Origin of the sequence: Mucilaginibacter flavidus (genome assembly GCF_024055575.1) — a bacterium.
Lineage (GTDB): Bacteria > Bacteroidota > Bacteroidia > Sphingobacteriales > Sphingobacteriaceae > Mucilaginibacter > Mucilaginibacter flavidus.
This window is the reverse complement of the sequence record NZ_JAMXOE010000027.1, coordinates 1-57,671: the sequence shown is the minus strand read 5'-3', so window position 1 is coordinate 57,671 and position 57,671 is coordinate 1. Positions and strand designations below refer to the sequence as shown.

Here is a 57,671-nt window from a genome sequence, read left to right as displayed (position 1 = left end):
AATCGGTACCGGCTATTATTTTCAGCTGCATGGTCTTTATGAAGTCCTCATCCATCGGCAGCGCGTTAACAGAGATTGCTTTTCCATCGGCAGTAGTGATTCCATCGCCCCATCCTACGTTTATCGGCTCACTATTGGCCGTTGCTACGCCTTTAACTCCGGGAATGTTGGCAATCTCGTTTTTGAGGCCCTTTACTTTGGGCAGTATCTGCCAGTTTATTGGCAACACAACTACATTACTCTTGTTGTAGCCGATGTCCTTATTGCGAATAAAGGACAGCTGTTGCAGGATGACCACTGTGGTTATAATCAGGAAAATGGAAATTACAAACTGGAACACTATCAGTGATTTACGCACCCCCTGGCCGGATGTAAATGAGAAGCCCGATTTTAAAATCTTAGCCAGTTTAACACTTGATAACAATAAAGCCGGGTAAGCACCCGCCGCAAAACCTATCCCAACGCCAAGTAAAATAATACAGCCAAGTATAACAGGATCAAGCAGGGCGCTAAATTGCAAGGTTTTACCAGCCAACTGGTTAAATGATGGCAGCAACAAAAAGGCAAAGCCTATTGCCAGTATCACCCCTATAGCCGTAACAAAAACCGACTCGCCAATAAACTGCCGGAACAATTGACCTTTTGCTGCACCCATAACTTTACGGATACCAATTTCTGCTCCTCTACCGGCCGATTGTGCAATTGACAAGTTAACATAGTTTACACAGGCTATGATCAATATCAGTACCGCCACCACAATCATTATGTAGATGTAGGTAACACTGCCGTTCGGCTCGGGTGCATCGGGAAGATTTGAATGGAGATGGACACTGGTTAGCGGCTCAAAATGATAGGTAAGGTATTGGCTGCCTTCCATTTTTAACTCAGTGCGGCTTACCCTGTTCATGTAAACGTTTACTTGCTTTTGCAAAGGCTCAAGCTGGGTGCCGTCTTTCAAAAGCAGGTAGGTGATGTAATTGGCTTCCCACCATTTTTCCTGTTTCGAGGCATCAAGATTATTAAATGATGTAATAAAATCGAATTTTATTTGCGAGTTAGATGGCGCATCTGCCGCAACAGCCGAAACCATAAAATTTTTAGTCCCGATTTTTAATATTTTACCTATAGGATTTTCTGCATCAAAGTATTTTTTTGCAGCACTTTGGGTAACTATAATTTTTTCGGGTACACTTAAACCTGAAGCATCACCATTCAACAATTTGTATGAGAATATTTTAAAGAATGAAGGATCGGCATAAAGGATAGCCTGCTCGTCGAACACACGGTTGTTGTACGACATAATGCCCGAGCGTTTTTCAATCCTCACAAAATCAGTAACCGCCGGGAACATCCTTTTAAACTGCGGGCCGACCTTGGTTCCGGTTACCGCAATCTTTTGCGGTACACCACCCTGGAAATAATCCATCGTTACCCGCACAATCTTGTCGGCATTATCATTAAAACGGTCGTAGCTTAACTCATCTTTAATATAAATGCCAATTAAAAGGCAGCTTACAATGCCGATGGTTAAGCCTGTTATATTTACGAATGCATACAGGCGGTTCTTTTTTAAGTTTCGCCAGGCAATTTTGAAATAGTTTTTTATCATGTTATTTGGTCATTAGTCATTTCGGTGCGCTGCCACACAAAGTTAGTCGTTTGTCCTTAAGCTCTTCACCGGGTTAGTAAGCGCGGCTTTTATAGCCTGGAAGCTTACTGTAGCCAGCGAAATAAATACGGTTACAAATGCTGCAATTACGAATACCCAAATACTGATTGGTACTCGGTAAGCGTAGCTTTGCAGCCATGTGTGCATGGCCCACCAGGCCATTGGTATTGCCAAAACAAAGGCAATCATCACCAGTATTAAAAAGTCTTTTGATAGTAAGGTGGTAACGCTTGTAACCGATGCGCCTAACACTTTACGCACACCAATTTCTTTTATCCGGTTGTGGGCCATGTAGGTAGCCAAACCAAATAAACCAAGGCACGAAATAAAGATGGTTAAACCGGCAAATAAGCTGGCTAAAGTGCCTAACCGCTGCTCATCCCCAAATTTCCGGGCGTATTCCTGGTCTACAAAATTGTATTCAAACGGGTAATCAGGATTGTATTTTTTGAACACTCCCTCGGCGCGTTTTAGGTTATTAGCCGTAGTGTTGGCCGGGTTAAGCTTAAAATGTATAAAGTTAAACCACGATTTTGGGCCTTGTATAAGCATATGCTTAACGGGCTCATAAGGTGATTGCAATATAAAATCTTTGACCACGCCAACAATTTTATAGTGGCGGGCGTCTTTCCCCTCGCCGTTGTTGACAATTTCGCCAACGGGATTTTTAAGTCCCATAATTTTAACAGCCGCTTCGTTTAAAAGCATCGCCATCGAATCGGTTGGGTAGGTTTTAACGTCGATATCGCGGCCTGCAACAATTTTAAGCCCCATGGTTTTTACAAAGTCGCCATCAGTGTTAAATATGTTAAAGTCAATTTTATTTTTATCCATATGCCCCTTCCACGTGTACCCCCAGCTATCGCTCCAGCCCTGCGTAATCGGTGCACTTGTTTTTGTAACAGAAGTAGCCGCTCCGCTTGCAATGAGGTCATTCCGTATAGCTAAATAATTTTTTTCAATATTGCCTGTCATGGAAACATAAACCAGGTTGTCCTTTTTATAGCCGATGTCCCTGTCCTGGGCATATTGCAACTGCTGACGGATTATTATGGTACAAATTATCAGCACCACCGCAAACCAAAACTGCACTACCACCAGCACTTTACGTGGGGTAATTACTGCGTTGGCTGCTTTAAATGTGCCTTTCAATACACTTACCGGCTTAAATGAGGAAAGATACAACGCAGGATAGCTACCGGAAATTAAACCGGTAAATAAAATAAAACCTACAAATACAAGCCAGAAACTAACGCTGCCATAAGGAACGAATAACGTTTTCTCGGTTAGCAAATTAAAGCCCGACATGCTGATTTGCACAGCTACCAGGGCAATTACGCCTGCAATAAAAGCTATTAAAACCGATTCCCCTAAAAATTGGCTGATTAATGAACCCCTTAATGCACCAACAACCTTGCGGATGCCCACCTCGCGGGCGCGCCGTTCGCTGCGGGCGGTGCTAAGGTTCATAAAATTGATACAGGCTATCAGCAATATAAATGCGGCAATAAGCGAAAAAGTACGAACGGTAGATATTCGCCCGCCATCGGGATGGCCTTTTTCGTCAAATTTTGAATATAGCCGAAGTTTACTTAGCGGGTACACAAATTGCTGTATGTCCTTTGTATCTGAATGAGATTTGGTGACGTTAACAAGCGCCTTGTTCGCCATGGCTTCGGTAACCCCGGGTTTTAGTAATACCCAGGTTTGGATAGAATTGTTGCCCCAGTATTGATCGTCCTGCCCAATTTTCGTCATATATGTCCAGGGCATCAAATACTCAAAACTAAACCTGGTATTATTGGGTAAATCCTTCATAACGCCGGTTACCGTAAAGTAGGCATTACTATCTATTTTAATACTTTTACCCATGGCGTTATCATTCCCAAAAAGCTTTTTCGATAGCTTCTCGGTTATCACAATGCTGTGTATAGTGTTAAGCGCCGTATGTTTATCGCCGTGCACCAGCGGAAAGCTGAACATAGTTAAAAAACTTGGGTCGGTAAAGTTTCCCTGTAGGTTTAAATGTTTATCGCCCACGGTAAACAGGAATGTGGAGCCCCAGTTTGTACGGCAAACATCTTCAACCTGCGGATATTCCTGTTTTATAATCTTGCCCATTACTTTTGGTGTGGTATTCCAGCACCAAAGTTTACCATCAAATACCGAACGGTTATAAACTGAGTATAGCCTGTCATTCTTTTCGTGAAACTGGTCGAAACTAACTTCGTTTTGTATCCATAACAGTATCAGCGCAGCGCTTGCCATTCCTATGGCCAGGCCAACAATATTAATAGCAGAAAATGCCTTATGCCGTAGCAAATTTCTCCAGGTGATTTTCAGGTAATTTTTAAACATCGTGAAAAAAGTTGAGCGTTTATTTTAATAATTTAATAGACTGTTAAAATCACCAATGCGTTGCATCAGTTTAAAACTTTATTGCATTTTAAGGCCATATAAATCTATTTCATGTTTCTTTTCTTTGTATCGCCGCCTTAGGGGGATTTCTTTTTTGTCATTAGTCATTTCGCTAGGCTGTAATTTGCTTCGCCTCATTAGTTATTACGCTGCGCTGTCATTAGTCATTGGTAAATCGCCGCCATCCATTAATGACGAATGACATTTACTCGCTCCTCAAACTCACCCCGGGATTGGTCAGCGCCGCTTTTATTGATTGGTAGCTGATAGTAACTAATGCTATTAATATCGTTATCCCTGCAGACAAGGCAAATACCCACCAGCTAATATCGGTTCGGAAAGCGAAGCCTTGCAGCCATTTACTCATGGCATACCAGGCAATGGGAAACGCCAATACAGATGCGATAATTATCAGCTTCAAAAAATCTGCTGAAAGCATGGTTACCAGGTTTGGTACGCTGGCGCCCAATACTTTCCTGATGCTGATTTCTTTCATACGTTTTTCGGCTGTGTATATGGCCAGGCCGAGTAAACCAAGGCAGGCCACTATTACAGACAGCGCGGTAAACACGGTGAACACTTTGCCCATTACCCGGTCGGATTTGTACAGTTTGTCAAATTCAGCATCCATAAAACTGTAATCAAACGGAGTGGTTGGCGCAAACTCTTTCCATTTTCTTTCGATATTTTCTATCGCGGCAGCATAATCGCCTGCCTTTATCCTTACCGAAATAAATGAAGTGCCAATGTTATAAGTATTTGATGTAGTGTAAAATAAAGCGAAAGGCGCAATCTCTGCGCGTAACGATTCGGTATTGAAATCTTTTACCACGCCTATTACTTTAAAACGCTGGTTATTATTGCCGGGGTAAGTAAGCATTTTGCCGATAGGGTCCTTCCACCCTATTTGTTTTACCGCAGTTTCGTTCAATATCACAGATGCTGAGTCTGAAAAATCTTTAGCGAATGCCCGGCCACTTTTAACTTTCAGGTTTAGGGTAGGTATAAAAGCTTCATCTACAATAAATGATGCCAGCATGATGTTATTTTCCGCGCTATGTACATCACCTGCGTTTAGCTCGGGAATATAGGTATCGCCAAAAGAATTTTTGGTTGGCAAACTGGTTGATATGGTGGCGCTGCTAATCTGCGGGAGTTTTGCTAACTCGTTGCGCAGGCCCTCTGCGTTTTTGCCGAGTCTGTCAGTGTTTGATAACACCAAAACGTTTTCTTTATTCAGCCCAAGGTCTTTGCTTTGGCTGTACATTAATTGTTTGTAAACAACAATGGTGCATATAATAAGCACGGTAGATACGGTAAACTGGAAAACCACCAAGGCATTCCTTGTAAAAAAGCCGTTCCCATTATTGCGGAATAGTCCGCTACCTTTTAAAATGCTGACTGGTTTTAACGATGTAAGGAAAAATGCCGGATAGCTACCTGCAAGCAAGCCGGTAATTATTATTAATGATAAAATTCCAAGGCCAGATTTAAACCCAAGGAAATTACTAACGGATAGCTCTTTATTTGCGATGTCGTTGAATGCCGGCAGTACCAGTGTTACTATAATTATGGCAACAAGGGCAGCCAGGGAACTGTATAAGATAGCCTCAGTTATAAATTGCTTTATCAGTTGTTTACGCAACGAACCCAAAACCTTGCGTATACCCACCTCCTTTGCCCGCTTGGCAGCTTGCGCTGTCGATAAGTTCATGAAATTAACGCAAGCCAATAGTATAATGAATAAAGCTATTGCCGAAAATATATAAACGTACTTAATATCGCTTGGGTCGAGATACCTGGTGCCAATGTTTGCTGAGTAAAGGTGTAAATCGGTTAATGGTTGCAGGTGTAAATCCCATTTGCCGCCTTTCTTCCTAAACTCCTCAAATGGCTGGCCAATGCGTTTAAAAGCGCTGGCGGCTTGAGTCGCTACCATTTGAGGCAACCTGGCCTCTAATTTTGCTGTGGTTTTCGGGTCGGCCGCAGCATCAGGAGTAAGCTTTATATAAGTGGCCATTTGTAACCATACCCAGCTCCAGGCAAAACGTTTTACCGGAGGGATACTTGCTGTATTTTGTAACAGCTCGAATTGTAATGACGACTGCTTTGGGATATCTTTTAAAACAGCGGTGACCGTAAAAGGCGTCTTGTATTCATCAAACACTAACGTTTTGCCTATCGGCGATGCGTCACCAAAATACTTTTTAGCAGCTTTTTGGGTAAGTACAACCGAGTTGATGCCATTTAGACAGGTAGAAGCATCACCGGCAACTAATGGGAAATTGAAAAACTTAAGGAAATTGGAATCAACTGCCAGCAGGCCTTTTTCGGTAACTGAACTTTTCTGCCCGTTGTTTTCGAAATGGATAATCTCGTCGCCGGGCAAGTACATACGGGTGTAGCTTTCAACTTGCGGGAAGTTATTTTGTAATGCAGCCCCCACAGGCGGACCAGTATGTCCAACCACAAACTGGTTGTTACCCATTTTACCGTCAATGTTTACGCGGTAAATGCGGTCAGCATCCTTAAAAAAGCGGTCGTAGCTCAGTTCATCGGCTACATACATACTAATCAACAGCACGCAGGCCAGCCCGATGGCCAGCCCGCTTATGTTTATTATACTGCTTACTTTGTTGCGTACCAGGTTACGCCAGGCAATTTTGAAATAGTTCTTTATCATGTTTGGTTCATTAGTTCAGTCGTTCATTAGTTCATTGGTAAAGAACGAATCGCATACTTACCACGAACAATTTCACAGTGCATTTTTCAACTAATCTCTAGTCTCCAACCTCTAATCACTCACTTTTCAAACTTTTAACCGGATTAGTAAGAGCAGCCTTTATTGATTGAAAGCTGATGGTTACAAATGCTATTAAAATTGCGCCGATGCCGGCCAGTACCAACACCCACCATTGGACATTTTGCCGGTAAGCAAAACCCTGTAACCAGCCATGCATGGCCAACCAGGCTCCGGGCGTTGCAATTCCTATAGATATTAACACCAGCTTTATAAAATCCTTTGACAGCAGGCCCACTATAGTTGAAACGTTGGCGCCTAATACCTTGCGGATGCCGATTTCTTTGGTGCGTTGTTCAGCGGCATATGCGGCCAGCCCAAATAGCCCTAAGCAGGCTATCACTACGGCAAGCGAAGTAAATGCTACAGATATTGTCCCGATACGTTGTTCTGCGCGGTATATGGCATCAAAGTCCTCGTCCATAAATGAGTAGGCAAACGCCTGCGTGGGCGAGAATGAGTTGTACTTATTTTTTATTTGTTGTATGATGGCTGGGATATTAGCAGACTTAACGCGGACAGTTACAGCGCCGCGGTCTTCATCCATATTGAACATTAACGGCGTTATGTTATCTTTAAGCGATCTGTAGTTAAAGTTTTTCATCACGCCGATAATGTGGTACTTTTTGATGGTTTTACCCATCCGGTCGTTAGGGGCATACATAAATTGATCGATAGGATTTGCGAAAGCAAGTTGCTTGGCCGCGGCTTCGTTAATTATCAATGCAGCCGTGTCTGTCGACATTTCCTTCGAAAAATTTCTGCCGGCAATAATTTTAATGCCCAGTGTCGGCATATAATTTTCGTCGGCCGGCCAAATTTGGGAAAGTATTGATTGTTTTTGGTCCAACGTAGGTGTTTTAAAAAAAGCACTACTATTGCCGTAGCCTCCTGTAGGTAGTGCCCCGGATAACGAAGCATTTTGCACCCCGGCAAGGGTCTTTACTTCGTCGCGAAATGACTTAGCGCCTTTGCCCAGCGACCACACATTTTTTATAACCAGTACGTGGTCGCGGTTATAGCCCAAGTCTTTACTTTGTATGTATTGGAGCTGATTGTAGATGACCAGTGTACTTATTATAAGAAATATAGAGATACAAAACTGACCAACGACCAGTATGTTGCGAAACATCCCCCCTTTAAACCCGGCTGCAATTTTCCCCTTCAATACTTCTATGGGTTGAAAAGCCGACATGTATAAAGCAGGGTATGAGCCTGCTAGACACCCGATTATAATAATTATCAAAAGCAGGGTTGGCAATAACCACGATATAATTTGCCCGGTTACTACCAACTCCTTGCCGGCCATTTTGTTGAATTCCGGTAAAAACAGCCAGGCAGCCAGTAAAGCTATCAGGGTAGCGAACAACGTAACCAATACAGATTCGGTTAGAAACTGAAAGATCAGGTGTTTGCGCGGCGAGCCCAATACTTTGCGTACCCCCACCTCGCGGGCCCGGTTTGATGAGCGGGCAGTTGAAAGGTTCATGAAATTAACGCAAGCTATCAGTAAAATAAGAATAGCAACACCTGAAAAGATGTAGACGTATTTGATATCGCCATTCACATCTAATTCCGCCACGCTGATTGAATGCAGGTGTATCCTTCTTAACGGAATAAAATCAAGCTTATAGTAATTACCGGCTTTTTCAAAATCGGTAAAACTTAAATGGATCATGCTCTGCAATTGCGGACCGGCATGCTTTATCATAAACGCCGTCATTTTAGCATCAAGTTTCTTTATATCTGCACCTTCTTTCAGCAAAACGTAGGTATTAAAGTTATTGCTTAACCAGGCATCTTCCTTACTTTCTGCAAGGCCCGGCATTGCAATAAAAAAGTCGAAATTAAAGTGCGACTGTTTGGGGATATTTTTTAAAACGGCCGTTACTTTATAAAGCGATGTATCATTAAAAGTTAACGTTTGCCCCACAACATCGGTGCGGTCAAAATATTTTTTGGCCATCTTTTCGGTTATAACAACCGTGTGGGGCGCGGTAAGGGCATTTTGAGGGCTGCCGCTTATCATTGGTAATGTAAAAATGCTGAATATGGAATTATCGGCATAAACCATTCTATCCTCAACAATATTTTGCTTACCCTTTTTTACCTGGTTTCCACCATTATTACGGAACCGGGCTACTTGCTCAATTTCCGCAAAATCTGCTTTCATAGCGGCAGCAGCAGGTGCTGGTGATACCGCGTAAGAGTTTTCGTTACCACCGAATTTTATATTGTTGTTAACGCGGAAAATCCTGTCGGCTTTTGTGTTGTAGCTGTCAAAGCTTAGCTCATCAAAAACATAAAATACAATTAACAGGCAGGTTGCCAGCCCCAAAGCCAGGCCGAAAACATTAATAAATGTAAAACCCTTGTTTTTCATCAAACCGCGAAACGCAGTTTTTATATAGTTTTTTATCATTTCTGTTTAGTTTTAGGTTGGGGCAACTTTTATAAAAATAAGACGACTTATTAGTCCATTTAGTTGCACCGGTTTTAAAAAAAATTAGTTAACTATTCGCTTTTTAAACTTTTAACGGGGTTTGTGAGCGCTGCTTTTACCGATTGGAAGCTGATGGTTACAAAAGCTATTGCAATAGCCCCTGCACCAGCCAGCGCCACCACCCACCATTGTATATTTTGTCGGTACGCAAAGCCTTGCAGCCAGTTGTGCATGGCCCACCAGGCAACTGGGGTGGCAATAGCTATAGAAATAGATACCAGCAAAATAAAATCCTTTGAAAGCATACCCACAATAGCTGACACGCTAGCCCCCAAAACCTTGCGGATGCCAATTTCTTTGGTGCGCTGTTCGGCTGCATACGCTGCCAGGCCAAACAAGCCCAAACAAGCTATTATTATCGCCAGGGAGGTAAACGTTATAAATATTTGCCCCATACGCTGTTCCGAACGATACAATGCATCGAAATCATTATCCATAAACGAGTAGTTGAATTGCTGTCCAGGCGCCAGCGCTTTATATTTTGCTTCAACCTGGCTAATTAATAGCGGCATGTTAGTTGATTTAAGCCTGATGCTCAATGCGCCGCGGTCCTGGCCATAAAGAAATACCAAAGGCGTAACGTTATCCCTGAGCGACTTAAAGTTAAAGTCCTTCATCACCCCGATAATGTGAAATTGGGCCATTTTTGTAACCATGTTATCCGCAGGCGTGTAAAGCGTTTGATTTAACGGATCTTTAAAATTCAGCAGTTTTGCAGCTGCTTCGTTGATGATGAGACCTGCAGTATCGGTACGCATATCAACTAAAAAATTGCGACCTAATAACATCTTAATTTTCAGCGTTTTGATATAATCCTCATCGACTGTCCATTCCTGTGACGTTACAGCCCTTTTTTGGTCGAGCACCTGGTCTTTAAAAAAGCTTGTACTGTTCCTTGTGCCGCCGGTAGGAAGTGCACCGCTAAGTGATACGTCCTGTACGCCCGATAGCTGCTTTACTTCTTGTTTAAAGGTTTTAGCACCGTTGCCTAACGCCCAAACGTTATTAATTACCAACACATGGTCGCGGCTGTAGCCAAGGTCTTTACTTTGAATGTATTTTAACTGGTTGTAAATAACCAGCGTGCCGATAATTAGAAATATAGAAATTGCAAACTGAAAAACCACCAGGAAACTGCGAAGCATGCCGCCTTTAAAGCCTGCTGCAATTGTGCCTTTCAGCACCTTTATGGGTTGAAAAGCCGAAAGGTAAAGCGCCGGGTATGAACCGGCCAGGCAACCTATCACTATTACGACAAACAACAGCACCGGTAGTAGCCAACGTAGTATTTGCCCGGTAATCTCCAATTCCTTGCCAGCCATCTGATTAAACAATGGTAGCAACGCCCATGCTGCTAAAACAGCTATTATAGTGGCAACCAGCGTTATCAAAATTGATTCAGTTAAAAACTGGGCGATCAAATATATACGCGGCGAACCAAGCACTTTACGTACGCCCACCTCGCGGGCCCGGTTTGATGAGCGCGCCGTTGAAAGGTTCATGAAATTAACGCAGGCAATCAGTAAAATAAATATGGCTACCAGCGCAAAAATGTAGATGTATTGGATATCGCCATTTGCCCCCAATTCCGAGCCGATGTTCGATTCAAGGTGTATTTTTTTGAGTGGAAAAAGGTATAGCTTGATATAATTGCCCGACTGTTCAAATTTGTCGAATGTTAAATGCAACACGCTGGCTAGCTGCGGACCTGCGCGCCTGCGGAAAAAGTCGGTGAGCTTGCCCGAAAGTTTATTGGCATCGGCGCCTGGTTTAAGCAAAATATAAGTATTATAATCCTCGCTGAACCAGGCATCTTCTTTGCTTTCAGCCAAACCAGGCATCGCTAAAAAGAAATCGTAGTTAAAATGGGATTGCTTTGGAATATCTTTTATTACAGCCGTAACCTTATACAACTCACTGCCATTAAATGTCAGTGTTTTGCCGACTGCATTCGTAGTGTTAAAATATTTAAGCGCGGTTTTCTCATTTATTGCGACGGTATTGGGGGCTGTTAAGGCGTTGCTCTTGCTGCCGCTTACAATCGGCAGCGTAAAAACATCAAAAATGGAATTGTCGGCGTAGATCATTTTATCCTCGTGGATACTCTGATTACCTTTTTTTACATTGTTACCGCCCCTATCCCTGAAACGGACTACCTGCTCAATTTCGGGAAAATCAGCTTTCAATGCTGCAGCAGTTGGCGCAGGCGAACAGGCATAGCTGTTGGTGTTGCCGCCAAATTTAACCTCGTTATTAACGCGGAATATGCGGTCGGCTTTGGTGTTAAAGCGGTCGTAGCTCAATTCATCGAATACATAAAAAACGATAAGCAGACAGGCGGCAAGCCCAAGAGCAAGCCCCAATACATTGATAAAGGTAAAACCCTTGTTTTTTACCAGGCTGCGGAATGCTGTTTTAAGATAGGTTTTAATCATAGCGATTCAGTTTTAAAGCAGGTTAATTGTTTGGTTTAATGTTGGACTACCGCGTAACCAATTAGGTTTCACTATCATCCAACATTACTACAACTACCGCACCCTTTACCCCTATCCGCTTCGTGATTTTTTTGCCATTACGCTTTGATTTCCGCTCAGCGTTCCATTTTTTCACACGGAACACCCCGAACGCTATGGAACACACTCATTATCAATCGTTTCGGTTTTGAAGATTTGCAACTAACTGATAATTAAGCGATATAAAATAAATGTTTCTGTTCCACTCTTTCCAACTGTTACCGCCAACTTCCTGCTCACTCCTGAGGTTTCAGCTCAGCGTTCCATTTTATCACACGGAACACCCCGAACGCCATGGAACACGTTAACTATCAAGTATTTAACTTTTATATGATTTACAAACAACTGATAGTCAAGCGATACAAGATAAATATTTCGGTGTTGCCCTCCCCTCCGTTCTAACTGCTAACTGCTACTGCAAACTGCCTACTCACTTCTCACTTCTCAGGCTCTCTTCGAAAGCCATAGCTCATTCTGAGCGAAGGCTCTTCACAGGGTTTGCCAGCGCGGCTTTTAATGCCTGGTAACTAACAGTTGTAAGCGCTATCAACATGGATAGTAACCCCGCAACCGCAAATACCCACCAGCCAATATTAATGCGGTAAGCAAAATCCTTAAGCCAGCTATGCATGCCTATCCATGCTAGCGGGAAAGCTATTACCGCAGCTATTAATACCAATAAAATAAATTCTTTCGAAAGCATGCCTACGATGCCCGGTACCGACGCGCCAAGTACTTTGCGGATACCTATTTCGCGGGTGCGTTGCAGTGTACTATATGATGCAAGCCCCAGCAGTCCTAAGCACGATATCATGATGGCTAGCACCGCAAAATACATAAACAGCTTGCCAAAGCGGTCTTCTGTCTGGTATTGTTTATTGAAATTATCATCGAGGAAGAAATAAGAAAATGGCCGTTGTGGCACTAAGCTTTTCCATTTACTTTCAATAGCAGCCAGGGTAGCGTGTATGTTTCCGCCTTTAAGCTTAAGCGTAAATACGCTCGTGTTTCCGGGGTTAAGCCTGAAGTTTAAGGGTTTAATATTTTGCTGTAACGATACGAAGTGGAAATCCTGCGCAACACCGATTATTTTACCTTTACGTCCCCATTGCGTATACTGCTTACCTATGGCATCGTTTGCATTAGCGTAACCAAGCTCTTTAACAGCTGCCTGGTTTAAAACAATTGCCTGGGTTGTATCAGTAGCAAACCCCCTATTGAACGCCCTGCCTGCAACTATTTTTATGCCGTATTGGGCTATAAAATCAAAATCAACCTCAATTAAATTCATGTTCATAGGCTGCATTTTGCCGGTTATGCTTTGGATTTCGCTGTAAGCAACGCCATTTCCATTGCCGAACGTGGTTCCGGAGCCTGAAACCGACATAACGCCCTGTACGCCCCTGAACTCATTTTTAATGCTTTCCATATTCTTTATCACTGCCGAGTCGCCTCCTGTGTTAAGCACCAGCATTTGGTCTTGCTGAAAACCGAGCGACTGGTTTCGCATGTAATTAAGCTGGTTATACACGATGATGGTGCCTACTATTAATACAATGGATATGGTAAATTGTACCACAACCAGCCCCTTGCGTAAAAATATGCCTTTAACAGAAGTGGTAAATTTACCTTTGAGTACCGAAAGGATACTAAAATTGGTAAGCACCAATGCCGGATAAAATCCTGCCATACAACCAATTATAACCGATATTGCAAACAGGATAAAAATATAGCCGTGCGAAAAAATATTTTGGCTTATTATTTTGCCTGCCAGCATGTTAAACAACGGGAGCATCACTACACTAAGGACCGCCGAAACAACAAAGGATATCAAACATATAATGATCGATTCGCCTAAAAACTGGGCGGTAAGTTGTTGGTTTATTGCTCCAACTACTTTGCGTATACCTACCTCTTTAGCCCGCTCAGAAGCGCGTGCGGTGGTTAAGTTAACGAAGTTGATGCAGGCAATAAGCAGGATGAAAACCGCCACTATGGAAAATATGTAGACGTTTGATTGGCTGCCATTTACAGGCGCTCCTCGAAAGCTATCCATATATATATCCCTCAAAGGCTCTATAAAAAGATCATAATTATAGCCCCTGCGGCGTTGGTCTTCACTGATGTGTTTGCGAAGAAAACCGGGAAGCTTTGCCTGCAGGCTCGCAGGATTATAACCCTTCGCAAGCAGCAGGTAGGTATTGTTGCTGAAATTGCCCCATTCTTTCATGTTGATAAGCTTCATCGGTTCCATTGATGATGTAGATATAAGCATATCGAAAGAAAAATGCGAATTAAGCGGAACGTCTTTGACTACGCCGGTAACCTTAACCGGGGTTTTACCATCAAGCCGGAGCGATTTTCCGAGCGCATCCCCATCCCCGAAATATTTTTTCGCTGCTGTCTCGGTAAGCACAATACTGAACGGCTCCTTAAGCGCGGTTTCCGGGTCACCGGCAACAAACGGGAAAGTAAAAATCTTGAAAATATCAGGGTCGGTAAACTGGATATTATTTTCCTGGAAGCGATGATTCTGGTATTCAACCAGGAAGCCGAAGCCAAATAGCCTCGCGTTAGCTTTTACTTCCGGGAAATCCTGCTGCAAAGCGGGCCCCATGGGCGCCGATGCACTGTTCCAATGCAGTACTTCGGTTGGCGATTTAATATCGGTATTGAGCCGGTAAACATTGTCGAAGTTTTGATTAAACTTATCGTAACTAAGTTCAAACCGCACATACATAAAAATCAGGAAACAGGCTGTCATCCCAACAGCCAATCCTATAATATTTATCAGCGAGAAGCTTTTATGCCGCCATAGGTTCCGGAATGCAATTTTAATATAGTTCTTTATCATACTTGGTTCATTTGTTCACTGGTTCATTTGTTCATTAGTTTATTTTTGACTGCCAACTGTTATTTCCAACTGCCTACTCACTTCTCAGGCTTTTCACCGGATTTGCGGTAGCGGCGCTTAATGTATTCAGGCTTACAACCACCATGGTTAACAGTAAAATAAGCACCCCTACGATGCCGAACATCCAGATACTGATATCGATATGGTAGGTGTATTTTTGGAGCCAGTTGTGCATCATCCACCAGGTTAAGGGTACAGCTACAACAAATGCAATCAATACCAGCTTTAAAAATTCAGTAGCAATCAGCATCAATAGTTGTTTCACCGTAGCGCCCAACACTTTGCGGATGCCTATCTCGCGGAAACGTTTTTCTATAGTAAACGACGCTAATCCCGCCAAACCTATACAGCAAATAAAAATGGCCAGGCCTGCAAAAATGTTGGTCAGGCTGCTGATCAGTTCTTCGGCGATAAATTTCTTACCAAATTCCCTGTCAACAAATTGGTATTCAAAAACGTCGGCAGGACTATATTCGGCAAAAAGCTTTTTAAACATATCTATTGCCTGCTGAGGCTTTACACCGTCACGCAAACGGGTTGTGATACACGCGGAGCCTTTGTCGCTGTAATATACCATCAGCGGGTCTACAGGGTCGTATGGCGATGTCATAACCACATTGGCTATCACGCCGATAACAATATATTTTCGCCGGCCATAATTCATTTCCATGCCAATCGGGTTTTTTACATGCATGGCATCAACGGCCGCTTTATTAAGCATCATCGAGGCCGAATCGGCAGGTGTACCCAAAAAGTCGTGTCCCTGCAGCAATCTAATACCCATTGTGCTTGTAAAATTCACATCGGTTTGGATGCCGGAGAAAATTATTTTCGAATCTGTCGGCATACCCACGTACGATGGAGACGGCGACCTCCACCAGATATCAGTAATCGGTGATGAGGTGCGGGTCACCTCTTTTATCAGTCCCGACTTTAACATATCATTTTTTATCGCCTTAAAGTTTTTATCGGTGTTTGGCGTCGACGGCAGCATAATCAGGTTATTGGAGTTATACCCCATATCCCTGTCCTTAACATGCTGAATTTGTTTATAGATGATAAGCGTTGCAGCTATTAAAAAAATAGAGATTACAAACTGGCCAACCACCAGTATACGCCTTGGCAACACGGCACTTTTGCCGGCAGCAAACGTTCCTTTTAACACCTTCACCGGGTTGAAAGATGATAGGTACAAAGCCGGGTAGCTGCCTGCCATAACACCGGTAAACAGAATGATAATAAAAGCACCTGTCAAAAACACCGGATCGGCCACATTTAAGCTTAATCGTTTGCCTACCAACGAATTAAATGACGACATTAAAAGATATACTGCAACAATTGACAATGCAAAAGCCATCAGCGACAACAGCAGCGACTCGAAATAAAATTGTGTTATTAACTGTTTTTTACCTGAGCCCAGTGTTTTCCTTATGCCAACTTCTTTGGCCCGTTTTTCTGACCGCGCGGTTGAAAGGTTCATGAAGTTTACGCAGGCAATCAGCAGTATAATAATCGCTATAATGGTAAATAAGCGTACATATTCAATTTGTCCGCCGGTGTTTTTTCCGTCCTTATAATCGCTGTAAAGGTGCCATCTGTTCATCGGCACGGTAAAATAGGTACTAATTTTATCGTGGTTATGGTCATACATTATCTTGTTGATGGCTTTTTCGATAGCTGCAATATTTGGATTTGGTGCAGTTTCAATATAAACCGAATAAGATGAGTTCTGCCATTCTTTCATCGCATTTTGAACCTGCGGGTCGGATGGACTAAATGCCGACAAAGCTTCAAACTGGCGGGTTGAATTGCCTGGCATATCGGCTATTACAGCTGTTACCTTCAGCAACTGCTGGTTAATTTTAATCGCTTTATTGATGGGATCTGCATCCCCAAAAAACGATTTGGCGGTCGACTCCGTCAGCACGAGGCTATTTGGTTCAAGTAACGCTGTTTTCGGATTGCCCTTGATGAATTTACAGGTAAACATATCAAAGTAGCGTCCGCCTACAACAGCCAGGTCCTTTTTCAGTTTGGTTTGTCCGTACTCAAACTGCAGAGGCGAGGTATAGCTGGACATCACAGCATTTTTTATCTGCGGATAGCCCGTCTCCAGCGATTTTGCCAGCGGGAACACCATATTTTGGTCGGTAAATATGTTATTCTTAAAATCGCGGTTGGCGATTACCTGGTAAATATTCTTGTACCTGGTATTGAACTTATCAAACGTAAGCTCATCATTTACCCACAAAAAAATGAAAATGGTACAGGTCATACCAATTGTTAAACCCAACAAATTGGTAATGGTAAAGCCTTTATTCCTGCTAAGGTTTCGCCAGGCTATTTTAATATAATTTTTTATCATGATATGTGGTTCATTAGTTTACTGGTTCATTGGTAAGGATGACTGTTAAAGTGTTTGAAACGTTGCATGTTATGGCTATATATTTGTAGCCCCCTCTAAATCTCCCCCGGTTGGGGAGACTTTAACTTCGCTCTTTTTTTTAAGTCCTCCCTACCGGGGAGGATTTAGGTGGGGCTTGCCTACTCACTTCTCAGGCTATCCACCGGGTTTGCAATTCCAGCTTTAATGGCGTGGTAACTAACCGTTACAATTGCAGTTATTATTGCTGCTAAACCTGCCACGGCAAACATCCACCACGAAATAGTTATCCGGTAGGCAAAACCTTCCAGCCATTTGTGCATAGCCCACCACGCTATTGGCGAAGCAATTGTAATTGATAATACCACCAGCACTAAAAAGTCGCGCGATAACAAAGTATTGATTGATACCAAGCTTGCACCCAAAACCTTGCGGATGCCAATTTCTTTGGTACGCTGTTCGATGGTAAAGGCGGCCAAACCAAACAAGCCAAGTGTTGCCAGGATGATCGTGATATAGGTAAATACACTGAATATGGATGCCAGCCTGTCTTCGGCTTTGTATTGTGCGTTAAAGGCATCGTCCATAAATGTGTACTCGAAGGGTGTATCCTTATCATATTTTTTATAGATGTTTTGCATCTTAGCCAGCAAAGTCGGGAGGTTGGTATGCGGTTTTATCCTGGCAAACAGGCTACAACCATCTCTGCTAAAAAACGGCATATTATCAGGAGCTATATTTAGAACGAGGGCGGATATTGCCGACTGCAACGAACTGTAGTTAAAATTCTTCAATACACCGATTACTTTATATTTGTTATTGCCCGACTGAACATAACTGCCAATCGGATTGGCCGGTAGGTGAAGTTTTTCGATAGCAGCCTCATTTATCACTAACTGTTGCAAACCGGCGAGTTTTTGATCGGCGGCAGGTTCGTATTTCCACTTTAATCCTAAGGTTTTTATGTACTGGTCATCAGCCAATAATGATGAAACCATAATGTTATCGTCCTTGGTTTTACCATTGAACGAATTCATGTCATATCCACCGAACATAGCATAGTGCGAGGTCGCCGCACTCTCGATACCACTTAGGGATTTTATATCCTGTTTAAACGCCGGGTAGTTAGTACCAAACGTATTATGCACCGGTATCATCACCACGTTTTCGCGGCTAACGCCTGTATCCACATGCCGAAAATAATACAGTTGGCGGTCGATAACTATGCCGCAAATAATAAGGCCTACCGATATGGCAAATTGTAAAGTGGTAAATACTTTACGCACCACAACACCGCCTGTGCTTTTACCCATTTTGCCTTTTAATGTAGCGACAGGTTTAAATGCGGATAGCACCACAGATGGATAACTGCCTGCTATTAATATTGTTAGCATCAATAATATAAACAATGAAATCAATACAATGGGGCTGTATAAAAATGTGTCATCAATTTTAAGCTGGAGCACATTTAAAAACCACGACTTAAAGGCATAACATAATAAATAGCCAAGCACAAATGAGATAGTTGCAAACATTGCCGACTCAATATAAAACTGGGTAGCGATAGTTTTCCGGCTTGCGCCTGCTACTTTACGCACGCCTACTTCTTTAGCGCGGAGTGTTGCACGAGCGGTGGAAAGGCTCATGTAATTAACCAATGCCAGCAATAATATCAATATAGCAACCAGCGGGAATATTTTCAGGTATTTTGTGTTTGATGAATCACCGAAATTACTTTTCAGGTGTGAATCAGGCAGTGCCGCAAGATAATAATGCACATTGTCGAATGTTTTGTCATGCTTTGCCATCAGGTCGAGGCTACGCCTTAGTGCTACAGTGTCTGAGGCGTGGTTTAACAAGAGGTATACACTGAAGTTGCCAAAACTAATTTCTTTGGCACCTGTGTACAACTTCGCCTCTTTCATTGTAAGCAGGCTCAGGTTCGACGTAACGAAATTGAATTCGATTGAAGAGTTTGACGGGTTATTTTGGGCCACGCCGGTAACCTGGTACGTAAATGCGCTGTCGGTTTTTAACGTAATGAGTTTGCCAATTGGGTTTTCGTCGCCAAAATACTTTTTGGCCATATCTTCCGACAACACTACAGTAAACGGCCTGTTAAGCACGGTTGATGCGTTGCCTGATACGAGCTTGAATGAGAAGAAGTTAAAGAAATTCGCGTCGGCAAATAACAATTTCGATTCCGAATACTTTGAATCCGGCTTTTCGGGGTTACTGGCTACTACTGGTTTAAAATAGGCCATTGTGCGGTTATAGTCTGCCACGGCTGGCTGCTTTTGCTTCATGATATCGGCAGCCGCGTAGCTCATAAACGCCATATTTACAGAGGTCCCGCCCATTTTAAATCCCATATGCGGGTTAAAAATCCTGTCGGCATTTTTATGAAAACGGTCGTAGCTACTTTCGTGCGCTACGTACATCATAATAATCATACATACCGCCAGGCCAACAGCCAAACCGGTTATGTTTATTAGGCTAAACAGCTTCTGCTTAACCAGGTTGCGCCATGCAATTTTTATGTAGTTGAATATCATATTTTAGTTCATTGGTTCAATTGTTCATTGCGATTTATTGTTCATAACCCAAAATTTCCTAACTCCTGGTCACTAATCTCCAATCACTCGGAACGAAGGCTTTCCACCGGGTTGCTCAGTGCTGCTTTTATCGATTGAAAGCTTACCGTTATCAGCGCAATAAATATTGCGGTAAAACCTGCCAGTGCTAAAACCCACCACTTTATATCCTGCCGGTAAGCAAAACCCTGCAGCCATTTATTCATTAAATACCAGCCAGTGGGTAAGGCAATTAAAATAGCCAGCAATACCAGCTTTATAAAGTCGAAAGACAACATGCTGGCAATAGCCGTTATCCGGGCACCTAATATTTTCCTGATGCCAATTTCTTTGGCCCGTTGCTCAGCAGCATAGGCCGCGAGCCCGAACAAGCCCAGGCAGGCAATTATTATGGCCAGCGAACTAAATATCAGCGAAATAGTACCTGTGCGTTGTTCCGCGCGGTACGATGCGTCAAAATCCTGGTCCATAAACGAATAGTTCATTTGAACACCCGGCGATAATTCCTTCCAACCTGCATTAATTTGTACTAAAAGCGCAGGTATATTTGCGGTACGTACCCGAATACTAAGTGCGCCCGTATTATGCGCCAGCGTTAAAACAACCGGACTAACCACATCACGTAATGAACTGAAATTAAAATCTTTTACAACGCCGATAATATGGAGCTGTTTTGAGTTAGCCACATTCTGCTCGCCTCCATTTGATTTGTATAAAGGTTTGTTTATCGGGTCTTTAAGCCCCAGGAATTTAGCAGCGGCTTCGTTTATAATTACTCCGGATGAATCTGTCAGCATATCCGCCGAGAAGTTGCGGCCGGCAGCCATCTTCATTTCCAGTGTGCTAATGTAATTTTCGTCAACTTCCCAGCTTTGCGGGAATAGCGCTTTCTTTTGGTCAAAGCTGGCATCTTTAAAATAGATGGCTGTACTTTTCCAGTTAGAAGTGGGCAAAAAACCTGTTAAAGTAGCATCAACAACGCCGGGGAGTTTTTTCACCTCCTGCTTAAATACGCCGGCCTGTTTATTCAACTCAAAAACATTTTGCACAATTAAAACCTGGCTGCGATTATACCCTAAATTTTTGCTTTGTATAAAATGAAGCTGGTTGTAAATAACGATTGTGCTGACTATTAAAAAAATGGATATGGAGAATTGAAGTACAACCAAAAAGCTCCGCAGGCCGCTACCTTTAAAGCCGGTTGCCAGCTTTCCCTTTAAAACATCGATAGGTTGAAATGCCGATAAATAAAATGCGGGATACGAGCCTGCAATTGCACCGACAAACATCACGATGAGCAATAATGCAGGAATAAGCCAGCCCAGCGTATGGGCATCCACAGTAATTTGTTTGCCAGATAGCTGGTTAAATGCAGGCAGCAAGGCCATGGTAGCTACAAACGCAATAACAGTAGCGGCAAAGGTTAGTAAAGTCGACTCCGTTAAAAACTGGGCGATCAAATGTATTTTTGCAGAGCCCAAAACTTTGCGCACACCAACCTCGCGTGCCCTGTTGGCAGAGCGGGCCGTTGATAAATTCATGAAATTGACACAGGCGATTAACAGGATGAATAATGCGATAGCCGAAAAAATATAAACATACTGTACACTGCCATTTGCACTAAGTTCGCCGCTGCGGTTCGATTTTAGGTGAATATCGGTTAATGGAGTTAAATTGAGCCGGAAGAAACTGCCGCTCTTTTCAAAAGCGCCCATATCCATATGAAGCTGCGATTTCATTTGGTCGCCGCTGTATTTGTTTAAAAACGCTGGTAACGACGCTTCCAACTTTTTGCTGTCTGTAGCATCTTTCAATAAAACGTAAGTATTATAATCACTTCTCAGCCATTCATTCGATTTACTATCCGGAAAGCTGGACATGGAGATAAAGAAGTCAAAATTAAAATGAGACTGTTGCGGTATATCTTTTATAACGCCCGTGATTTTGAAAAATCCGTTATTATCAAAAGCTAAAGTTTTGCCAACCACACTGATACTGTTAAAGTACTTTTTTGCTGTGCTTTCGGTTAACACAACACTGTTGGGTTCGGCCAATGCCGACTTTGGGTCGCCGGTTATCATGGGCAGGGTAAACACGTCAAATAACGAGGGATCAGCGAAGGCCATTCGATTTTCGAGAATACTGGCTGTCCCTTTTTTTACATGCGCTGAACCTGCATTTTTAATTCGTACGGTATTTTCGATATAAGGAAAATCGCTTTTTAACGTTTTTGCCAAGGGCGGCATAGCTACAGAATAGAGAACGTTATTCTCCCCAAGCTTTAAATCCTCGTTAACACGGTATATCCTGCCGGCTTTTGTATTATAACGATCGTAGCTTAACTCGTCAACTACGTAAAAAATTATGAGCAGGCAACTTGCCAGGCCTAATGATAGCCCTAAAATGTTCAGGGTGGTAAAGCCCCTGTTTTTTGAAAGGCTGCGGTAAGCTGTTTTTAAATAATTCCTGATCATTGTTTGTTCATTAGTTCAATTGTTCACTAGTTCATTGGTAGAACCTTTTTCTTTAAAACTGCCAGCTGTTACTACTACTACTACTGCCTATTCGCTTCTCAAACTCTTCACCGGGTTTGCCACTGCCGCTTTTACAGCCTGGAAACTCACTGTAAGTACAGTTATTAAAACAACAGCTGCACAAGCTATTATAAATACGCCCGGTCCAAGGTCAATACGGTAAGCGAAGCTATTCAGCCATTTGCTCATCAGCCACCATGATAGCGGGAAGGCAATTATGACCGCTATGCCAACCAGCTTCAGGAAATCCTGCGTTAGCATCAAAGTGATGCTGTTAACCGATGCCCCGATAACCTTGCGGATGCCGATTTCTTTCTGCCGTTTTTGTGCGGTGAATGCCACAAGGCCAAATAGGCCAAGGCATGAAATAAGGATGGCCAATACCGAGAAGTATTCTGAAAGTAACGACACCCTGGTTTCTGTTTCGTATTGCTTTTGATAGGCTTCATCCAAAAAACTGTAAGCAAAAGGAAAACCCGGGTTAAACGACTCATACAAGTCGCGGATCTGCGTAATGGTTTCTTTCTGATGATCGCCTTTAATTCTTATCATCATTTTATTATACGGGCTGCCACCGTTAAGCATAATGAATGATGGTTTCACTATTTCGTGTAACGACTCAAAATGAAAATCCTTCACGATGCCAATGACCTGCAAATTGCCTCCGTAAGCTCTAATATTTGCCCCCACCGGGTTCTTAAGATGCATAGTTCGCACGGCTGCCTCGTTGAGCATTATTTTATTCCCTTCGGCGCCATAGTTTTTCGAGAACGACCTGCCTGCTATTACCTGCATGCCAAGAGTTTCGGTAAAATTAAATCCCCCAAAAAAGCCTTCGAAATAAATAGCCTGGTCAGCGGCAATATTGCCATCCCAGCTAAGGCCGCCTGTTGCATAGTTTCTACCAACAACGTTATGCTGGGTATAACTGGCGTTAACCACGCCGGGGATGTTTCTTAATTCAGTTGCAAAACGATCTTCGTTGCCGGCGAGTTTACCTTCCGAATCAATCCTTATAACGTTGTTTTTATTGTACCCAAGTGACGTTGACTGTATGTACTGTATCTGCCGGTAAACCACCAGTACAGCCACAATCAGCGTAACCGAAAGCGTAAATTGAAACACCACTAAACCTTTACGGGCAATAAGCTCGGACACCGAAGATTTAAGCTTGCCTTTTAAAATAGCCAGGGGATTAAACTTAGAAAGGTACAAGGCCGGGTAACTTCCGGAAACCAGGCCGGTAAATAACATGATACCTGTTAATGAAAGAATGAGAGTGCTGTCAAAAGTTAATGTTATTTGTTTGCCAGTAAGTTGGTTAAACTGTGGCAGTAACAGCCGGGCAATATCTACGGCAAGCAATGTGGTAAAAAAGGCCATTAATACCGATTCGGATAGAAACTGTATTATCAACTGGCTTCGCTCGGCGCCGACTACCTTTTTTATACCTACTTCTTTCATCCTGCCCGATGCTTTGGCGGTGGACAGGTTCATGAAATTGATACAGGCTATTATTAATATAAAGAGCGCAATAACGGAAAAGAGTTTTACATATTCCTCTTTACTACCTATGCGCGAACCATGGTTAAATGTATGTTTAAGGTAAATATCAGAGAATTTCGACAAGAAAAGATGGCGGGTAGTATCGCCATCGGCTTTTGTTATCATGTCGGTAATATTGTGACTTAACTTATTGGCATCGGCCCCATTTTTCAAAAGTACATAATTGTGCGGGCCGCCATTGGGCCATGTTTTTACCCAGCCCTGTACATCGGCCAGGTAATCGAAGGATAAAACGAAATCAAATTGTTGTGAGGAATGTATGGGTAGTTTTTCAAACACACCCGATACAAAAAAGTCTTTGTCGTGCTGAAATTTAATTGCCTTCCCTATGGCATTTTCAGTACTGTTGAACAGCTTTTTAGCAAGCTCGTCGGAAATTACAATGTTATTTTTTGCTGCAAGCACGTCTCCCTTTTTTCCCTTTATCATTTTAAAAGAAAAAACATTGAAGTAATCTTTGCCAACATATTGGCCGGTGGCTTTCAGGTTTTTGTCGCCAACGGTTAGGGTGAATTTTTGCCACCAGTCTGCAGGGGCAACCGGGGTTGCATACTCAACCTCGGGGTTTTGTACAATTAGGGTTTCGCTAGCCAGACCCGATGATTCGTCGGATATGCCGTCAACCTCGCCGCCTTTACGGTGCTCCATTACCTGGTACAGGCGATTGTCGTTATCAAAAAACTTATCGTAGCTCATTTCGTCATGAACCCACAGGTAAATCAGCAATGTACATGCAATGCCCGCCGAAAGCCCCACTACGTTTAAAAAGGTAAACTGCCTGTCTTTTTTCAGGTTGCGAAACGCAATTTTTATGTAGTTTTTAAACATCGTACAATAGTTAATAGTTAACGAAAAACGGGTTTAGGCTTTAGATACCGGATAATGAAATTTGCTGCTTTTTTATTACAACTTCTTTCATTATCAATGTTTTAAAAGAAACTACCACCGGAAAGTCCGGGCAACACTCAAGCTACCCCTCCATTTAGGAGGGGATAGCAGAGGCACTTTATTAACTTATATAAACTTTCTTTTGTGACAGTTCATTTGTTCACTGATTCATTAGTTGATTGGTGGTTTAACCGGCAATCAAATATCAACCATGAACTATGAACCAAATTATATCATAATGTTTTCCATTACGCTTTGTCCATCCAATAAGCGGATGATACGATGGCTGTAACGGGCATCATGCTCAGAGTGAGTTACCATTATAATGGTAGTACCCTGTTCGTTAAGGTCGGTTAGTAGTTCCATTACATCATTACCGTTGCTCGAGTCAAGGTTACCGGTGGGCTCATCCGCAAGTATCAGTTTTGGTTTGTTAACAACCGCACGGGCTATTGCCACACGTTGTTGTTGACCACCCGATAACTGTTGCGGATAGTGGTTGCGGCGGTGCATGATCTGCATTTTGTCCAACACCTCTTCTACCCTTTTTACACGTTCGGCAGATGGAACGCCGGTATAAATTAACGGAAGCTCCACGTTTTCAAATACGGTCAGTTCGTCGATAAGGTTAAAGCTCTGGAACACGAAGCCAATGTTGTGTTTGCGTAGATCAGCCCTTTTGCGCTCGGTGAAATGAGCTACCTCGATGCCGTTGAAAACATAGCTGCCTTCATCCGGATCGTCAAGCATCCCCAGGATGTTAAGCAATGTTGATTTACCACAGCCCGATGGGCCCATGATGGCAACAAACTCGCCGGTTTTAATTTCGATTGACAGTTTGTTCAAAGCGATTGTTTCAACCTCTTCGGTGCGATAAAATTTCTCCAGGTCGGTGATTTTTATCATGGTGCTGCCGTCACCTACTTCATTTTTGCTCATATAAGTTTAATTTTATTTTATGTGTAGTTTAAATTAATTAATTGCCTTTAGTTTAGTCATTGGTCAATAGTCATTCATCTTCAAATCAACTAATCTCTAACCTCTGATCTTTAGTCTCTAACCACCTACTTCTTCAGCACCAGTTCCTGTATGTCTCCATACGTTTCGTAGCTCGAGGTGATAACTTTATCGCCTGGCTGTAAACCCGATGTCAGCTCAAAATAATCAGGGCTCTGGCGGTTTATCTGTATATCAACCTTATAGGCTTTTTTACCATCAGCACTTACTTTAAATATCCAGTTACCGCCGGTCTGCTGGAAAAAGCCGCCTTTTGGCAATAATAGCGCTGTTGTTTCTTCACTTAAATTAAGGTATACCTGCAAGGTTTGCCCCTTTTTTATGCCTTTGGCAGTTTCGCCTACAAATGCCATGTCAACATTAAACTGCCCGTTTACGATATTGGAAAATACCTTTTTTACGATCAGCTGGTAAGTTTTTCCGGCAAAATCAAAATGCGCTTTTAGGCCGGTGAAAACTCTCGATAAATAATGCTCTTCAATTCCGCATCTTACCTTAAAACCTGATAAGACGTCGAGTTGTCCCAAATGTTCCCCTTTATTTTTATTTTGTCCTATTTCCGCATCAAAGTTGGTTAATTGGCCACCAACAGGTGCCCGTACTGTCAGGGCGTCTACTTTTTTACGTAACAGGTCAAGGGTGTTTTTCATCTGTGCATATTGCTCCAGGTTTTGTTTATCCTGTTGTTTAACAGATAAGGTATCCTGCTGCAATATCTTCTTAGCAAGTCTCCATTTGGCCAAATTGTAATTGTATTGATGAGTTGCGGTTTCCATTTCCTGCGAGCCGATAGCCTTTTTTGCGTAAAGGTCTTTATCAAGCTTATAAATCCGCTCTGCTTCTTTAAGCTGTACATCAACATCTTCCATGCTGGTTAGTTTACCAATGGTACTTTGCTGAGCCTGGATGTGGGATATCTGCATCTGTGTCTGGTTACCATAAACGGTGCTTTGCTCATTTGCCAGGCTAAGCTCAAGGTCGGTATTTGATAATTTAAGTATCGGGTCACCCTCTTTTACAAGAGCGCCGTCATCAACATATTTTTGTTCTACGCGGCCACCATCTGTTGCGTCAATGTAAATAGTAGTGAGCGGCATTACCACGCCATTAACAGGGATAAACTCCTGGAAAGGGCCTTTTTTAATTTCACTTATGGTTATACGTTCTGTATCAACATCAAGCTTACTTTTGCCCGATGTAAAATAAATGCTTCCGCCAATTAACAATACGATGCCCGCTATACCGGCAATAGTTAGTATCCGTTTGGTATTCCAGGTCTTTTTTTCAATTACTCTGTCCACTGTTTAATAATTTATATTTTGTTATTAGTTACAAAAGAATATGCCACAAATTAAATACCTGTTTATCAGTATTTTAAAGCTCAAATATAATATACGGGCGTACGCTTCTGTTACAGCAAGTGTACGTTTATGATACAATACATTTAAAGGTATTTACAGGTCAAATTAGGTTTATTTGGTCATAGTTGGTGGTTGATGGTTCATAGTTAATGATTTATGTTTAATAATCCGGAGTTTTTAATATTTAGCATAAAAATTGTTGACCAGGAGCTGATTAGATCAAGGTTGAGAATTTACTGTAAGAAAGCAGTATTAAAATTATAAAGATTTGTTGATTAAATAATATTAATGGTATAATTGGTGAATTTGTGATTGGTTGACTATAAACCATGAACTATCGACCATGAACTTCTAGATAATGATACTAAAAAAAGCTAACGTACTAATTGTTGATGACGACCCTGATGTGCTTACGGCCGTGAAGCTATTGCTTAAGACCGAAGCGCAGGAAATTATTACCGAAAAGAACCCGGAAAACCTTAACTGGCTGCTACAGCGCAACCAGGTCGACCTGGTGTTGCTGGATATGAATTTTAACAGCGCCATTAACACAGGTAACGAGGGCATATACTGGCTGCGGAAAATTAAGGAGTGGAAACCGGCTGTTTGTGTAATTATGATTACCGCTTATGGCGATATCGATCTTGCAGTACGTTCGTTAAAAGAAGGCGCCAATGACTTTATTGTTAAGCCGTGGCATAACGAAAAGCTGATCGATACCATTAAAGACCTGCTTGATAAAAGAGAAGGTGTTAAAACTGTTAAAACTTCATCCAAAACTGCAACCGGGGATACATCCATATTGGGCGAGTCGGAAGTAATGCAGGATATCTTTCATAAAGTAAATAAAATTGCCCCCACCGACGCTAATATTTTACTTTTAGGCGAAAATGGAACCGGTAAGGATTTGATGGCCAAGGCGATTCATGAGCGTTCCTTAAGGGCAGACATGCCATTTATTAAGGTAGATGTGGGTGCCCTTACCGACACCCTGTTTGAAAGCGAGCTGTTTGGACACAAAAAAGGCGCCTATACCGATGCCCGGGAAGACCGCAGCGGACGTTTTGAGGATGCACAGGGCGGCACCCTGTTTTTGGACGAAATCGGTAATATATCGTTACAGCAACAAGCCAAATTGTTAACCGTTTTGCAAAACAGGCAGGTAACCAGGTTGGGTACAAATAAGGCTGTCGATATCGACATCAGGCTGATATGCGCCACCAACCTGCCTTTGTCAGAACTGGCTAACGAAAACCGTTTCCGTAAAGATTTGATCTACCGCATAAACACGGTTGAAATTAACATGCCGCCATTACGGAAACGCAATGAGGACATTGTGATACTGGCCCGGCATTTTGCAAAGCTTTATGCCACTAAGTACTTAAAACCATCTGTTGATTTTGATGCCGCGTCTTTAATGAAATTAAAATCGTACAATTACCCGGGCAACGTACGCGAATTGCAGTATACAATCGAGCGCGCCGTTATTATGGCCGATGACCAGTTGCTCCGGCCAGACGACTTGATATTTTCGATATTGGAAACACCGGGCGAAGTTATTGTCGACGACGATAATGTACCATTGAGCACGCTGGAGAAAAACGCCATTTTACGTGTGATAGAAAAGCACAACGGCAATATTACCAGGGCTGCAAAAGAATTAGGACTTACCCGCACCGCCCTTTACCGCAGATTGAGCAAGTATGATATTTAACCGTTACGAATGGCGTTTGGTGATGCGTGTAATATTAATGTTTATTACACTTAGCGTTTCGTCGTATCTTTTAGTTGACAGCCAGAAAATGTTTCTGGTAATAACCGTGCCCCTTTGCGCTTATCAGGTGCTCGACCTTATACGTTTCCAGAAAAAGGCACAGGACGAGGTGAGCCAGTTTGTAGAGTCGATACATTACCGCGATTTTTCGCGCCACTTTGACGTGCGTAAAGCGCCAAACGAATTAAAACCGTTACGTAAAGGATTTAACGAAATAAATACAACGTTTAAGTTGATAAGCCGCGAGCGCGAAACCCAGTATCATTACCTGCAAAAAATATTGGAGCTGGTTGATACCGGCATCATATCGTACGAGCAGGAAAGCGGCGAAACCGGCTGGATCAACGAGGCTTTTAAGAAGTTGATTGGCGTGCCTTATCTTAAAACCATCCACTCGCTCGAAAAGCGGGAGGAAGAGTTATACAACGAGATAATTAAACTTAAGCCTGGCGACAGCAAAATATTGACGGTAACCCGCAACCAACAATTGGTTAAAATATTGGTTACTGCGAGTGTAATGCGTAGCGAGGATAAGATGTATAAGTTGATTGCCTTCCAAAACGTGAGCGAGGCCCTGGACGAAACCGAATCAAAGGCCTGGCAAAAGCTGCTGAATGTAATGACGCACGAGATTATGAACTCCGTGGCACCGATATCATCACTTGCCGACACGCTAAAAAACCGCCTGCAAAGCCCCGAAATTAAGAACAGCCCAGTGAGCACCCAAATGGAGGATTTGGAACTGGGTATCGATACCATTAAGCGCCGCAGCGAAGGTTTGCTTAAATTTACCGAGAGCTACCGTAGCCTGAATAAAATTACCAAGCTTGATTTAACCAAGATACTGGTACGTAACTTGTTCGAATCCCTTAACCGGCTGATGCGCCCTACGCTGGAAAAGAAACACATCGAACTGGAGATCATCCTGCGCGACCCCACCCTGGCTATCGAAGCCGATTTGAACCTCATTGAGCAGGTAATGATAAACCTGCTGGTGAACGCCATAGAGGCGGTAAAGGATCGCGAGAGTCCTACCCTAACGCTATCTGCAGAGGTATTGAGCAACAATAAAACACTCGTAAAAGTTTCGGACAATGGACTGGGCATGCCCCCCGAATTGCTGGATAAAATATTTATCCCGTTCTTCAGTACCCGCAAAAGTGGAAGCGGCATCGGGCTTAGTCTCTGCAAACAGATCATGCTATTGCATAAGGGAAACATACAGGTGCAATCGACACAAGGTATGGGAGCTACATTTATATTGCAGTTTAGCCCGCAGGGAGGCTAAAACTAAGATTTGCAGGATTTTTAGGATTATAGGATGCGCGACAAAAACATGTGGCAGATGGCTGCCCGTCAACATTTCATCATATTTTTCAGTAATAAAACAGGTCTGCAGCATAAAAAGTACTATTGTATTTATAAGTCTTAAAAATGCAACTACCTGCTAAAAAACACATCTTCGCCATACCCGGCAGCCTGCGCTCGGGTTCATCAAACCATGCTGTTCTTAATTTTTTGAAGTCGATGGCACCGGCCGATATTGCTTTCACTATTTATGACAGGTTAGTCGATATCCCACCTTTCGATCCCGGAAATGACCATGATAGACCACACGAGGCAGTGTCTGAGCTTCGCAATTTTATAACAAACGCAGATGCTGTCATCATTTGCACCCCTGAATATGCCTATGGCATACCGGGTCAGCTGAAAAATGCTTTGGACTGGACGGTATCGAGCGGCTCCTTTACCGGCAAGCTAACTGCATTGATAACCGCATCAACAGGCGGCGAAAATGCGCACGAAGCGTTGAAAAAGGTTTTGGGTGCAATAGATGCCAACCGGCCCGAAGAAGCTACGGTGCTAATTTCGTTTATCAGATCGAAGATGGATGGGCAAGGAAATATAACAGATGAACAAACAACTGACAACTTAAAAGCCGTGCTGTCCACAGTTATTAATGCTATTAAATAATATTGAAAGCAACAATTTTGTTAGGTTCAATATTCCTCCAAATTTATAGCCTATTTTCAGACAATATATTTTTAATATTATTGTTTGAATAATTTGTTCCCACACCCATAACGCAAATATACTTTATGAACCCCTTGCTTACGAAAATCAAACTTGTGCCCGGTGCCTTAATGGTTTGCCTGGCAATGCTGCTTTGCAGTAATACCAACAATGCCCCCTTAAATGCAGGAAAAACCTATGTATCTGATTACGAAAATGTTTTAGGAACTTCCCTGCAAATAAAAATTTCAGCAGCCAACCAGGACGTTGCCGACCAGGCCGAAGCAAAGGCCTTGAACGAAATAGACCGCCTTGACCATATTCTTAGCGGCTACAATACGCAAAGCGAATTTAGCCGCTGGATGAACGGATCGCAAAAAGCTGCTAAGATATCCCCCGAATTATTCCAGGTGCTAGATTTGTTTGACAAGTGGCGAAAACTTACCGACGGCGCGTTAGACCCATCGGCCGAAGTGATTACAAAACTATGGAAGTCGGCGGCGAAAGAAAACCGGGTGCCAACACAAATTGAAATTAACGAGGCTGTTAAAACTGTTCGCGGAACGCATTACATACTAAATGCCGAAAACAGCACCGTACAGCGCCTGGATAATGCGCCTTTGATACTTAATTCATTTACTAAAAGCTATATCATTAATAAGGCCTGCGATGCTGCCTTGGGCTTAAATGGCGTGACAGCGATAGTCCTGAATATTGGTGGTGATATTGTTATAAGAGGAAATCATACTGAGCAGGTTCAAATCAGCAACCCAAAAGCCGATGCTGAAAATGATGCCGCTATAGCAAAAGTTGCTTTGAGCAATAAAGCAATTGCCACCAGCGGCAACTACCGCCGGGGAGAATTAATTAATGGGAAATGGTATTCACATATTGTTGACCCGCGTTCGGGAACCCCAGCCGAAACTGTAATAAGCTCGACGGTAGTGGCAGATAATGCTTCCGATGCCGGCGCGCTTGCCACGGCTTTTAGCGTGCTTAAGCCTGCCGAAAGTGCAAAACTTGCAGCAAGTATTCCGGGCGTACAGTATTTAATATTCACAAACAAGGGCGAACGGATCGAAAGTGAAGGATGGAAATCGATCGAACTGCCTGTAGCGAAAACTGCTGCCGTGGCAACAGACATCAAAGCGAATACCTGGGATCCGAACACCGAACTTGCTATTAACATTGAACTTGCAGAAATACAGGGTTTCAGGGTACACCGGCCGTACGTTGCCGTTTGGGTGGTTGATAAAGATAACAAACCCGTTCGCAATATTGCATTATGGTATAATAAAACCCGGTACCTGGATGAAATGCATGCCTGGTACCGCACTTATTACCAAAGCTTTATGGATGCCAATGCGAGCGTAAGTTCAACATCGAGCGCTACAAGATCGGCAGGAAAATACACGTTGAAATGGGATGGCAAAGACGATAATGGTAAATTAGTCAATCGCGGTACTTACACCATCTACATCGAGGCTGCCCGCGAACATGGTACCTACCAATTAATGGAGCAAAAGATAGATTTTACAGGCGGATTTAAACAAGTGCAGCTAACAGGCAACGCGGAAATTGCAGCAGCCACATTAGATTACCGGAAAAAGCCAAAGGATGCCCAATAGTAATTTACCCGCCGGTGGCCCGCACAAAAGAATAAGAACTGTAAGATCGGCAAAATCAGCATCAAAAAAGCGCCCGGTTTCGTTATCGCGCTGGCTGCATATTTACCTTTCGATGGTAAGCTTTGTGATTGTACTGTTTTTTGCAGTTACAGGGCTTACCCTTAATCACGCCGAATGGTTCGGAAGCAAACCTGTAGTAAAAAAGCAAACCGGCAGGTTAAATGTAAATTGGGTCAACAATAAAGATACGACGAGGGTTGACAAACTGAACATTGTCGAATTCCTTCGTAAAACAAACAAAGTAAACGGGCATGTTAGCGAATTTCGAATAGATGGCCCGGCTGTTTCTGTAGCATTCAACGGCCCTGGCAACTCGGCAGATGTATATATAAACCGCAACGATGGCAACTATCAAATTACCGAAACAAGCTTCGGATTGATTGCGGTTTTAAATGATCTGCATAAAGGGCGCGATACTGGCAAAAGCTGGAGCGTGGTTATTGATATAACAGCCATTTTGATGTCGCTGATATCATTAACAGGGATTATTATGCTTTGTTATATGAAAAAGAAACGGCGAACGGGTTTCATCTTACTCGGTGCCGGTGTATTAATTATCTACGGCATCTTTCACTTTCTTATAAAGTAGTTTCCATTTCAGCTCTTCGCATTTTATTTTACTACTGCCAATTTGTCAACTATCCATCATTTGGAACATACATTGATGGGCAGTAGTATCACTAAAACATTAAATTTTATAACCGAATAGATTATGCAAGAAAAAGGCACAATTTCGATCCATACCGAGAATATTTTCCCAATCATCAAAAAATTCTTATACTCAGATACCGAGATATTTTTAAGGGAACTGGTATCAAATGCAGTTGATGCTACGCAAAAAGTTAAACGTTTGGCCTCTTTAGGCCAATACAATGGCGAACTTGGTGATTTACGCGTTGAAATAGCTTTCGACGAAAAAGCTAAAACAATCACGATATCCGACAATGGTTTGGGTATGACCGCCGAAGAAATAAAAAAATACATCAACCAGATAGCATTCTCGGGCGCTACTGAGTTTATGGAGAAATTCAAAGAAGCTAAAGATGCAAACGAAATAATCGGCCGTTTTGGCTTAGGTTTTTATTCAGCATTTATGGTTGCTGACAAGGTTGAAATTGAATCGTTATCGTACCAGGAAGGCGCTGAACCTGCCCACTGGACTTGCGATGGCAGCACCGAATTTGAGTTGAGCGAAGGCAGCCTGCAGGAGCGTGGCACCGAAATCACACTTCATATCAACAAAGAGTCGGAAGAGTTTTTAAGTAAATATCGCTTACAGCAAATCCTTGATAAATATTGCAAATTTTTGCCGGTACCTATTAAATTCGGAACTAACACACAGGAAGAAGAAGATGGCGTTGATGAAGAGGGTAAACCTAAATACAAATCGATTGAAGTTGATAATATCATTAACGATACCAACCCAATTTGGACTAAGGCGCCGAGTGAACTGAAAGATGAGGATTACCTTAATTTTTACAAACAGCTTTATCCATTCTCTGAGGACCCGCTATTCTGGATACATCTGAATGTTGACTATCCATTTAACTTAACCGGCGTACTATACTTCCCTAAGCTTAAAAACGATTTCGAGATACAGAAAAACAAAATCAAACTGTTCTCGCGCCAGGTATTTATTACAGACGAGGTAAAGGATATTGTGCCTGAGTTTTTGATGTTGCTGCATGGTGTTATCGATTCTCCGGATATCCCCCTGAATGTATCGCGTAGTTTTTTACAGGCTGATAGTAGTGTGAAGAAAATTAATAGCTACATCACCAAAAAAGTAGCTGATAAATTGGCAGAATTATTTAAGGCCGACCGCAAAGCCTATGAAGAAAAATGGACCGACATCGGCCTGTTTGTAAAATATGGGATGGTAAGTGAAGAGAAGTTTTATGACAAGGCCAAAGACTTTGTTTTCCTGAGCAATACTCAAAAGGAAAACTTTACACTAAATGAGTATAAAGACAAGGTAACCCCTGAGCAAACCGACAAAGACGGGCAGCTGGTTTACATTTACACCAACGACCCTGCCAAACAGGACGCATTTATCCAATCGGCAAATAAAAAAGGTTACGATGTTTTGGTGATGAACTCCCCTATCGATAACCACTTTATTGGGCACCTTGAGCAAAAACTGGAGAAGACGTCCTTTAAGCGTGTGGATGCTGACGTTGCCGACAAGCTTATCAAAAAAGAAGATGCTCCTGAGCATGTACTTACCGAAGAGCAGGCAAAAACAGTTAAAGGCATTTTTGATAAAGCCATTAATAAGCCAGCTTACAAAGTTGAACTGGAAAGCTTAAATCCCGACGAATTGCCGGTAACCGTTACAATGGATGAGTTTATGCGCCGCATGAAAGAAATGGCAGCTATGGGTGGTGGAATGGGCTTTTATGGCAGCATGCCCGATAACTATAAAGTTATTGTAAACGGTAACCATAAATTAATAAGCAGGATATTAAACGAAGAGAATGAGGAAGTACAGGCAGCTCTTTCAAAACAAGCATTCGATCTTGCATTATTATCACAGGGACTATTGACGGGTGCCGAACTTACTGAGTTTGTAAACCGCAGCGTTAACCTGATATAATTTTTAGAACCAATATACAAGAGCCAAGATACAAGAAAGCATCGCATCATTACCGTATTCAACGCTTTTTTATCTTGATTCTTGGTTCTTACATCTTGAAGTAAAGGCTGCCTCCAGGGGCGGCTTTTTTAATTTTAAGAAAACAATATGGAATTTAATGTATTAATCGTTAAATAATTATGGAATTTTGTTACGGGTTGCATCTAGTAGATAATTACTAAAAAAATATATAAGATGAGAAATTTAACAAAACTGGCAATAATATCTGTATTGATATTATCATGCTTTCAGACAGTTTTGGCCCAGAAAACCTCGCGGGCCGAAAGGGAGGCCGCTAAGGTTGCCAAGGTAAAAGCGCTGATCGACGCTCAAAACTACGTTTTCCAGGCTGACTATGTTATCCCGCAGCGGGGGAACTCCAAGTCATTAACTTTTGGGTATGATATGGTGGTATCTAAAGATACTTTGCAGACATACCTGCCTTACTTCGGCCAGGTTACATTAGCACCTACCGATGCAACAGATGGCGGCATAAAGCTAAACACTACAAATTTTAGCTGTGAAGCTAAAGCCGGTAAAAAAGGCGGCTATGAAATTGTCATCAAACCAAAGGATAATTTCAACCAGGGATCGAAAGATGTACGGTATATGAGGTTGAATGTTTCGGCTACCGGGTACGCCAGCTTGCAGGTAATCAGCAATAACCGCGACCCGATTTCGTTCAACGGGACGATTGAAGACAGGAAAGAAAAGAAATAAACACCTCCGGGATTGATACTATGAAGGCTCCATTTCGATGTTATTTTTAAGATCGAGGAGCCGTTTTTCATTTTTTTTATGCTATAAACAAGTTGCAATCAGGCCGGTCCAACCGGTTTGATGAGATGCACCCATTCCACGCCCTGTGTCGCCGTCAAAATACTCATGAAATAAGATAAAATCTTTAAAATTAGGATCGGTTTGCATTTTTTGATAGTCGCCGTATACTGCCCGTCTCCCCTCGGCATCGCGTAAAAACAGATTTGACAAGCGACCGTATAGATCTTCAGCCACCTGTTGCAGGTTCATAAAATTCCCAGAGCCTGTGGGGCACTCTATTTTAAAATCATCGCCATAATACTGGTAAAATTTGTGAAGGCTTTCAATCAACAGGTAATTTATTGGCATCCAGATAGGGCCGCGCCAATTACTATTGCCACCAAACAGGCCGCTGTCACTTTCGGCTGGCGTATATTTTATGCTGAATTGCGCACCGTCAATAGCAACATTGTAAGGATTATCCAAATGATATCGCGAAACCGAACGGATGCCATATTTACTCAGAAACTCATTTTCATCAAGCAGGTATTTCAATAACGATTTCATGCGGTAACCCCGCAAAAGGCTAACCAAATGCTTGCCGGGTGTTTTTGTTTCCCCCCAACGCGACACCAGGCCGGCAAGGTCAGGTCGGTTTTCGGCAAACCATTTCATTCGGTTGCTGAATATCGGGTTATTGGTAATATCATTTTCGTCCAAAACCTCAGCAGCAATCAAGGGGATTAAACCGACAATACTGCGCACGCGCATTTTCTGAGTGCTGTTATCGGGAAGGCGCAACTGATCGTAAAAAAAACCGTCTGTATCATCCCATAAACCCTCGTTATCCTGCCCAATGTTTGATATGGCGCCAGCGATGTATATAAAATGTTCAAAAAACTTGCTCGCAATATCGTTATAAGCCTTATTTGTTTCAGCTAGCTCAGCCGCAATACGCAATAAGTTTAAGGAATAAATAGCCATCCAACTGGTACCATCGGCCTGTTCAAGGGTCTCCCCCATGGGCAAATGTGCATTTCTGTCGAATACACCGATATTGTCCAACCCTAAAAAGCCACCCTCAAAAATATTATTGCCTTGTGCGTCCTTGCGGTTTACCCACCAGGTGAAGTTTAACATCAGTTTGTGAAATATGCGCTCCAAAAAATAAGTATCGCCCTGGTTATTGTTTGCCGCTTTATCCTGCTGATAAATTTTCCACGTAACCATAGCGTGCACCGGGGGGTTAGCGTCGTTGAAGTCCCACTCATAAGCCGGTAACTGCCCGTTCGGGTGCATATACCAGTCCTTTATAAGCAGGCTAAGCTGATTTTTGGCAAAAGCCATATCAACCTTTGCAAGGGGAATACAATGGAAAGCCAGATCCCAGGCAGCAAACCAGGGATACTCCCATTTATCTGGCATAGATATAATATCCCTGGTATTAAAATGTGTCCATTTGCTGTTGCGGGCGTTTTTGCGCTGTTGCGGTGGTGCAGGCTGCGCCGGGTCGCCGTGCAGCCAGTGGTTAATGTCGAAATAGTAAAATTGTTTGTTCCAGAGCATTCCGGCCAACGCCTGCCGTTGAATCATAATTCTATCGGCATTTTCGACACCTTTCTCTAAATCCGAATAGAATTCATCGGCTTCTGATTTCCTGGCGTCAAACAAGTTATCAAAATCGTCGAACCCGTTGCTCGCATCCGTTGATAAACGCAACCTGAGCGTAACGCTTTGTCTTGCAGGGACATTTACTTCAAAATTCACAGCAGCTTTAGTCCCTGTTTTTTTCGGGTTTATGGTATCAGCGCCATGAACAATATAATTGTTTATACCGTCTTTATAAAACTGCTTGCCGTCGTTAATATTGTACAGGCGTCGCGTATTGGTTTCGTTGTCGCAAAACATCAGTTCAGGCGAGCCTTCAGCATTCAACCACATCTGCCCGAAGTGCTGGTGATATATCTCTATTACCCCATGCGAGTCGGCAGTTAGTTCCGGAACGTAATTATCATATCCCCAGGCCCAGGTGTTGCGAAACCATACAGTTGGCAGCACGTTTAAAGCAGCATCTGCGCTTCCCCTATTGTTAACAGTTATTTTAATTAATGTATCGTGCTGGGTGTTTTTAACATATTCAATAAATACATCAAAGTAATCGTCGTTATTGAATATTCCGGTATCAATCAGTTCAAATTCAGGATCGTTCCGCGTCCGGCGCTTATTTTCATCTACCAGCCAGGCATAAGGAAATTCCTGCTGCGGGTATTTATAAAGCATTTTTTGATACGAGTGCGTAGGTGTATTGTCGAGGTAGTAATACAATTCCTTAACGTCTTCACCATGGTTACCTTCTGGATTACTAAGTCCAAAATACCGCTCTTTTATAATCGGGTCTTTCTTGTTCCACAAAGCAACGGAAAAACACAAAAGCTGTTCATTGTCGCAGATGCCGCCAATACCTTCCTCGCCCCAGCGATAGGCTTTACTTCGCGCCATATCATGCGTTATGTAGTTCCATGCATCGCCGTTTTCGCTATAATCTTCACGCACGGTTCCCCACTGGCGGTCGCTCACATACGGCCCCCACTTTTTCCAGGACGAATCCTTTAGTCTTTCTTGCTCTTTATTCATGATTTATTTCCACGCATTTCGCAAAAATCTTAGCCAGTTACCGTGCATCATATTTTCGATATCAGTTTCGGTATAACCCCTGGTTTTTAATATAGCTGGTATTTTCTGCAGGTCCGCTATGGTTTCCAAATCGTAAGGGCACTGCTCCCGGCCGAACGCGCCGTCAAGGTCAGAACCTATGCCTACATGCATGGCATTGCCTGCAATCTGGCAAATATGGTCGATGTGGTCTATCATCACTTCCAGGCTACAGTTCATCGCTTTAGGATCCGATTGGCCTCTTACCCACCCCGGCACCATCATCCAGGCGTCCAGCGCGCCGCCAATTACGGCGCCACGGTTTACCAGTTCCTTTATCTGCTCGTCGCTAAACTGGCGGTTATGGTTCACCAATGCGCGGCAATTGTTGTGGCTGGCCCAAACGTGGCCATTAAAGTGGTCCAACGCCTCCCAAAAGCTGTCGTCGCACAAATGGGTTGCATCTAAAATAATATTGAGCCGTTCCATTTCTCTTAACAACTCGTGTCCGGCGCTACCCATAAAACCTGTGGCGTCGGTTCCCTGCGCATAGCGGCCCGGGCCGTAATGTGCCGGCCCCACAGCACGCAACCCATAATTATAAGCTCTTTCCAAATGTTTAATGGTGACAATCGAATCGGCCCCTTCCAAACTCAAAATATAGCCAACTAACTTGGAGTCATTGGGTTGTCCATTGTTCCAAAGGGCAAGGTGCTTTTCCAAACTGGTTAAATCATTCACCTGCACCATTTCGCCGGCATCTTCCATCGCTTTATACCAGGCAACCTGGCCCTGCGTTTGCGCCCAGGCCTGTTCGGGCGAATGCCAGCCGGGCAGTGGATTTCCCAACGCAACATAACGTGCTATTTGAGTGGCCACAACCAGCCCAATATTACCCTTACGCAACTCAGGTAGCGAAACTACACCTTTCGCACGGTCGGGCTTATCCGTAAGGCCTGCTTCGCGCGCGTTAATTTCGGCAATAGGTTTCCGCAAATCGCGGTTCCATTCAAGGGCATTCATGCTAAGATCTAAATGGGCGTCGATGGTGAACATTTCTTTTGAGTTGATTGAGTTAGACTAAGTTGATTGGGCTAAAAAATCAGATAGTTATCTTCCTGTCGCGTGCAATATTCTTCCACTCCCCGCTCATTTTGTTGTCTTCTATAGTTATCGCCCTTTCATATAACGCCACTGTCGGACAAACATGGTAGGGCATTCCGTAAATAACATCGCCGGTTTTGTATTTGTGATCTTTGCCGGCTTCGACAACCAAATGTTCTTCGCTTTGGCCGACAGCTTCCAGTTTAGTAGCATTTATGAAATATACGCGCGTTTTTAGCTCACGTTCGGCGGCAATTGACTTATGACCCAAATCCAGGCATAACGTAGTCTCATTCGGTAACGATATCACCCTGGTTACTACCAACGCTGCTGGCAAAAAGTTCTGTTCTGCGAAGCTGGTTTGATAGCCCTTATCCCAATAAACAAAAGTACCGGGGCTGCATTCAATCTCTTTTCTTTTAGCGTGAATAGGAAATGTCGGCAACCCGCCGGCCACAATCACCGGTTTTGGATAGCCCATAGCCACAATTTCCGATTGCAGTTTAACAACTTTTTCAAAACACTTATCGCACTCTTCAGTCCGCTCGGCCAAATCGGGTTGGTGAATATGACCATCGTAAGCATGCAGTCCAACTATTTCGATTCCCGATAGTGCCTGGCAATTAACATAAAGCGCTAAAGCCACGTCTCCCAGTTTAATCCCGGTGCGGTTTTGACCAACATTTAAATCAATATAAACCGGAACTTTTATTTCCTTTTTGATTGCCGCTTCAGATATTCCAACCGAAGCTGGCAAATTATCAACCAAGCAGGAAAATTTCGTATTGGGATATAATGAAATCAACCGAATAAATCTATCCAATTTTGGCCCTATTGGCTGATACGCTAGTAGCACATCCGGCGCCTTACACATACCAAGCATTTCTGCTTCGGCAATAGTGGCACATTTAAACTTGGTGATACCGGCTTGCAGCATTAACCGGGTAACCTCGGCACACTTATGCGTTTTAACATGCGGCCTTAACCGGGCCACATTATCAATCATACCAATTGCTGTGTCAATATTCTTCTTTACCCTGGCAGGGTAAACTACCAATACCGGCGTATCTAGTTTTTCAATATCGTTTATTGTGTACCAATCTTCGGATACCATTATTGAAAACGGTCTTATTTAGTTAATCCTAAAACATCTTTCGGTCTTCACTGACTTTACTGACTTACTCAAAAAAGTTCAAACAAAGCTTCAATTTCCACCGGGATATTATCCGGCAACGAGCCCATTCCTACCGCGCTCCGTACGCCTATGCCATTATCTTCACCCCAAACTTTTGCAAACAATTCGCTGCAACCGTTGATAATGAAAGGGTGTTTTTCAAAATCGAGCGTGCAGTTAACCATTCCCAATACCTTTATTACCCTTTTCACTTTATTTAAAGTTCCGAGGTTAGCGGTTATGGTAGCCAGTATTGCGAGACCGACCTGGCGTGCTGCCAGCTTTCCTTCTTCCATTGTAATGGTATCGCCAATTCTACCGATGATAAGACTACCATCGTCCTGTACAGTTCCATGACCTGATACATATAAATATTTTCCATCAATTAAGCATGGCTTGTAAACGCCAAGTGGTTTTGGTGCCGGCGGCAGGTTAAGACCCAGCGCGGCAAAATTCTGATCTGCAGTATTCATTATTAAAAAGGTAGTATTTGAAAACAAACATAAAAATAAAAAGCCGGGTATCTCACGCCCGGCTTTAATAAATCAAACAATCAACTCTATCTTAAAATCTGAAGCTTGCGCCTACGTTTACAACGTAGTCGGCAAATGCTGCATCGCCATGTGCGTATTTTCCTGTCAGCGCTGTAGTTCGCATATCGGCTACGCTTTGCGTACGATCGCGCATTACAGCAACTGGAACAAACGCATATACCGAGAATTTCTTAAGTCTGTAGGTAACACCTGGCTCAGCTGACAGTATGTAACCTGGTCTCCGGAATCCATCACTTTTACCAATTATATCTTTAACAGGTAAGCACTCGTATCGTACCCCCGCCGAAAAATCCAGGCTTTTTGTTCCTAAACTAAATCCAATCCTAACCAGTTCCTGATCTGGCACGCTCATAACTGCGCTTGTATTGGCTATCGCTGTTGCACTTGGTGTACCGCCTCTTGCGGTTGATACACCATTTTCATCGCGCGGATTAAACAAATAAAAGAATGTACCATACATACCAAAATTATGGGTAAAGTTATAGTAAGCGTTTATTTCTGTAGTGATACCCCAACCGCCATCACCTGGTTGTATCGATTGGTCAACCGGGCCAACGCGCGACCCGCCGTTAGGCCCAACATTGTAAAAGTCGTCGGTAGCGCCGTACTTTCCTGTCGGCAGTTTAACACCTAACCCAAGCTGGATATTACCATTATGTGCGGTTGCAGGATTCAACAGCCAGCGGTATCCTGTTAAACGAATGTCACCTATCCCGGCTGATTGAGTCGACCTGCGGTTTGCACCACCATGTTCATATAAAGATGACCTGTTGTTAAGTACAAGTGGTAAATCTAAGGCAAATGACCAACGGTTATTAAAATTGCGGGTTAAACTAAAATCCTGGGTAAAAGCGTGATTAATAACGTTTGTACCCTGTTGGATACGTTGTTTTTGTTCGTCTTTACCAACAAAATGTCTAAATGAACGAAAGTAGCGGCTGTTGGCATTAAAAAGCCAGCTGCCCTGGGGTGCCAGGCTATCTGGATGTTCGCTCATTGTGCAAAGGCCACCAGTGCTGCGTATGGCTACACAACCTTGTGCGAAAGTATTTGATTTGGTAAAGAGAACGAATAATGCAAGTGTTAAGACAATTCTAAAAGTATGTTTCATAATTTAATGTAGGGTTTGTGTGTAATTGAGTATTTGTTTGTTGTGGATTTAGTTAATTTCCTGAGCCGTCTGTTTTGCCGCGCTGTACGGCATATTGGCCTACTTTTGTACCGGTTTGCATACCTGCATCTATATCCGACCGGTAGTGGATTGCTCCGTAAAGCCGTGACAATGATGCCTGGTTAGCTAAATCGGTAAATTTGGTCCCCCGGTCGGGTAATAAATAGTTTAGCACTGCTGCGGCCGCACCACTAAAGTTTGAGTGACCGGATGTATATGCCGGGAAATTTGGCAGGCCGGTTAGCGTTTTAATTTTGGGGTTTGCCTGTGTAGGGCGCTGGTTAAAATAAAAATATTTGGTATCCCAGCACACAATAGCGGCATCCATTTCAGCCATGTTTAGCAAAGCAAAGTTGCGGGCCCAGCGAACTTCGCTGTAGTTTTGTTTTACAAATTCGTCAGCTGCAATCGCATTCCAATGCCCTGGCGGAGTGTACGTACCAACACCATCGGCCCAAAACTCCACAGTCGCCTGGTGCTCGCGTGTTGGGTTTTCGCTATAAGTAAGCACCTCAGCAACTTCTTTTTTAAATGCGTCTGAATTCGTAAGCGGCGGCGGTGGTGGCCTTAAGGCTACAACCGTAAGTGTGTCGAACAAAAACGGCAGTACTTTGCCAAACAATGGCAACATCGGCGGGCGTTTAGGTGCGTCCTGGCTTATCCAAAAGGTTTCGCCTTTCGCCGCTGTTTGTGTTTGCAATTGTGTCCATAGGGCCGGGGTCCCAATTGCTTTGCCGGCACGGTCGGTACGGGCGCGGGCTGCAAAAACATCGGCTACCTGGGTGCCTAACGCTTCACCAGCGTTTAGTTCCCCTCTAACATTGGCTCCTGCCATAATGCGGTATAACTTTTCATCGGCTGCTTTTTGTTCTATATACCCGATATCCGCCGGGAACAACAGTTTCATTATTTCAACCGTAGCGCCCGAAACCACTGCATCTTCGCTTGGATACGATGGCAACGCCGATTTGGGAATAAGCGGCTTTATAGTCGCATCAAAAGTATAAGGTGCAGCGCGGTTGTACATGTTTTTAAAGTGATAGGCAGTAACCAACGCATCATATTGTGCGGCGCTTACATACGCATATGCGCGTGCAGCATAAGGCGGATTTGCAAACGGGAAAATTGGATACGCAAACGGGTTGGTTGAGCTTGGCGCCGGATAAGTACCATCGGCGTTTTGATAAGGAGGCACATTGTGCTTTGCTACCAAATCGCGCAAAATTTCGTTCCACCTTAAAACAGCGCCTGCACTCCAATATTTTACAATAGCTGCCTGGTCGTCAGTCAGTTTACCCTGGTACGATTTAATTTCATTCAAATCTGCAACGTATGCAGGGGTATTGGTTGCATCCGGAGCCGGAACGTTAAAAACTGTGGGGTCTTTTATCAATACAGGTTTCCAGGTGTCTGCGTTCAAATCAATGTTTGCCGGTGCGAGGGCCGGGTAAGCCGTTGTACGATCGGTTACCGCTTTATTACACGACCCTAAAAAAACTGATGCTGTTAAGGTTACCAGCGTCGTTACATATAGTATTTGTTTTTTCATGGTTTATCTATTTAGTTTTTTTGTTAAAGTCTAAAATATAGTACACAGCGGCGAAAAGGTTGGTACTTTGGCCAACATTACGCCCACTTACAACGTAATTGCCTCCTGCGACAAGTTCAAGACCTGTAAGGTTTTCGAAGCTGTATTTTGCAAGACCACCCACAGTTGTCATATTCATGCGGTTACTTGGGAAAGGCATGTCGTTTTTACGGATATCAAAACCGCCTATCGAAGTAGTTTTTGAAACAATACCTTCAATATTTAATTTCAGGCTTCGGTAACCAGCGCTTACTAAAAAGTTGGTTACATTGGGCATATCAACCTGGTTACTATAAATCAAGTGGTCGGTGTAGTAGGCGTTCCTGTCGATGGTTATATTACTGCGTAAAACATATTGGCCTGCGCCGGCAATAAAAAATTGTTTTACCTGGTAGTTTAGTAATCCGCGAAGCGAAATACTTTTACTGTGTAAGCCGATAGATACCGGGAGAAAATCTGGTTCGTAATTGGTCAAAGGGATCGAGCCTTCGGCAATAGCATGTACGCTAAAAATGCCTTTGCCAATTTCTGTGTTGTAGGCAAGATATTTTAAAGCCAGGGTCAAGTCCTGTACCCCGCTTTGGCCCTTAAGCGTGCCTTGCGAAGCATTAGTTTTAACGTACGGGGCCATAAAAATAAAGTCGAGTTTGTTGGTTAGCCCGTAATTGCCAACAACAGTGTAGGTGTTTGATGATAGCTTGCCGATGTTGGCATTATCGCGTTTAAAAGTTCCCTCCCAATAGTTAGTCCAGCTGCTGTGGGTATAAACGACACCTGTACAGAAGTAATTTTTCGGGATCATTAATGCATCGGCATCCGTTTGCGCACTCGCCGTTTTGCAAAACACAAAGCAGCAGCACACAACTAAACAATACCGGCATAGGTACAGTTGTAAAGATTTAATCATGGGTTTAATTAAAAAATGTAAGAATGAAAAATAAAAAGTTACACGGTTAATTTGGCGCCGCTAAGTAAGCGGCATCGGTAAAATAGAAAAGCTGCGCGGAAGACTTTGATAAAATACTATAGAAAAAACGCCGCATGCGAAAGCACAATGCACCATTTTAAGCTATAAACAAATTAAATTACATGCCTTAACTCAACAAGGCTCGACAAAGAATGTTATAAAGCAGCTTTAGCAGCCGAAATTAGGGGGTTTGCCGGGTGAGGCAATGAACGGATTGGTTACTTTAACAAATATAGATTTGTCATTAGGTTTAAGCTGCATTTCAGGAGCAACATAGTTGTACTGAAACGTCTGGATATTATACTCACTTAAAGTGTTTACTTTTTTTACTGGCGCATCGTGCCCTTTTTTGCTGATTGGCACATCGTTAATTTCTTTTGCGGTTATGATGTTAGCATTAACCAGCCGTGTTTTGTTGGTGTTGGGCACGCAAACAAAATACATGGTATCGCGGGTCATCCTTAACCTTACATAATTGTAATAAGCATCTTTTAACTGGATCTGCCCGGTGATAACTTCATATTCGTCCCAGTCCTGTATGGTAGGCATGTTAACCGGTATTTTTATCTCGATTAGTTTGGAGTTATCCACCTTGTTATCGAAGATTTCTTTTACCATTTTAACATCCGACTGGTGGATGTAATATTGAAACAGCAGCGAATATCCACCCATGCTAAACAGGTGAATGCTCAATAAAGCTATAGCTATAAGCCGTTTCAATTAATTGGGTTTAAATTTTGGTCTATTATTCGGTAGTAAATGTATATATTTTTTTGATTAGCAATGCAAACTTTTTTTTCAAAAATCATCATGCAGGCTAATATTTAGAAATATTCTATTTAGCAATCATATATTTAAGGCCCCTTACTTCCTTTCAGTTATGGATATATTTGTACATCATCGCATCAAATGGAATTTTTAAAACAACCCTGGCCCTGGTATATTGCCGGCCCGCTTATCGGCCTTATTGTGCCAATATTATTACTTGCGGGCAATAAACCTTTCGGCATCTCCTCGTCTTTAAAACACATTTGCGCTGCATGCATCCCGGCAAATATTTCCTTTTTTAAGTACGACTGGAAAAGAGAGGCATGGAACTTGTTTTTTGTTGCAGGCGTAGTGGCGGGCGGATTTATAGCCGCACATTTTTTAAACGGGCAGCACGCCGTTAAACTATCTGCCGACACAACAGCAGTCCTTAAACACCAGGGCATTAAAGATTTCAGCGGACTTTTACCAAATGATATTTTCAGCTTTCGGCAATTGCTAACGTTGCGGGGCTTTGTGTTCATGGTTGTAGGCGGTTTTTTGGTTGGTTTTGGAACCCGGTGGGCTAACGGCTGTACATCAGGTCACTCCATAATGGGTATTGCAACCCTGCAGTGGCCATCCTTAGTTGCTACCTGCTGCTTTATGATAGGTGGTTTGGTGAGCACCTGGTTTATTTTACCTTACCTTATTAAATTATAATGCGGAACATTAAATATTTAATTGCCGGTGCATTTTTTGGTATTGTGCTGGTAAAGTCGGAAGTAATATCATGGTTCAGGATCCAGGAAATGTTCAGGCTGCAGGCTTTTCACATGTATGGGATAATTGGCAGCGCCATTGTGGTGGGGATGATTTCGGTGTTCATCATCAAAAAATTCAACATCAAAACCACCGCAGGTGAAGAAGTTGTTATACCGAAAAAGGAATTCAGCAAAGGCAATATATTTGGAGGGCTGATATTTGGCGTAGGCTGGGCAATTACCGGCGCTTGCCCGGGCCCGTTATTCGCACAAATTGGAAGCGGCTTCTTAGTGACTTTCGTAACATTGCTAAGTGCCATAGCCGGAACATGGGTTTATGGATTGCTGCGCGAGCGGCTGCCCGAATAATAAAATATAATTACAATGAATGATTTTTTAGCAGCGCGGTCGCAAATGGCCATTTCACTTGGCTTTCACATCATATATTCCTGCATTGGTATGGTTATGCCGGTATTCATGGCCATATCACATTATAAATGGATAAAAACCGGCGAACCTGTTTACAAGAACATCACACAGGCCTGGAGCAAAGGCGTGGCTATATTCTTCGCTACAGGTGCAGTATCAGGCACTATTTTGTCGTTCGAGCTTGGCTTGCTTTGGCCAAAATTCATGGAGCATGCCGGGCCTATATTCGGGATGCCATTTTCGCTGGAAGGTGTTGCATTTTTTATTGAAGCGATTGCGTTGGGCTTTTTCCTGTATGGGTGGAACAGGTTTAACAAATGGTTCCATTGGATAACCGGGATAATGGTAGGCGTTAGCGGGATAGCTTCGGGCATTTTGGTGGTATCGGCAAATTCATGGATGAACAGTCCTTCCGGATTTGACTATGTCAACGGCCAATACCTGAATATCGACCCGATAAAAGCCATGTTCAATGGCTCCTGGTTTTCAGAAGCTTTGCATATGACTATTGCGGCCTTTTCAGCAACGGGCTTTGCTGTAGCCGGTATTCATGCTTTAATGATAGCGCGAAAACAGAACGTGCCGTTTCATACCAAAGCGTTTCGAATAGCAATAGTTTTCGGGGCCATTGCGGCGATATTACAACCATTCAACGGCGATATATCCGCAAAAAATGCAGCCGAAAAGCAGCCCGCTAAACTGGCAGCCATGGGAGCTTATTTCCATACCCAACCCTACTCGCCTTTAACCATTGGTGGTTTGCCAGATACTGCTAATAAAAAAGTAAACTATGGCATTGAGATACCGGGGTTATTAAGCTTTTTAGTATATGACAACTTTAAGCAGCCTGTTAAAGGTTTGGACACCATCCCTATTAAAAATCAGCCCCCTATCACAGTAACACATATCGCATTTGAAATTATGATAGCCATCGGTTCGACAATGATGCTTGTTGGAATATTGTATTTTGTAGCGATTTGGAAAAAGCGTAGCTGGCTATCTAAAAAATGGTTTCTTAATTTATTTATCCTTTCTACCCCGTTTGGTTTTATAGCTGTTGAGGCCGGCTGGACGGTTACCGAAGTGGGCCGCCAGCCCTGGATTATACAGGGAGTGATGCGTACAAGCGAAGCCGTTACACCAATGCCGGGCATACATTATTCGTTTTACCTGTTCACCGCAGTTTACCTTATTTTAAGCGTAGCAGTAGTGTTTTTATTAAGCAGGCAGATAAAGATGGTACCCGAACTGTACGACCGAAAAACTGAACTGGAATTAATTTAAAACAGGATGAAAGTTATTTTCAAAGATTACATGGATAACCAAATTACCGAGCAACAAACCGCATTGTTGGGCGAGTATTCGAAAGTATTTGTTATGCCTGGCGATGTGATTAAAAAGGAGGATTTTTTTGATAATAATAAGCTTCAAAATATTCACTACTATAAAGACATTGACGAAACAGAGGAGGAAGCAAGGGAAAAATTGAATCAGTACAACGTTCCATTCAGCATACGGGAAAGGGAAAAGTACGGTGATTTTACCATCATCCGGGTAAATTCATATACCGCAAATCAGTTGACCGAAAAATGGAAGTTTTTGGCTGATGCGAACGATTTTATATTGTGTACGCAACCAATAAATCTGATTTCAGGCGAACCTGTTTACGAGCAAACAACAAAGTACCTTGGCGAGTATAGTAACGACCTGGAACCTAACTACTGTAGATTTAATTTCGACAGTGACGGACAAGTTACATATTGCGCCTACAATTACGTGCGCGATTACGAGAGCGAGCTATTTGAGTTAGACCGCCTGCTGATGATAAGGGAAAAGTTTAACCTGACCGATGAACAGTACAATTATTATTTAACTGCGGACCTGCTGCCTCCATTAAAATAAGCTTATGATATTTGTAGTAACTGCCTTTTTATTTTCAGCCATCGTATTGTACTTCCTGCTCGGCGGCGCCGACTTTGGCGCGGGTATTATCGAATTGTTTACCTCGCAAAAAAACAAACACAACACACGGCAGACCAGCTACCACGCCATAGGCCCCATTTGGGAAGCCAACCACATGTGGCTCATTATCGCCGTGGTAATTATGTTCGTAGGCTTCCCGGTTGTTTACAGCACCATGTGCACTTACCTGCACATACCCATGCTGATAATGTTATTAGGCATTACAGCCCGTGGCACCGCTTTTGCCTTCAGAAATTACGATGCCATTAAGGGCGCACATACGCAGAAGATATACAACCGGGTATTTGTTTACTCAAGCTTTGTTACGCCTTTATTTTTAGGGATTATCGCCGGCAGTGCAGTATCAAGGCAGATAGATTTGCACGCGACATCATTTTTAGATGCTTATATTTTTAGCTGGTTAAACTACTTCTCGGTAGCTGTCGGCTTATTTACCGTAGCCTTGAGCGGCTACCTTGCAGCAATTTACTTAATCGGCGAGGCTGATAATGAACACGATGTCCACCGTTTTATCCTAAAGGCCAGGATAATGAACATTTTGGCTGTTGTGTTTGGCGGTTTGGTATTCCTGGCCTCCGAAGTAGAAAACATCCACCTTGCGCGTTGGATATTCGGCAACCCGGTTAGCTTAACTGCGGTAATTGCGGCTTCTGTTTCATTAGCGGCATCGTGGATATTAATTAATAAAGGCAAGCGAAAAATAATCCGGATTGGAGCGGGTTTCCAGGTAACTATGATCTTGCTGGCAGTTGGCTATATGCACTGGCCCTACCTTTTAATGGTAAAGGACGGGCAGAACCTATCGCTTTTTGCCTACCAGGCACCGGAGAATACAATTCGCGATTTAGGGCTGGGATTACTGATTGGCAGTGTGTTGATATTGCCATCGCTGTTTTATTTGTACTATAGTTTTCAAAAACGCGGAGCCGCAGAACATGAATAATTACGTTGATTTCGGTAATGATTTTTCAGGCGAAATCAACGTAATCAGCGAAATCATTTAATCAGCCGTTTAACTTTTATACTTCTGAAAAACACTTCGTTACCATGATCCTGCAACAGCAAATGCCCTTCCTTTGCCTCACCGAAGTTTTTCCAGATGACGTATTTACTGATAGCTACCAAATCTTTGTAAGCTTTTGAGCCGCGTTCGTATTCCAATACTTTAACGCCATTTAAGTAATGCTCCACATGATTATTGGGGTAAACAACCACCCTGCCTATATTCCATGCGCCTATAGGATGAACAAAACGCTCCTGTTTTTTGGCGGGGATAAGGTCGTATAGCGATGCCAGCGTGCGATCTCCATCACGTCCAAGTTTGGCATCAGGATGCAGTTTATCATCCAGAACCTGGTACTCCAGTCCTATCGCCGAACCTTTGGTTTGCTCGCTTAGGGTTACGAAATATTTTACACCGCTGTTTGCGCCGGGTGTGAGCTTAAATTCAAAAGAAAGATCGAACGCGCTGTACAAATCATCGGTGACAATGTCACCACCACCCGATTCTTCTTTTCCTTCAGACGGTAAAACGTGCATAAGTCCGTTTGTACACTCCCAGCCTTTTCCCGGGAATGTTGCAAGCGTAGCGCCGTGCCAGCCTTTGTTGGTATGTCCGTCATAGAGCAATTTCCAGCCTGCGGCTTTTTCGCTTGCTGATAATGAATTGGGTTCCAGGTTTACTGTATAGATATCTTTAGGGAAAGGCAGTCGCTTTAAGTTTGTAGTTTGAATACGCAGGTTTTTAAAATACACCTTTTTTCCGGCCTGCTCCTCTTTGGTAACTGCATGAACCTGCAACCCGATGAAGCCTTTGCTATCTACGGTATCCACCACATCAGCTATTGCAACGCCATTTATCCAGGTGCGCATTTCGTTGCCGATGCATTCTATGCGAACGTGGTTATACTCACCAACCTTAAAAACATCCTTTGCTTTTTCGTGTAAATCAAGCGGGTACAGCCAGTCTCTCCGGCCCTCATCATAAATTCCACCAGACCATTTCCTGTCCGACGGGTCAATTTCAAACTGGCGGCCATAAACCAGCCCTTTGCCGTCATGCCCGGCCGGGTCAAAGTGGCTGCGGGTTTGCACACCCGAATTACTAAGCTTGCTCTCTATTTTGGTATCCAAGTCCAAAATAAAGTCGCCATATTCTTTGTCCGTCACTAAAAAAGTATTACCGGAGTTGAGTACAGTGGTGCCAACAATGGCGCCATTTTCAACTTTATAATCGGCGGTACCTGCAACGCGGTGCCAACCTTTAAGGGTTTTGCCGTCGAAGAGGCTAGGGGTGCTTTGGGCATTAACAGCAACGGGTGCTGCTAAGGTTACAAATACCAGCGCCAGGGCGCTATTTATGAACTGTTTTTTCATGTTAGATATAATATTGATTAAAAATTAAACTTTCGGCTCCCACCCTTTTTCATATTCCCTGCTCCAAAGTTTCTGCGCTTCAGGGTCGTGTAAAATATGCCCGTTTGATGGGTCAATATGCAGAACACGGTCAACCCGATACGAAATATTTCCCAATTGCGGTAACAGGGTCGATTTAAACCCGGTTTCAATAGGGCAGTTCAGCTTGGCTGTGCCTTGTATGGTTTGGATAAAATTTGCCATGTGCAAGCCATCCAGTGCTTCGGTTGGGCTCACTTTGTTGGTGGCATCTACCGGCGCTTCGTCTTTCACCTCGCGCACTAGTTTGTTTTCACCATCGTAAATTTTATACCCGTTGCCGCCAGTGTAAAACAGGGTGCCTTTGTCGCCATAAAATATAACACCACGGCCAAGGCCCTCAATATTATAACCGTTGCAGCTCCTTCCCTCCCATTCGGCCGCGGTATTATTGGGGAAGTTGTAAAGGATATTTTGAGTATCCGGTGTCTGCCAGTCGTCTTTAAAATGAAAGCGGCCACCGGTCGAAACAACTTTAGTCGGAAAATCGGCACCTAAACCCCAGCGGATTACGTCGAGCTCGTGTGTGCCGTTGTTTAATGCCTCGCCTGTGCCCCAGTTCCAAAACCAGTGCCAGTTGTAATGTATCAGGTTGTCCTGGTATGGCCTGCGTGGCGCCGGGCCCTGCCACAGCTCGTAGTTAAGGTTTGCCGGTACCGCAACCTGCTTACCAATACCAATAGTATCCCGGTGATTGGTGTACCAGCCCTTTGCATAATAAGTGCGACCGATAACTCCATCATGCAATTCCTTCACCATTTGCTGCACATTATTAAACGAGCGTCGCTGACTGCCCATTTGTACCAGCCGGTTATATTTTTTTGATGCTGCTACCAGCATTTCACCTTCATGCGGGTTGTGGCTGCAGGGTTTTTCAACATAAACATGTTTGCCGGCCTGGCAAGCCATAATAGCGCCGGGCGCGTGCCAATGGTCGGGGGCAGCAATAACGATGGCATCAACGTCTTTGCGCTCCAGTAATTTCCTGATGTCGGTATAGCCTTCGGGCTTTTTGCCGGTACGTTTATAGATATCAGCGATGGTATTTTCAACTACTTTCGAGTCGACATCGCATACAAAACCAACTTCGGTATTGGGTATTTTAGCAAAGTTTTGAGCCAGGTAAAGGCCACGGCTATGCGTACCCATCATGCCTACTACAACTTTGTCATTTGGCGAGCCTTTGAAGAACCCGGCAGCTTTGCCCAATTGTGGCGCAAGTAAAAAACCTGTACCCGCTACCCAGGTGGTTTTAATGAATTTTCTCCTGTTTATCATGTTTGGTTAGTTAGATTTTATTGATATAGAATGATTGCACCAATTGACAGGCGGCAGAGACGCGAAGCATCGCGTTTCTACGTCACTCCAATGCCGAATATACAAGCACTTTAAATTTGTCAGACAATTCGCCGTGCGGGTAGGGCCATTCCTGTACAAACAACAGGCAAACCATATGTTCTTTGGGATCGGCCCAGTAGATGGTGCCGTAAAAACCGCCCCAGCTAAACGAACCCTCAGTTTCGCCAAGCTTTGCCTGTCCGCTTTTGGTGAAAACCTCAAACCCTAAACCAAACTTGTTACCCTCCGCGTTCAAATTCAAGTTTCCTATCTGGTTCATAGTCATCATCTCAACAGTATGCCTTGACAATAAACGATGCCCGTTGTAAATACCGCCGTTAAGCATCATCTGTAAAAAAATAGCGTAATCCTGTACAGTTGAACTCAATCCGGCTCCACCGGCATAATAAGTGCCGTTTGATAATGGATAATCAAAATCCACTCCCGGAAAGGTTGTTTTATCCCATTTAACCAGGTGCTTATACTGTTTATCGGGTGTATAAACAGTAGCCAGTCGGGCGAATTTAGCCTGCGGCAGGTAGAAATAGGTATCATTCATCCCCAGCGGGGTAAATATTCGTTCTTTAAAAAACTGGTCGAGGGACTTGCCTGATACTTTCTCAACAAGGTAACCCAGCACGTCGATGCTTAAACCGTAGGTGAATTTCTCTCCGGGCTGATGCACCAACGGCAGTGCACCCAATTTGTTGATGGCATCACCAAGCGAAAGCTTCTCGCTTAAAAACCCAGCGTAAATACCATTTTTTGCGTAGATGGCCTTCATGCTGTTTGAGCCGATTTGCGCATAATCCACTCCTGACGTATGGGTCAGTAGATCACGTATCGTTACTTCACGCCGTGCTGCAATGGTGGTATAAGTGGAATCTTTAGGGTTAAACTCCGCCAATACTTTAGGATGTGCAAATGATGGAATATATTTTGAAATAGGATCGTCCAAAAGAAATTTGCCTTCTTCGAAAAGCATCATCACGGCAACACTGGTAATGGCCTTGGTTTGCGAAGCGATGCGAAAAATCTCATCAGTACGCATCGGTACTTTTTTATCGATATCGGCAAGTCCAAATGCTTTTTTATATACAATTTTGCCGTTACGGGCTATAAAAGCATCGGCACCCGCTACCCAGCCAGAGTCAACGTATTGTTTTATCAGCTTATCAATACGCTGTAACCGCTCCGGAGAAAAATGTTCAGTCAACGGGTTGCCCGGCTGTAAAGTAACACCCTGAGAAGAAACACCGAACGAAATAAACATGGCAAACACCAGCGCAATTGGCTTTTTTATCATAATGGTTTGGTTAGCAGGGTTATAATTCTTCAAGGCCGACCGGCTTCGAAAAAACATGTCGGTTATACAACTAATGTATGAACTATTGGGTAAAAGCCCGTTAATTGTTAACAGGTTTGTTACATTCAGGGTTGATTATGTTGATTGAAATCGACGGGGCAAACAGTCACTTCCCTTTAGAAAATGGGCTCACATGGTTTACACTATTATAAATAATTATTAATGAGATAATTATATAATAAATCCAGACAAATATGCCCAATTTTGCAAACCATTTTTTCAGGTCAATTTACTATATTCAACAAGTCTTGCAAGCGCCAATCACTAATTCACTAAATCGGCAATTCACTAATTACTTACACCCCCGCGAATGCCGAAAATCCACCATCAACGCAAATCATTGAACCGGTAACAAATGCGGATGCATCGCTCAACAGCCACACGATTGCGCCTATCAGTTCATCGGGATGACCAAACCTTTTAAAAGGTGTATTGCGGATAACCTTGCCGCCACGGTCGGTATAGCCACCATCGGGGGTGGTAAGCAGGTTGCGGTTTTGTTCGGTAAGAAAAAAGCCGGGGGCCAGCGCATTCATGCGGATGGCGTCGCCGTAGCGGTTAGCCAGCTCAACAGCAAACCATTGGTTATAGCAATCTACAGCTGCCTTACCCATATTGTAACCAAGCACTTTGGTTATTGCCCTTTTTGAATTCATTGATGATATGTTTACAATGCTTCCCTTGCCTGTTTTGGCGATTGCTTCACCAAAGACCTGGGTTGGGTTTAGGGTTCCCCAAAGGTTTAGATCCAGCACTTCTTTCATCCCCTGCAAATTCATGCTAAAAATGTCTTCCTCGGGTTGTAAAACACCTTGCGGCATGTTGCCACCCGCGCCATTTACCAGGCCGTCAATCCGGCCGAAGGCTTCCAGGATTTTATCTTTGGCGACGATTAACTCGTCAATTTTCATTACATCGGCTACTAAAGCAATAGCCTTGCCGCCGTTTGCATTAATATGGGCTGCCCGCTCTTCGGCAACCTCTTTTTTGCGACCTAATATACCAACTGTGCCGCCGGCTTCAACAATGCCGTTAACAAAGGCATTACCCAAAATACCGGTGCCACCGGTTACTACTATTACTTTTCCGCTTAATGAAAATTTATCTGACATAATTTTAGAATCAGGAAGCCAGGAACCAGGATTCAAGACTTCAATATTAATTTAGTTTTTTTCTAATCTCTAACCTCCAATTAACCAATCACTAACGTAAGTCGCCAATCGAAATCGCATCCATATCTGTATAATCCAAGTTCTCGCCTGCCATACCCCATATAAAGTTATAATTGCAGGTGCCACTGCCTGAATGGATGCTCCAGGGCGGCGATACCACGGCATCGTAGTTGTTCATCATAATATGTCGGGATTCATCACCCTTGCCCATATAATGCACAATTTTTTGACCTTCCGGCAAGTCGAAATAAAAATAAGCTTCCATCCGCCTGTCATGTGTATGGGCAGGCATAGTATTCCAAATGCTGCCTGGCTTTAATATGGTTAGGCCCATTACCAGCTGGCAGCTTTTAATACCTTCGGTATGAATGTATTTGTTAATAGTGCGCAGGTTTGCAGTTGCCACACTCCCGGCTTCAACTTTTGAAGCCTCGTTTATCCCCATAAAAGTTGTCGGATACGCCATATGCGCAGGAGCCGACAGTATGTAAAAAACTGCTGCATCAGCACTATTTTTACTGGCAAAAGTCACCTGCTTTACGCCCTTGCCTATGTACAGGCAATCAAATTTTTTCAATTCATAGGTTTGGCTGTCGGCAGTAACCACGCCGTCACCCGCAACATTTATTATTCCTATTTCGCGGCGCTCAAGGAAATAATCAGCACGAAGGTTGGGGTAGTTCTCTAAAGCCAGCGTTTGAGTCACCGGGTGCGCTGTACCGACAATCATCCGGTCATAATGCGTGTAAACGCAGTTGATCTCATCTTTTTGAACGGTATTATCGATTAAAAACCGTTCCCGTATTAAGGATGTGTCGTAACTTCTAAAATCGTCCGGGTGTACGCTGTGCAGAACTTTCAAGGTATTTGGAGCTATTGTAAGTGAAACCAAAGTTACTATTTACGTTTTCAAAAAAAAGGTGAAATAGTTTTTACAAATAAAGCTAAATTACGTCACCATAAAAACCTAACAAATAAAAAACTGATTGTACCATGAAACCATTACCATTTCATAAGACATTCCTGCTACTTTTTGTATTTTCAGGAGTGGCTATTTCATCATTAGCACAAGATACCTGGACTAAAACCACCGCCGCCGACTGGGTTAACAAAAGTGAATGGAAAAAAGGGCTTAAGCTAAGCCTGGATACATCAACAAATAAAAAAGTGTTTGCAGAGCAATACCACCGAAACCAGGCGGCCTGGGACAAAGCCTTCTCATTTTTGCGCGACAGCGACCTTACCAAACTAAAGCCGGGAAAATACACGATTGACGGCACCAACGTTTATGCAACTATTACCGAAGCACCATCGAAAGAGTTTGAAGGCTCGGCATGGGAGTCGCACCGAAAATACATTGATTTGCAATATGTTATAAAAGGACAGGAAACAATCGGGGTCGCCCCGGTAAGCAAAGCCACCGTTACCAAGCCTTATAATGAAGCCGGCGACAGCGCCAACTACAACGTCCAGGGGCAATATTACGTTGCTATGCCCGGCACCTTCTTCCTGTTTTTCCCAAGTGATGCCCATCGGCCCAACATAAAAGTAGCCGGGTATGATGGGGTAAAGAAAATTGTGATTAAAATCAGGATGGTTGATTTGGGTGCGGAGTAACTAATTAGCGAATTAGTGATTGGGTGAATTAGTGAATGTTTAAAGAAAAGATTTGTCAACTTTTAAAAGTTGACAAACCTCTCTACGTTAACTAATCCTCGAACAGGCTTATCTCAATTGAATGGCCTTTAACTATTTGTATAATTTTTGTGCATTCAACCGGGCAGCCGTTGCTTTGCGCACGCAATATGCGGTCGCAATCCTCAAGGTCGAAATTAAAACGAAAGGTCGGCAGGTGCGCTTGCAATGCTTTTAGCACCTTGCCGGCCGTTCGTTTATTTTTCACGTTAGTTCTGAATATCTCTACCATAATAATGTGAATTTTAATGTTAATGCGATTTCGATATAAAAATTGGTAGCCACAACGTTCAGTTTCGCCTCACCTAAATCCTCTCCAAAGGAGAGAACTTCAGCTTCGCGCTTCAAGTCACCATTTTTTAAGCCACTCTCCTTTGGAGAGTAATAGCCTATGAAAAGACATTTAAAATATGTATCTTTATGATAATGAACATAATAGAAGTACTTGCAAGGTATCACGAGCAGGAGACCTGCATATCGCATT

Annotated in this window: 40 protein-coding genes (1 of these 40 running past the window's edge); 13 read left to right on the top strand and 27 right to left on the bottom strand. The window is 43.1% G+C overall.

Features of this window, described 5'->3' with window-relative positions; genetic code table 11:
* The 12 genes from NAF19_RS26225 to NAF19_RS26170 all read right to left on the bottom strand — a co-directional run.
* On the bottom strand, nt 1-1,609 hold the 5' portion of the coding sequence (locus NAF19_RS26225; protein WP_252793336.1) for an ABC transporter permease. The gene continues 773 nt to the left of window position 1, outside the view; 1,609 of the gene's 2,382 nt are visible here — the first part of the coding sequence; its start codon is at nt 1,607-1,609; its stop codon lies beyond the left edge, outside the window.
* A 42-nt stretch (nt 1,610-1,651) separates the two neighbouring features.
* A complete protein-coding gene (locus NAF19_RS26220) occupies nt 1,652-4,027 on the bottom strand; it encodes an ABC transporter permease (RefSeq protein ID WP_252793335.1) in 2,376 nt (791 codons plus the stop codon).
* Nucleotides 4,028-4,292: 265 nt separating this feature from the next.
* Entirely contained in the window at nt 4,293-6,770 is a 2,478-nt protein-coding gene (locus NAF19_RS26215; protein WP_252793334.1) for an ABC transporter permease, read from the bottom strand.
* 115 nt (nt 6,771-6,885) lie between these two features.
* Complete coding sequence (locus tag NAF19_RS26210) at nt 6,886-9,309, bottom strand: ABC transporter permease (protein ID WP_252793333.1); 2,424 nt, start codon at nt 9,307-9,309, stop codon at nt 6,886-6,888.
* Nucleotides 9,310-9,401: 92 nt separating this feature from the next.
* On the bottom strand, nt 9,402-11,825 hold the full coding sequence (locus NAF19_RS26205) for an ABC transporter permease (protein WP_252793332.1): 2,424 nt from the start codon (nt 11,823-11,825) through the stop codon (nt 9,402-9,404).
* A 547-nt stretch (nt 11,826-12,372) separates the two neighbouring features.
* Complete coding sequence (locus NAF19_RS26200) at nt 12,373-14,757, bottom strand: ABC transporter permease (protein WP_252793331.1); 2,385 nt, start codon at nt 14,755-14,757, stop codon at nt 12,373-12,375.
* A 73-nt stretch (nt 14,758-14,830) separates the two neighbouring features.
* Nucleotides 14,831-17,182 carry an ABC transporter permease gene (locus NAF19_RS26195; RefSeq protein ID WP_252793330.1) on the bottom strand — a complete coding sequence of 784 codons (2,352 nt, stop codon included), beginning with the start codon at nt 17,180-17,182 and terminating at the stop codon, nt 14,831-14,833.
* 179 nt (nt 17,183-17,361) lie between these two features.
* Entirely contained in the window at nt 17,362-19,755 is a 2,394-nt protein-coding gene (locus tag NAF19_RS26190; protein WP_252793329.1) for an ABC transporter permease, read from the bottom strand.
* Nucleotides 19,756-19,838: 83 nt separating this feature from the next.
* Nucleotides 19,839-22,268: an ABC transporter permease gene (locus tag NAF19_RS26185; protein ID WP_252793328.1), complete on the bottom strand. Its 2,430-nt coding sequence runs from the start codon at nt 22,266-22,268 to the stop codon at nt 19,839-19,841.
* Nucleotides 22,269-22,355: 87 nt separating this feature from the next.
* Nucleotides 22,356-24,722: an ABC transporter permease gene (locus tag NAF19_RS26180; RefSeq protein ID WP_252793327.1), complete on the bottom strand. Its 2,367-nt coding sequence runs from the start codon at nt 24,720-24,722 to the stop codon at nt 22,356-22,358.
* A 288-nt stretch (nt 24,723-25,010) separates the two neighbouring features.
* Nucleotides 25,011-25,688 carry an ABC transporter ATP-binding protein gene (locus NAF19_RS26175; RefSeq protein ID WP_252793349.1) on the bottom strand — a complete coding sequence of 226 codons (678 nt, stop codon included), beginning with the start codon at nt 25,686-25,688 and terminating at the stop codon, nt 25,011-25,013.
* A 158-nt stretch (nt 25,689-25,846) separates the two neighbouring features.
* On the bottom strand, nt 25,847-27,100 hold the full coding sequence (locus NAF19_RS26170; RefSeq protein WP_252793326.1) for an efflux RND transporter periplasmic adaptor subunit: 1,254 nt from the start codon (nt 27,098-27,100) through the stop codon (nt 25,847-25,849).
* A gap of 418 nt (nt 27,101-27,518) precedes the next feature.
* Here NAF19_RS26170 and NAF19_RS26165 point away from each other — a divergent pair, with 418 nt between their 5' ends.
* From NAF19_RS26165 to NAF19_RS26135, 7 genes are all read left to right on the top strand, one after another.
* Complete coding sequence (locus NAF19_RS26165) at nt 27,519-28,874, top strand: sigma-54-dependent transcriptional regulator (protein ID WP_252793325.1); 1,356 nt, start codon at nt 27,519-27,521, stop codon at nt 28,872-28,874.
* Complete coding sequence (locus tag NAF19_RS26160) at nt 28,864-30,222, top strand: sensor histidine kinase (protein ID WP_252793324.1); 1,359 nt, start codon at nt 28,864-28,866, stop codon at nt 30,220-30,222. Before NAF19_RS26165 ends, NAF19_RS26160 begins: the two co-directional genes overlap by 11 nt.
* 146 nt (nt 30,223-30,368) lie before the next feature.
* The gene (locus NAF19_RS26155; RefSeq protein WP_252793323.1) at nt 30,369-30,908 is read left to right on the top strand and encodes an NADPH-dependent FMN reductase; all 540 of its coding nucleotides are present in this window, start codon (nt 30,369-30,371) and stop codon (nt 30,906-30,908) included.
* Nucleotides 30,909-31,033: 125 nt separating this feature from the next.
* Nucleotides 31,034-32,575 carry a DUF2271 domain-containing protein gene (locus tag NAF19_RS26150; RefSeq protein WP_252793322.1) on the top strand — a complete coding sequence of 514 codons (1,542 nt, stop codon included), beginning with the start codon at nt 31,034-31,036 and terminating at the stop codon, nt 32,573-32,575.
* Nucleotides 32,565-33,224, top strand: a complete 660-nt coding sequence (locus NAF19_RS26145; RefSeq protein ID WP_252793321.1) for a PepSY-associated TM helix domain-containing protein — start codon at nt 32,565-32,567, stop codon at nt 33,222-33,224. Before NAF19_RS26150 ends, NAF19_RS26145 begins: the two co-directional genes overlap by 11 nt.
* A 123-nt stretch (nt 33,225-33,347) precedes the next feature.
* A complete protein-coding gene (gene htpG / locus NAF19_RS26140) occupies nt 33,348-35,231 on the top strand; it encodes a molecular chaperone HtpG (protein ID WP_252793320.1) in 1,884 nt (627 codons plus the stop codon).
* Nucleotides 35,232-35,465: 234 nt separating this feature from the next.
* Nucleotides 35,466-35,990 carry a DUF4251 domain-containing protein gene (locus tag NAF19_RS26135; protein ID WP_252793319.1) on the top strand — a complete coding sequence of 175 codons (525 nt, stop codon included), beginning with the start codon at nt 35,466-35,468 and terminating at the stop codon, nt 35,988-35,990.
* A gap of 81 nt (nt 35,991-36,071) precedes the next feature.
* Here the strand turns inward: NAF19_RS26135 and NAF19_RS26130 are convergent, their stop codons facing one another.
* The 8 genes from NAF19_RS26130 to NAF19_RS26095 all read right to left on the bottom strand — a co-directional run bounded on the left by NAF19_RS26130 (nt 36,072) and on the right by NAF19_RS26095 (nt 45,959).
* Nucleotides 36,072-38,663: an MGH1-like glycoside hydrolase domain-containing protein gene (locus NAF19_RS26130; protein WP_252793318.1), complete on the bottom strand. Its 2,592-nt coding sequence runs from the start codon at nt 38,661-38,663 to the stop codon at nt 36,072-36,074.
* A gap of 3 nt (nt 38,664-38,666) precedes the next feature.
* Nucleotides 38,667-39,737: a dipeptidase gene (locus NAF19_RS26125; RefSeq protein ID WP_252793317.1), complete on the bottom strand. Its 1,071-nt coding sequence runs from the start codon at nt 39,735-39,737 to the stop codon at nt 38,667-38,669.
* Nucleotides 39,738-39,783: 46 nt separating this feature from the next.
* A complete protein-coding gene (locus NAF19_RS26120) occupies nt 39,784-40,899 on the bottom strand; it encodes a D-TA family PLP-dependent enzyme (protein ID WP_252793316.1) in 1,116 nt (371 codons plus the stop codon).
* Nucleotides 40,900-40,967: 68 nt separating this feature from the next.
* Nucleotides 40,968-41,432, bottom strand: coding sequence for a RidA family protein (locus NAF19_RS26115; protein ID WP_252793315.1), 465 nt, complete (start codon nt 41,430-41,432; stop codon nt 40,968-40,970).
* A 91-nt stretch (nt 41,433-41,523) separates the two neighbouring features.
* Nucleotides 41,524-42,624, bottom strand: a complete 1,101-nt coding sequence (locus NAF19_RS26110; RefSeq protein WP_252793314.1) for a hypothetical protein — start codon at nt 42,622-42,624, stop codon at nt 41,524-41,526.
* Nucleotides 42,625-42,676: 52 nt separating this feature from the next.
* Nucleotides 42,677-44,233 carry a vanadium-dependent haloperoxidase gene (locus NAF19_RS26105; protein ID WP_252793313.1) on the bottom strand — a complete coding sequence of 519 codons (1,557 nt, stop codon included), beginning with the start codon at nt 44,231-44,233 and terminating at the stop codon, nt 42,677-42,679.
* A gap of 7 nt (nt 44,234-44,240) precedes the next feature.
* On the bottom strand, nt 44,241-45,179 hold the full coding sequence (locus NAF19_RS26100; RefSeq protein ID WP_252793312.1) for a transporter: 939 nt from the start codon (nt 45,177-45,179) through the stop codon (nt 44,241-44,243).
* Nucleotides 45,180-45,407: 228 nt separating this feature from the next.
* Nucleotides 45,408-45,959, bottom strand: a complete 552-nt coding sequence (locus tag NAF19_RS26095; protein ID WP_252793311.1) for a hypothetical protein — start codon at nt 45,957-45,959, stop codon at nt 45,408-45,410.
* 189 nt (nt 45,960-46,148) lie between these two features.
* On the opposite strand from NAF19_RS26095, the gene NAF19_RS26090 reads away from it, so the two are divergent.
* The 5 genes from NAF19_RS26090 to NAF19_RS26070 are packed head-to-tail and all read left to right on the top strand — an operon-like array spanning nt 46,149 to nt 50,105.
* Nucleotides 46,149-46,709 (top strand): YeeE/YedE family protein, encoded by a 561-nt coding sequence (locus tag NAF19_RS26090; RefSeq protein WP_252793310.1) that lies wholly within the window; start codon nt 46,149-46,151, stop codon nt 46,707-46,709.
* A complete protein-coding gene (locus NAF19_RS26085) occupies nt 46,709-47,119 on the top strand; it encodes a DUF6691 family protein (protein ID WP_252793309.1) in 411 nt (136 codons plus the stop codon). Before NAF19_RS26090 ends, NAF19_RS26085 begins: the two co-directional genes overlap by 1 nt.
* 15 nt (nt 47,120-47,134) lie before the next feature.
* On the top strand, nt 47,135-48,463 hold the full coding sequence (locus NAF19_RS26080) for a cytochrome ubiquinol oxidase subunit I (RefSeq protein WP_252793308.1): 1,329 nt from the start codon (nt 47,135-47,137) through the stop codon (nt 48,461-48,463).
* Nucleotides 48,464-48,469: 6 nt separating this feature from the next.
* Nucleotides 48,470-49,081 (top strand): hypothetical protein, encoded by a 612-nt coding sequence (locus tag NAF19_RS26075; RefSeq protein WP_252793307.1) that lies wholly within the window; start codon nt 48,470-48,472, stop codon nt 49,079-49,081.
* 4 nt (nt 49,082-49,085) lie between these two features.
* Nucleotides 49,086-50,105, top strand: a complete 1,020-nt coding sequence (locus NAF19_RS26070) for a cytochrome d ubiquinol oxidase subunit II (protein WP_252793306.1) — start codon at nt 49,086-49,088, stop codon at nt 50,103-50,105.
* 53 nt (nt 50,106-50,158) lie between these two features.
* Here the strand turns inward: NAF19_RS26070 and NAF19_RS26065 are convergent, their stop codons facing one another.
* The 5 genes from NAF19_RS26065 to kduI all read right to left on the bottom strand — a co-directional run bounded on the left by NAF19_RS26065 (nt 50,159) and on the right by kduI (nt 56,354).
* Nucleotides 50,159-51,538, bottom strand: a complete 1,380-nt coding sequence (locus NAF19_RS26065) for a 3-keto-disaccharide hydrolase (protein ID WP_252793305.1) — start codon at nt 51,536-51,538, stop codon at nt 50,159-50,161.
* 24 nt (nt 51,539-51,562) lie between these two features.
* A complete protein-coding gene (locus NAF19_RS26060) occupies nt 51,563-52,894 on the bottom strand; it encodes a Gfo/Idh/MocA family protein (protein WP_252793304.1) in 1,332 nt (443 codons plus the stop codon).
* Nucleotides 52,895-52,976: 82 nt separating this feature from the next.
* A complete protein-coding gene (locus NAF19_RS26055) occupies nt 52,977-54,260 on the bottom strand; it encodes a serine hydrolase domain-containing protein (protein WP_252793303.1) in 1,284 nt (427 codons plus the stop codon).
* 356 nt (nt 54,261-54,616) lie between these two features.
* Nucleotides 54,617-55,432 (bottom strand): SDR family oxidoreductase, encoded by an 816-nt coding sequence (locus tag NAF19_RS26050; RefSeq protein WP_252793302.1) that lies wholly within the window; start codon nt 55,430-55,432, stop codon nt 54,617-54,619.
* A 91-nt stretch (nt 55,433-55,523) separates the two neighbouring features.
* Nucleotides 55,524-56,354, bottom strand: coding sequence for a 5-dehydro-4-deoxy-D-glucuronate isomerase (kduI, locus tag NAF19_RS26045; RefSeq protein ID WP_252793301.1), 831 nt, complete (start codon nt 56,352-56,354; stop codon nt 55,524-55,526).
* A gap of 131 nt (nt 56,355-56,485) precedes the next feature.
* Between kduI and NAF19_RS26040 the strand changes: the two genes are divergently transcribed.
* Entirely contained in the window at nt 56,486-57,109 is a 624-nt protein-coding gene (locus NAF19_RS26040; protein ID WP_252793300.1) for a NanQ anomerase/TabA/YiaL family protein, read from the top strand.
* 91 nt (nt 57,110-57,200) lie between these two features.
* Here the strand turns inward: NAF19_RS26040 and NAF19_RS26035 are convergent, their stop codons facing one another.
* On the bottom strand, nt 57,201-57,419 hold the full coding sequence (locus NAF19_RS26035; protein WP_252793299.1) for a hypothetical protein: 219 nt from the start codon (nt 57,417-57,419) through the stop codon (nt 57,201-57,203).
* The coding region (locus NAF19_RS26030; protein ID WP_252793298.1) for a hypothetical protein at nt 57,413-57,671 on the bottom strand (259 nt) is incomplete at its 5' end. The genes NAF19_RS26030 and NAF19_RS26035, both read right to left, overlap by 7 nt.

What these genes read in the sequence shown, in the direction of transcription:
- NAF19_RS26220 (WP_252793335.1), bottom strand. Translation starts at nt 4,027, where the DNA reads ATGTTTAAAAATTACCTGAAAATCACCTGGAGAAATTTGCTACGGCAT.
- NAF19_RS26215 (WP_252793334.1), bottom strand. Translation starts at nt 6,770, where the DNA reads ATGATAAAGAACTATTTCAAAATTGCCTGGCGTAACCTGGTACGCAAC.
- NAF19_RS26210 (WP_252793333.1), bottom strand. Translation starts at nt 9,309, where the DNA reads ATGATAAAAAACTATATAAAAACTGCGTTTCGCGGTTTGATGAAAAAC.
- NAF19_RS26205 (WP_252793332.1), bottom strand. Translation starts at nt 11,825, where the DNA reads ATGATTAAAACCTATCTTAAAACAGCATTCCGCAGCCTGGTAAAAAAC.
- NAF19_RS26200 (WP_252793331.1), bottom strand. Translation starts at nt 14,757, where the DNA reads ATGATAAAGAACTATATTAAAATTGCATTCCGGAACCTATGGCGGCAT.
- NAF19_RS26195 (WP_252793330.1), bottom strand. Translation starts at nt 17,182, where the DNA reads ATGATAAAAAATTATATTAAAATAGCCTGGCGAAACCTTAGCAGGAAT.
- NAF19_RS26190 (WP_252793329.1), bottom strand. Translation starts at nt 19,755, where the DNA reads ATGATATTCAACTACATAAAAATTGCATGGCGCAACCTGGTTAAGCAG.
- NAF19_RS26185 (WP_252793328.1), bottom strand. Translation starts at nt 22,268, where the DNA reads ATGATCAGGAATTATTTAAAAACAGCTTACCGCAGCCTTTCAAAAAAC.
- NAF19_RS26180 (WP_252793327.1), bottom strand. Translation starts at nt 24,722, where the DNA reads ATGTTTAAAAACTACATAAAAATTGCGTTTCGCAACCTGAAAAAAGAC.
- NAF19_RS26175 (WP_252793349.1), bottom strand. Translation starts at nt 25,688, where the DNA reads ATGATAAAAATCACCGACCTGGAGAAATTTTATCGCACCGAAGAGGTT.
- NAF19_RS26165 (WP_252793325.1), top strand. Translation starts at nt 27,519, where the DNA reads ATGATACTAAAAAAAGCTAACGTACTAATTGTTGATGACGACCCTGAT.
- NAF19_RS26160 (WP_252793324.1), top strand. Translation starts at nt 28,864, where the DNA reads ATGATATTTAACCGTTACGAATGGCGTTTGGTGATGCGTGTAATATTA.
- NAF19_RS26155 (WP_252793323.1), top strand. Translation starts at nt 30,369, where the DNA reads ATGCAACTACCTGCTAAAAAACACATCTTCGCCATACCCGGCAGCCTG.
- NAF19_RS26150 (WP_252793322.1), top strand. Translation starts at nt 31,034, where the DNA reads ATGAACCCCTTGCTTACGAAAATCAAACTTGTGCCCGGTGCCTTAATG.
- NAF19_RS26145 (WP_252793321.1), top strand. Translation starts at nt 32,565, where the DNA reads ATGCCCAATAGTAATTTACCCGCCGGTGGCCCGCACAAAAGAATAAGA.
- htpG (WP_252793320.1), top strand. Translation starts at nt 33,348, where the DNA reads ATGCAAGAAAAAGGCACAATTTCGATCCATACCGAGAATATTTTCCCA.
- NAF19_RS26135 (WP_252793319.1), top strand. Translation starts at nt 35,466, where the DNA reads ATGAGAAATTTAACAAAACTGGCAATAATATCTGTATTGATATTATCA.
- NAF19_RS26130 (WP_252793318.1), bottom strand. Translation starts at nt 38,663, where the DNA reads ATGAATAAAGAGCAAGAAAGACTAAAGGATTCGTCCTGGAAAAAGTGG.
- NAF19_RS26125 (WP_252793317.1), bottom strand. Translation starts at nt 39,737, where the DNA reads ATGTTCACCATCGACGCCCATTTAGATCTTAGCATGAATGCCCTTGAA.
- NAF19_RS26120 (WP_252793316.1), bottom strand. Translation starts at nt 40,899, where the DNA reads ATGGTATCCGAAGATTGGTACACAATAAACGATATTGAAAAACTAGAT.
- NAF19_RS26115 (WP_252793315.1), bottom strand. Translation starts at nt 41,432, where the DNA reads ATGAATACTGCAGATCAGAATTTTGCCGCGCTGGGTCTTAACCTGCCG.
- NAF19_RS26110 (WP_252793314.1), bottom strand. Translation starts at nt 42,624, where the DNA reads ATGAAACATACTTTTAGAATTGTCTTAACACTTGCATTATTCGTTCTC.
- NAF19_RS26105 (WP_252793313.1), bottom strand. Translation starts at nt 44,233, where the DNA reads ATGAAAAAACAAATACTATATGTAACGACGCTGGTAACCTTAACAGCA.
- NAF19_RS26100 (WP_252793312.1), bottom strand. Translation starts at nt 45,179, where the DNA reads ATGATTAAATCTTTACAACTGTACCTATGCCGGTATTGTTTAGTTGTG.
- NAF19_RS26090 (WP_252793310.1), top strand. Translation starts at nt 46,149, where the DNA reads ATGGAATTTTTAAAACAACCCTGGCCCTGGTATATTGCCGGCCCGCTT.
- NAF19_RS26085 (WP_252793309.1), top strand. Translation starts at nt 46,709, where the DNA reads ATGCGGAACATTAAATATTTAATTGCCGGTGCATTTTTTGGTATTGTG.
- NAF19_RS26080 (WP_252793308.1), top strand. Translation starts at nt 47,135, where the DNA reads ATGAATGATTTTTTAGCAGCGCGGTCGCAAATGGCCATTTCACTTGGC.
- NAF19_RS26075 (WP_252793307.1), top strand. Translation starts at nt 48,470, where the DNA reads ATGAAAGTTATTTTCAAAGATTACATGGATAACCAAATTACCGAGCAA.
- NAF19_RS26070 (WP_252793306.1), top strand. Translation starts at nt 49,086, where the DNA reads ATGATATTTGTAGTAACTGCCTTTTTATTTTCAGCCATCGTATTGTAC.
- NAF19_RS26065 (WP_252793305.1), bottom strand. Translation starts at nt 51,538, where the DNA reads ATGAAAAAACAGTTCATAAATAGCGCCCTGGCGCTGGTATTTGTAACC.
- NAF19_RS26060 (WP_252793304.1), bottom strand. Translation starts at nt 52,894, where the DNA reads ATGATAAACAGGAGAAAATTCATTAAAACCACCTGGGTAGCGGGTACA.
- NAF19_RS26055 (WP_252793303.1), bottom strand. Translation starts at nt 54,260, where the DNA reads ATGATAAAAAAGCCAATTGCGCTGGTGTTTGCCATGTTTATTTCGTTC.
- NAF19_RS26050 (WP_252793302.1), bottom strand. Translation starts at nt 55,432, where the DNA reads ATGTCAGATAAATTTTCATTAAGCGGAAAAGTAATAGTAGTAACCGGT.
- NAF19_RS26040 (WP_252793300.1), top strand. Translation starts at nt 56,486, where the DNA reads ATGAAACCATTACCATTTCATAAGACATTCCTGCTACTTTTTGTATTT.
- NAF19_RS26035 (WP_252793299.1), bottom strand. Translation starts at nt 57,419, where the DNA reads ATGGTAGAGATATTCAGAACTAACGTGAAAAATAAACGAACGGCCGGC.